This window comes from Rhizobium sp. USDA 4016 (assembly GCF_056279705.1).
In genome coordinates, this window is the sequence record NZ_JBWCCY010000004.1 from 828,303 (window position 1) to 884,544 (window position 56,242).

Genomic DNA, 56,242 nt, shown 5'->3' on the forward strand with positions numbered 1-56,242 from the left:
CCGGCGTCTTACCGTCCTCTTCCGCTTGCCTCGCGAATTCAACGATCAGGATCGCGTTCTTTGCCGCAAGGCCGATCAGCACGATGAGGCCGATCTGCGTCAGGATGTTGTTGTCCATGCCGCGAAGATGGACGCCAAGCAGGGCCGCAAGGATGGCCAACGGCACGATCAGGATGATCGCGAGCGGCAGCACCCAGCTTTCATATTGCGCCGAGAGGGCCAGAAAGACGAAAATCACCGAAAGTGCGAAGATAAAGATCGCTGTGTTGCCGGTGCCGCGCTCCTGAAAGGCGAGTTCGGTCCAGTTGAAGGTCGTTCCCGAGGGCAGTAGCGAACCCGCGATCTTCTCCATGCTGTCGAGGGCGGTGCCGGTCGACACACCAGGCGCTGGATTGCCCTGCAGCGGTACCGAGACATACATATTGTAATGCTGGACGAGCGCCGGACCGCTCCGGTCCTGGACTTCCATGAGGGTTCCCAACGGCACGAGCGCGCCCGTCGCCGACCGGACCTTCAGGGCAAGGATGTCGTCCCGCTCGAGGCGGAATTCCTGGTCGGCCTGCGCCCGCACCTGATAGACCCTGCCGAAAGCATTGAAGTCGTTGACATAGGATGTGCCCAGATTGATCGAGAGCGTATCGAATACGTTCGAGATCGGGACGTTCAGCATGCGTGCCTTGTCGCGATCGATATTGAGGAAGAATTGCGGGCTCGATACGGAGAAGGTCGTGAAGACGCCGGTCAGCCCGGGCGTCTGATTGGCGGTACCCATCATCTGGTTGGCAAGGGCCAGAACCCGCCGCATGTCGCCGCTTTCGAGGTCCATCAGCTGCATCTTGAAGCCGCCGGAATTGCCGATACCCCTGACCGACGGCGGCGGGATGGCAATGATGAAGGCTTCCTGGATGCTCTGCAGGTTTTGGTAGAGCTGACCGATGATCCGGCCGGCGCTCAGACCCTGCTCAAGCCTGTGTTCGAAGGTGTCGAAGGGTGCGAAGACAACGCCTTGATTGGACGCGTTGGTGAAGGTGGCGCCGCTGAAGCCCGCAAAGGCCACCGCGTGAGAGACGCCAGGCGTGTTGCGGATGACTTCCGCCGCCTGCTGCACGACGGCATCGGTTCGGTTGAGCGAGGCGCCCTCGGGCAATTGGAGGACGACGATTGCATAGCCCTGGTCCATATTGGGGATGAAGCCACTCGGGACGATTCGGCCCATGTAGTAGGTCGATGCCAGCAGTCCCGCAAATACCAGCAGCGCACAGAACAGGGCGGTCTTTGTCGCAACGGTGCGGCGAACAATCCATGAGTAGCCGTGGCTCATTCGGTCGAAGCCGCGATTGAAGCCGTTGGCGAGGCCGCGGCCCAGTCGCGTGAACGGATTTCGCGTCTCCTTCGCATGTTCTTCGTGCGGCCGCAGAACGAGCGCAGCGATGGCTGGCGACAATGTCAGCGAATTGACCGCCGAGATTGCCGTTGCGACCGAGATCGTCACCGCAAACTGCCGGTAGAACTGGCCGGTAATGCCTGGGATGAAGGTTGTTGGGACGAACACGGCGATGAGTACCAGGGAGATCGCGATGACCGCCGTTCCGACCTCGTCCATGGTCACATGCGCCGCTTCCCTCGGCGTCATGCCCTTGGCCAGATTTCGCTCGACGTTCTCGACGACGACGATCGCATCGTCTACCACGATGCCGATAGCGAGCACGAGCCCGAAGAGCGTCAGCATGTTGAGCGAGAAGCCGAAGGCGAGCAGGAAAGCGAAAGTGCCGATCAGCGACACCGGGATCGCGACGATGGGGATGATGGCCGTGCGCCACGATTGCAGAAAGACCAGCACCACAATTGCGACCAGCACGGCCGCTTCGAAAATGGTCTTGTAGACCTCTGTTATCGACTCGGAAATGAACTCGGTCGGATTGTAGACGATGTCGTAAGCCAGCCCTGGGGGAAAGTCCTTGGCGAGCTGTTCCATGTTCGCCTTGATTTCGTCGGCGGTCGCGAGCGCGTTTGTGCCCGGACGCGAGAAGATGCCGAGCGCCACCGCCGGCTTGCCGTCGAGGTAGCTGTTGGTGACGTATTGCTTGGCGCCGAGCTCGATGCGGGCAATGTCCTGCAGCTGTACGAGGCGGCCGTCCTCTGTCGCTTTCACAATGACGTAGCGGAACTGCCGCGCATCGGAGAACCTGCCCTGCGTCGTCACGGTGTATTGGAATGCGTTTATGCCTGCCGCCGGCGGCCCACCGATCGAGCCACCCGAAACCTGCACGTTCTGTTCGCGCAAGGCATCCACCACATCGTTCGGGGTCATGCTATAAGAGGCCAGCCTTTGCGGATCGAGCCAGATGCGAAGGGCATATTCGCGCTCGCCGAAGATGGTGAGGTCTCCGACGCCGTCGAGACGCACCAGCACATCGCGGATGCGGCTGCGGGCGTAGTTTGAAACGTAAAGCTGATCGTAGCGGCTGTTCGGAGACAGGATATGCACGACCATCATCAGGTCGGGTGAACTCTTCGCGGTGGTGACCCCGTTGCGGCGAACCTCATCGGGCAGGCGCGGTTCGGCGATCGCTACCCGGTTTTGGACGAGAACCTGCGCCGTATCCAGATCGGTACCGAGCTTGAAGGTGATTGTCAGCGACATCGACCCGTCGTCAGTCGAATAGGAGGACATGTAGAGCATGTTCTCGACGCCGTTGATTTCCTGTTCGAGCGGCGTTGCGACCGTGTCGGCGATGGTCTGGGCGTCGGCGCCGGGATAGTTGGTGCGCACGACGATGGTGGGCGGTGCTATTTCGGGAAACTGCGCCACCGGCAACTGGAAATAGGCGAGGCCGCCGAGAATGAGCAGAACTATGGAGAGGACGGACGCGAATATCGGTCGGTCCACGAAGAAGTGCGCAAACCTCATTGGGCAAGCTCCATGCTTGCAGCTTCCGGCGGGATATCCTCGCGGCTCTGCGGCAGTTCAGTCGTCTGCGGCGTGACCTTGGCTCCCGGGCGAGCGCGCATCAGGCCGTTGACGACGATCGTCTCATTGCCTTCCATGCCTTCGCGGATGACGCGGTAGCCGTAAAGCCGCGGGCCGGGCCGCACGGGCTTGGTCGAAACCGTGCCATCGTTGCCGACGACATAGACGACCCGCTGGTTCTGGTCGGAGCCGATTGCCTCGTCCGGCACGAGAATGGCCCTATAAACGTTGGAGGCCTCCACCTGCACGCGGCCGAAAAGACCAGGCTGAAGCACGAAGTTCGGATTGTCGAAGCGAGCGCGGACCCGCATCGTGCCGGTCTGGCTGTCGACCCGGTTCTCGGCGAAATCGAGCTTGCCTGTGAACGGCTTCTCGTTGGCATCCGTGATGCGGACCTGCACCTCAAGACCGCCGCCGCCCTGCTGAAGGTCGCTGCCGCGCGCACGCGCCGTCTGCGCGAAGTTCAGCAGCCGGCGCTCGTCGACGTCGAAATACAAGTCGATCGGATCGAGCGAAACGATCGTCGTCAGCACCGACTGGTCGGCCTGGACGAGGTTGCCGGCGGAGATCAGCCGCCGGTCGATGCGGCCGCTGATCGGGGCGGTAATCTTCGTATATTCGAGATCGAGCGTGGCCCGATCTGCCGTGGCCTGGGCGCCGCGGACATTGGCCTGAGCGGAAACCCATTCGCGGCGCCGGTCATCGAGCGTCGAAACCGACTGGCTGCCGCTGGTGGCGAGTGATTCTGCGCGTTTGAACTGCGCGTCAGCGTAGATCAGTGTCGATTTCGCGACTTCAAGCGCAGCGGTTGCTTCATTGAACGCAGTGACAAAGGGGCGCTGATCGATGACGAAGAGCAAGTCACCTTTCTTGACCATCGCGCCATCGGTGAAATGTACTTCCTGCAGGTAGCCGCCGACGCGCGATCGCACGGAGACCTCGTCGACCGCCGCGAAGCGGCCGATGAACTCGTCGCTGTCCACGACATCGCGAACGACGGGTTTTGCAACCGTGACGGGCGGAGCAGGCGGAGCGTCCTGGGCAATGACGGTCGCGGGAAAAAGGATAAGGTAAGTGAGAGCAAGGGCTTCACGAAGAGAGTAAGGCATAGCGATCCCCCATTCTGGGCGGCCGGCATGCCGCCAAACTTATGCGGTAACGATGCGATTCATTTCTGCTGTGTCGAACCCGGCTTTCCGGCCTTCGTCTTGTTGCTCTTGTCACGCACCGGCCGATCGGCAGGGGTGCCAGCTTGCAAAAAAAGGCCGAAGGTCTGCTCCGGTAACTCTATGAAATCGGACTATAAACGTCAGTAGGCAGAAATTGCAAACGCCAATCGCCGGTAGTTTGAGAATCTGACCGGGATAAGGGGGTCGACGATCAGCTCTTGCCACACGTGCCCTGCGGCATTTTGGCCGCAACGGCGGAATCTGCGGCCGTTGATCTTGTGCGTTGCACATGCTCACTATATCTACCAACATTATAAGCACACTTATAAATAGCTAGCATAGCTTTCATGAGCGCCCATCCGACCCTCGGTTTTGTCCTACACGACGTCGCCCGTCTGCTTCGCAAGCGGTTCGAGCAGCGCGCTAAATGCCTCGGGCTGACCCGCTCGCAATGGCAAACGCTTGCCTATCTCGCGAACAACGAGGGTATTCACCAGGGTGGGCTCGCCGAGATCCTCGAAGTCGAGCCGATCACGCTGGTGCGAATTCTCGACAAGCTTGCCGAACGCGGACTTGTCGAACGGCGGCAGCATCCGGCGGACCGGCGCGTCTGGCTTCTTTACATGCGTGACGAGGCCTTGCCGCTGCTTGCGCAAATGCGGGTGATCGGAGAAGCCACGCGCGGCGAAGCCCTCGACGGCGTCCGCGCCGAGCAGCGCGAACAGCTCTTTCAAATCCTATCGCTGATGAAAACAAATCTAGTGCAGGCGTGCCGCACACCGGCCGCCGCCGGGAATGAGCAGAACCATGGTTGAAAAATCCTCCCTCCGCGTCGTTGACGACGCCAACGCCAAGAATCCGACCGAAGACAAGATCCCGATCGAAGACAAGGAAGTCTCCGAAACCCAGGAAACGGTAGCCGAAGCGCCTTCATCCAATTCAGCGCCGGCCGCCGCAGTGGCTGCGTCCGACGGCATCAGCGTCCGCCGTCGGCGCAGCCTCACCCGCCCCGTGCTGTTTGCGCTGCTGCCTATTGCCCTTGTTGCCGGCGGCTATTTCTACGTGAATGGCGGGCAGGTCATGTCGACCGACAATGCCTATATCCAGGCGGATATGGTCGGCCTGACGACGGATGTTTCCGGCATCGTCGACCAGATCAACGTTCACGAGAACGAAACGGTCAAGGCCGGGCAGGTGCTCTTTAGCCTGAAATCCGACAGCTTCAGGATCGCGCTCGACGGCGCCAAGGCCCAGCTTGGCGTCCAGCGCAACCAGATCGAAAACCTGAAGGCGAGCTACCGGCAGTCGCTTGCGGAAATCACGCAGGCGCAGGCCGATATCCCGTATTTCCAGGCGCAGTTCGATCGTCAGCAGAGCCTCGTCAACAGTTCGGCCGTAACACGTGCCGCCTATGATGAAGCCAAGCACGATCTCGATGCTGCGCTTCAGAAGGTTGCCGTCGCCAGGGCGCAGGCTGCGACCACGCTTGCAGAGCTCGGCGACGATGCCAGCCAGCCGGTCGAGCAGAACCCGCTCTACCTGCAGGCAAAATCAAATGTCGACAATGCCCAGCGCGAGCTCGACCATAGCGTCGTCAAGGCGCCGTTCGACGGCGTCGTAACCAATGTCAACGCGCTGCAGGTCGGCTCCTACCTGCAGGCCTCGCAACAGGCCTTCTCGCTTGTTGCGACCAATCGGCTTTGGATCGCTGCAAGCCCGAAGGAAACCGAGCTTACCTACGTAAAGCCGGGCCAAGAGGCGAGCATCTTTGTCGACACCTATCCGGGCGTCGAATGGAAGGGCAAGGTCGAAAGCATCAGTCCGGCATCCGGCTCGAGCTTCTCGCTGCTTCCGGCGCAAAACACCACCGGCAACTGGGTGAAGGTCGTGCAGCGTATTCCGATCCATGTCAGCATCGACGATGCCGACGGCAAGCCGCCGCTTCGCGTCGGCATGAGCACGATCGTCGATGTCGATACCGGCCATGCCCGCGGCCTGCCGGATTTCGTCAACAGGCTGTTGGGCCGCGAAGCCGGCAAGGGCCATGAGTAACGCTGCAGCATCTCCCCCCGGCCCGGTTGCCAATCGCGGTGCGATCACGGCCTGCGTCATTCTCGCCGTCATCATGCAGGCGCTCGACACCACCATCGCCAACGTCGCGCTGCCCTATATCCAGGGGAGCGTTTCGGCCTCCGCCGACCAGATCAACTGGGTCCTGACGTCCTATATCGTCGCGGCCGCCATCATGACGCCGCCGTCGGGCTTCCTTGCCGCCAAGTTCGGCCGCAAGAACGTGCTCCTGACGGCAATTGCCGGCTTCGTCGTGGCATCGGTGCTTTGCGGCGTAGCGCAATCATTGCCGCAGATCGTCGCCTTCCGCCTTCTCCAGGGCCTCTTCGGGGCTGCTCTCGTACCGCTCTCCCAGGGCATCCTCCTCGACATCTATACGGTCGAGGAGCGCGGCTCGGCCATGGCCTTATTCGGCGTCTCGGTCATGGTCGGGCCGGTCCTGGGGCCGGTCATCGGCGGCTGGCTGACCGACAACATCAGCTGGCGCTGGGTGTTCTATATCAACGTGCCGATCGGTGCGCTCGCCTTTGCGGGCATCGTCATCTTCGTCAGCGAAACGAAGCGCGATGCGCTCGCAAAGCTCGACTGGTTCGGGTTCGGCATGATGAGCCTCTTCATCGCCGCGCTGCAGCTGTTTTTAGACCGCGGTGAGCAGCTCGACTGGTTCTCGTCCGGCGAGATCATGGTCGAAGCGATCGTCTGCGCGGCAGCCTTCTATCTGCTGCTGGTTCATACGCTGACAGCCGAAAAGTCCTTCGTTAATCCACGATTGTTTCTCGACCAGAATTTCGCGATCAGCATGGTGTTCATCTTCGTGGTCGGCGTCACCTATCTCGCCTCGCTGGCGCTGATGACGCCTTATCTGCAGACGCTGATGGGCTATCCGGTCATTACGGCCGGCATCGTCATGGGGCCACGTGGCATCGGCACCATGCTTTGCATGTTCATCGTCGGGCGATTGATCGGCAAGGTCGATACCCGCTGGCTCCTCGTGTTCGGCCTCGGCCTTACGGCCTGGGCAATGTACGACATGACGGGTTGGACGCCGGACGTCTCGCAGTGGACGATCGTCTCGGTCGGTTTCATCCAGGGTGCCGGTCTCGGCTTCCTGTTCGTGCCGCTGACGACGATCGCCTTCTCGACGCTGCCGGCGCATATGCGCGCCGACGGCACGGGCCTCTACAATCTCTCCCGCAACATCGGCTCGAGCGTCGGCATTTCGATCGTCTCGGCACTGATCGTCGAGAATACGCAGAGCAATCACGCTTCGATCGCGGCCTATGTCACGCCGTTCAACCGGGCCTTTGATGCCGCCGCCGCGCAGTCGCTCAGCCCGCTCACCGCGGCAGGCCGGGCTTCGCTCAACGAGCTCATCACGCTGCAATCGACGATCATCGCTTACATGGACGACTTCAAGCTCCTGATGCTGATGTCGCTTGCGGTGATGCCGCTGGCGCTCATCTTGCGCAAACCCAAGGCGGCGCCGGCATCAACGGATCACAGCGCCGTCATGGATTGATCAGCGGAACGGCTTGCTCAGATATCGCGAGCCCTGAATGCCGAAGCGCCATGGAACTTCGGCATTCTTCGTTATGCCGATCCGCGTGCCCGAGGCGATCGGAACCGGCGCCGAGGGAAAGATCGCAAATGGCGGGCGCTCGAGCAGGCGGTCGTTGATCGCGATATCGATATCGAGCGCCTGGCAGAGCTTGCCGGGACCGCTGCAGAGCCGAGTGACCACATCGGTGCCGCGGCGCTCGATCATTCCAGCGATACCGCTTTGCGGCTCCAGCGCGCGGATGAGGACGGCCGAGCCCGGCGTGCAGACGAAGTTCAGGCACCAGTACATGCCGTAGATGCGGTAGATATAGACGTTGCCCGGCGGGCCGAACATCGCGCCGTTGCGCCTGGTCGGTCCGCGGAAACTGTGCGAGGCCTCGTCGTGCGGGAAATAGGCCTCCGTCTCGGTGATGCGCCCGCCCGCACCATTGACGAGCAGGTGGCAGCCGATGAGATCGCGCGCGACGGCGATCGCATCGCGCTCGAAGAAGCCTCGAAGCTCACTACCGGTCAACGGAGCGTTTCCAATGGCACTTGTGTCCGTCATTCAAGTTCCTGTCGTTTGATTCCGGCCGATATCATCGCGCATCAAATGCGACTACCCGAAACTTGCCCGCTGCTGCCCAAAGAGCTTCACCAGCCAGTCTATGAAGACGCGGACGCGCGGCGAAAGCTGACGATTGCGCGGATAAAGGAGCGAGACCGGCGTCTCGGTCGGCGGGAAGCCTCTCAGGATCTGAACCAGCTCACCGGAGGCGATGTAGCTTTCGGCATGGTAGCGCGGCACTTGGATGATGCCCAGTCCGCAGCGTGCTGCCGCATGGAGGCTTTCGGCTGCATTGACCGAGACGATGGCTGGGATCGACATGTTGCAGACCTGCCCGTCGATGATGAATTCGAGCGGCAGCAGCCCGCCCGTCGCGCTGGACCGGAACCCGACCATGCGGTGGCCGTCGAGCTTGTCCGGATGTTCCGGTATGCCATGGAGTTCGAGATAGGCGGGTGAGGCGAGGGTGATCTCTTCCAGCGAGGCCACGCGGCGGGCGATCATGTCGCTATCCTGCGGCACGCCGACGCGCAACACGCAATCGATGCCTTCACGGACGAGATCGACCAGACGATCGCCTTCACTCATGTAAAATTCGATATCCGGATACGTCTCCAGGAAGGATGGCAGGCTCGGCAGCACGAAATGCCTGGCAAGCGTACCGTGCACATCGACCCGCAACATGCCCTTCGGTTTGGCGCCGACAAAGGCGCCTTCGGCCTCCTCGATGTCGGCGAGGATCGAAAGGCAGCGCTGGTAATAGGCCTCGCCGTCGAGCGTCGGGCTGACATGGCGGGTTGTGCGCTGGAGCAGTTGCACGCCGAGGCGCGCTTCCAACTGCTTGACGGCATCGGTCACTGTCGAGCGGGGCAGGCCCGTATCCTCGGCTGCGAGCGTGAAGCTGCGGCGTTCCACGACGCGGCAAAAGACCCGCATGGCATCAAATCGGTCCATGGTATTTGTTCGCATTTGTCGGATAGTGATGCCGAAGAATGCATGATTATCCGCACTATGGAAAGTATCATCTTCTCGTCATCGAAACGCGCTGCGGCGCAAGGAACTGAAGGAGAAGGAAATGGCTAGCAATGACAACAAGGTCGCGCTTGTCACGGGTGCATCCCGCAGCATTGGTGCCGCCATTGCCGAACGTCTTGCCAAGGATGGCTTTACCGTCGTTATCAACTATTCCGGCAATGCCGCTCTCGCCGAAGAACTGGCCCAGAAAATCGAGCAGGCCGGCGGCAGGGCGCTGACGGCGAAGGCCGATGTCAGCGATCCCGAAGCGGTGCGCCGGATGTTCGATGCTGCGCAAGCAGCCTTCGGCGGTATCGACGTTCTCGTCAACAATGCCGGCATCATGATGCTGTCTGCGATCGCCGATGCCGACGATGCCAACTTCGACCGCCAGGTCAGCGTCAACCTGAAGGGCACGTTCAACACACTTCGGGAAGCCGGTAAGCGGCTGCGCAACGGCGGCCGGATCATCAACCTCTCGACCAGTGTCGTCGGCGTGAAGCTCGAAACCTACGGCGTCTATGCCGCCACCAAGGCGGCGGTGGAAATGTTGACAACGATCATGTCGAAGGAAATGCGCGGCCGGAACATCACGGTCAACGCGGTCGCTCCCGGCCCGACCGCTACCGATCTCTTCCTCAATGGCAAATCAGACGAACTCGTCGCCCGCATGGCGAAGATGAACCCGCTCGAACGCCTCGGTAGGCCGGAAGACATCGCCGCTGCCGTTTCCTTCCTCGCTGGTCCGGACGGCTCCTGGATAAACGGACAGGTCCTGCGCGCCAATGGCGGCATGGTCTAATTCGATGACATTGTTCGCGGCTCGGTGGCGGCATTATTCCGTTTTTCTGAACGGTGATGCGCGAAGTTGCGCCTTACATTCGGTCCGGATGCAGTTATATTCCATGGCAAGGAGCGAACGGAAATCCCCATTCCGGCGCCAAGCCTCCAAAAGTCCGCCGCATCATTTTCCCTGGTGATGCGGCGGGCTCTATATTCGAAGTTGATCCGATCGCGGCCCGTCGAAGGTTTTTCTGCCTTCCGGGCCGCTTCCGTTTTCAAGCGTCGTTGAGCTTGGCGTCGGCAAGCAGCTTTACCATCCAGTCCACAAAAACCCGTACCTTGTTGCTTAGGTGCCGGTTCGGCGGGTAGACGACGTAGAGCGGCAGCGGATCGCGCTTCCATTCCGGCAGAACCTGGACGAGTTCGCCTCTTGCGAGGGCGCTGCGCGCCATGAAACGGAGCGTCTGGCCGACGCCGAGGCCGGTGGTGAGGGCGCTCATGAAGGTTCTGCCGTCATTCACCGAGACGATATATCTCGGGTTTATCTCGATCGCTTCGTTGCCATTCTTGAATTCGAACGGGATCGTGCGGCCGGTCTGTGCGCGGAAATAGCTGATGCCGTAATGGCTGCTTTCGAGCTCTTGCGGGTGCGCGGGCATGCCGAATTTCTCGATGTAGCGGGGCGATGCGCAGGTGACCATTTCGATTTCGGATACACGTCTTGCGATCAACGATTGATCGGCGAGGGTGCCGGCGCGAAGGGCGCAGTCGACGTTTTCTGCAAGGTAGTCCACGGTGCGGTCGCTGACACCGAGATCAATGCGGATGTCGGGATATTTCAGGTAGAAATCGCAGAGTGCGGGCACGACGATGGTGTCGGCAAAAGCGCCTGCCATTTCAACGCGTAAGCGGCCGCTTGGAAGGCTTTGGGAGTTGGAAAGACTGCCGTCGAGCTCTTCCAGTTCGGAAACGATCTGCGAGGCGCGTTCGTAATATAGTGCGCCGTCCGTCGTCACCATGACGCGCCGCGTCGTACGATTGAGCAGCTTGGTGCGCAGATGCGCTTCCAAGCCCTGGATGAGATTGGTGATTGTCGCTTTGGGCATTGCGAGCGTGTCGGCCGCCCGTGTAAAGTTGCCCGTCTCAACGACGCGTATGAAGGCGCGCATTGCCGAGAGCTGGTCCATCGGAGATCTCCACAGTTTGCACTGCGATATTATTCGAAAATCGGAACAGTGTAATCATAATACAGCTTCTTATTCCGCGATGTGAATAACAATATCTTTTTTATCAGAATGGCAAGCTGTGGGTGCTTACCATGCGTTATCTTTGATTGAGCGAAAGCCGGACCGATGACGGTGCAGGTGAAAGACATGGTGCTGGAGAAGGTGGGCATCGGCCCCGTTTCCGCGCGCGTCTATCAAGGCGCCGAGTTCGGTAAGGGGGCGCCGATCGTTCTGTTCTTTCACGGCGGCGCCTTCCTGGAATCGGGCGTTCAGGCCGGGATCAAGGAAAGTGCGGTTGCTGAGAGCATGGCGAAAGCCGGTGCGATTGTTGCGATCCCTGACTACAACGCGCCGCTCGGCAACGTCTTTCCGAAGCCGCTGGAAGTCGGCTATTCCCTTTTTTCCTATCTTGCCAACAAGCGCGCCTCCGGCATTGGCGATCGCAACTCGCTGCTTCTGATCGCTGGCGAAGAGGCTGGCGGCAATATTGCGGCGGGTGTAGCGCTGAAGGCACGCGATCACTATGCCGACGCGCTCGACGGCCAGATCCTGATTTCGCCGCTCCTCGATCCGTTCATGGGCACCTCCTCTATCCGCAAGGCTGACGGCATCGGCATGCGCCAGCGCTGGACGGAAGGATGGAGCCATTATCTCAGCGGCGGCGGCTGTCACCCCTATGCGGCGCCCTGTCTCTGTTCGCGCATTGCCGGCGTTGCGCCGGCGCTGATTTTCACGGCGGAGGACGACCCTCTGCGCGACGAGACCGTCGGGTATGCCGCCCGCCTCAAAGCGGCAGGCGTCGAGGTCCGCCAGCATATCCTCCCCGCCGGGGCAGGCTGGCCATCTATTTACGGCGGGAAAACGGACGGCACGTCGAACTGGCAGGAGAACGTCAGCCGCGAGTTCAGAAGTTTCGTTCAGGAGTTAAGCGTCCAACACCAATTGCATTGAAAACGAACTGATTATCGTCGGCCGTATAGGGCCGTAAGGAGAGTACCAATGACGTCCAGAAAGAAGCGCTGGGCCCTGGTGGGCGCTGGCATCGGGCTTGTTGCGTCTGTTTCAGCAGCCGCCATCTTTTTTGAATTGCCGATGGGCACGGCTGCTACGGCCGCTTCCGCCCCTGCACAAGCTCCCGCTGTGCCGGTGACGGTTTCCGTCGTCGCAAGCCGTGATGTGACCACCTGGGAAGAGTTCTCGGGCCGTCTCGAAGCGGTCGACCGAGTTCAGCTACGCTCCCGCGTTGCGGGCGCCATCCAGTCGGTCCACTTCCGCGAAGGTGCACTGGTGAAGGCCGGCGACCTGCTCTTCACAATCGATCCGGCCCCTTACCAAGCGGCGGTTTCTCAAGCCGAAGGGCAGGTTGCCTCCGCCGAGGCCAAGGTCAGCTTGGCGCAGATCGAGCTTGAGCGTGGCCGCCGGCTTTCGGATAGCCGCACGATCTCGCAGAGCGATATGGACCAGCGCCAGAGCGCCTTTACTGAGGCGCAGGCAGGGCTCCGTACCGCGCAGGCGGCGCTGCAGTCGGCTCAGCTCGATCTCGGTTACACCGAGGTCCGGGCTCCGGTTTCTGGCCGAGTGGGCAAGCTGGAGATCACCGCCGGCAACCTTGTTGCTGCGGGTTCGGCTTCCCCAGCGCTCACGACGCTCGTCTCGATCGATCCGATCTATGCGAGCTTCAACGCCAGCGAAGAGATGGTGACGAAGGCGCTGTCGCAGCTTCCGGCCAATGACAGTGCAGTCCGCGCCCTCGAACAGATCCCGGTCGAGGTCGGCACGCTTGCTGATGAAGGCACGCCGATCAAAGGCAAGCTCCAGCTCGTCGACAACCAGGTCGATGCTGCAAGCGGCACGATCGGAGTCCGCGCCGTGTTCGACAATCCGGGCGGCAAGCTGATCCCAGGCCAGTTCGTTCGCGTCCGAATGGGCCAGCCGAAAGCCGAGAATAAGATTCTCGTCAGCGAGCGTGCGATTGGCACCGACCAGGACAAGAAGTTCGTCTTCGTCGTCGACGGCGAGAACAAGGTCAGCTATCGGCCGGTCGAGCTCGGTAGGGTAAGTGAAGGCCTCCGCGTCGTCGAAAGCGGTCTGAACCCGGGCGAGAAGATCGTCGTCAATGGCTTGCAGCGCATCCGTCCGGGTGCGGTGGTCGAGCCGCAGATGGAAGAGAAAGTGGCGGCCAAGTAGGGCCGCCAGAGCAATTCCCCTTCTCCCCGGCGGGGAGAAGACGTCCGCAGGACGGATGAGGGGGTGAGCGACGAACGGGCGAACGTCTGAGCCAAAAGCGAAGACGACACCTGCCGAGCCTCCCCGTCGCCCGGCCCTTCGGGCCAACCAACGAAATGATTTGACCCGCCGGCGGCACCCCAACCGCCCGACAGGGGTTTGCATCCAAGTTCATCCCGGAGAGGGCTTTGAAATGAACATCTCCAGATTCTTTGTGGACCGCCCGGTATTTGCCGGCGTGCTTTCGGTCCTCATCCTCGTAGCCGGTCTGATCGGCCTCAGGGCACTGCCGATTTCCGAATATCCGGAGGTCGTGCCGCCGTCGATCGTCGTGCGTGCCACTTATCCGGGCGCCAATCCGGACGTCATCGCGCAGACGGTTGCGACACCGCTCGAAGAGCAGATCAACGGCGTTGAGGACATGCTCTACATGTCCAGCCAGGCGACTTCCGATGGCGTCATGACGCTGACGGTAACCTTCAAGCTTGGCACCGACCCCGATAAGGCGCAGCAGCTGGTTCAGAACCGTGTTTCGCAGGCCGAACCTCGCCTGCCGGATGAGGTGAAGAGCATCGGCATCACCACCGTCAAGAGCTCTCCCGACCTGATGATGGTCGTCAACCTGATCTCTCCGGACAACCGCTACGACATCACCTATCTGCGCAATTACGGCGTCCTGAACATCAAGGATCGCCTGGCGCGCATCGATGGCGTGGGCCAGGTGCAGGTCTTCGGTTCGGGCGACTATTCGATGCGCGTCTGGATCGATCCGCAAAAGGCCGCCGAGCATAATCTCGCTGCCAGCGATATCACCAATGCGATCCGCGAGCAGAACGTTCAGGCCGCTGCCGGCACGATCGGCGCTTCGCCGAGCCTGCCAGGCACTGAGCTGCAGCTGAACGTCAACGCTCAAGGGCGCTTGCAGACGCCGGAGCAGTTCGGCAACATCATCGTCAAGTCGGGGGCCAACGGTGAAATCACCCGCCTTCGCGACGTTGCACGCATCGAACTCGGCGCTGCCGACTATTCGCTGCGCTCGATCCTCGACGGCAAGCCGGCGGTCGCCATCCCGGTCTTCCAGTCTCCGGGCTCCAACGCCATCACCATCTCGGACGAAGTCCAGAAGACGATGGAGGAGCTGAAGATCGCAATGCCGGACGGGGTCAGCTACGAGATCGTCTATGACACGACGAAATTCGTCCGTTCGTCGATCGAGAAGGTCGTCGATACGCTGCTCGAAGCCATCGCTCTTGTCGTTCTCGTCGTGATCCTGTTCCTGCAGACGTGGCGTGCCTCGATCATCCCGCTAATCGCCGTTCCGGTATCGATCATAGGTACTTTCGCGGTGATGTACGTCTTCGGCTTTTCGATCAACGCACTCAGCCTCTTCGGCCTGGTGCTGGCGATCGGTATCGTGGTGGATGATGCGATCGTCGTCGTCGAAAACGTCGAGCGCAACATCGAGAATGGGCTCAGCCCGCGCGATGCGACCTACAAGGCCATGAAGGAAGTTTCCGGCCCGATCATCGCGATCGCACTGGTGCTCGTCGCCGTCTTCGTGCCGCTCGCCTTCATCAGCGGCCTGTCAGGGCAGTTCTATCGCCAGTTCGCGCTGACGATCGCGATCTCGACGGTTATCTCGGCCTTCAACTCGCTGACCCTGTCTCCGGCGCTGGCAGCCCTCCTGCTGCAGGGCCACCACGCCAAGCGTGACTGGCTGACGCGCGGCATGGACTTCATCTTCGGCTGGTTCTTCCGCGGCTTCAACCGCGTTTTTGGTGCAGGTTCGAAAGCCTACGGCAAGGGCGTTGGCGGCCTGCTGTCGCGCAAGAGCATCGTCATGGTCATCTACCTGGCGCTGGCTGGTGCGACCTATGGCCTCTTCAATGCCGTTCCGGGCGGTTTCGTGCCGGCACAGGACAAGCAGTATCTGATCGGTTTTGCCCAGCTGCCGGATGCCGCAAGCCTTGACCGGACCGAAGACGTCATCAAGCGGATGAGCGATATCGCCATGGCCGAGCCCGGCGTTGCCCACGCAATCGCCTTTCCCGGCCTGTCGATCAACGGCTTCACCAACTCTTCAAATGCCGGCATCGTCTTTGTGACGCTGAAGGATTTTGAGGAGCGCAAGTCGCCGGCGCTTTCCGGCGGTGCGATTGCCATGTCCTTGAACCAGAAGTTCGGGGCGATCCAGGATGCCTTCATCGCCATGTTCCCGCCGCCGCCGGTCAATGGCCTCGGCACGACGGGCGGCTTCAAGATGCAGCTCGAAGACCGCGCCGGTCTCGGCTACCAGGCGCTCGACGAGGCCAACAAGGCAATGATCGCCAAGGCCTACCAGGCGCCTGAGCTGACCGGCATCTTCTCTGCTTACCAGATCAACGTTCCGCAGCTCTTTGCTGACCTCGATCGCGCGAAGGCCGAACAGCTCGGTGTCTCGGTGACCGATGTCTTCGAAACGCTGCAGATCTATCTGGGTTCGCTCTATGTCAACGACTTCAATGCTTTCGGCCGCACCTACAGCGTCCGGGTGCAGGCCGATGCGAAGTTCCGCGCCCAGGCGGACGACATCGGCCAGTTGAAGGTTCGTTCGGCATCGGGCCAGATGATCCCGCTGTCGGCGTTGCTGAAGGTCAGCGCGACGACCGGGCCGGAGCGGACCAACCGTTATAACGGTTTCCTCTCCGCCGATATCAACGGCGGTCCTGCTCCGGGCTTCTCCTCCGGCCAAGCGCAGGCCGCGATCGAAAAAATCGCCAACGAGACGCTGCCGAAGGGCATCAGCTTCGAGTGGACGGATCTGACCTATCAGCAGATCCTGGCAGGCAATTCCGGCGTGATCATCTTCCCGCTGGCGCTGCTGCTCGTCTTCCTCGTGCTAGCTGCCCAGTATGAAAGCCTGACCCTGCCGCTTGCGATCATCATGATCGTGCCAATGGGCGTGCTGGCCGCCTTGACGGGCGTCTGGCTGACGGGCGGAGATAACAACATCTTCACGCAGATTGGCCTCGTGGTCCTTGTCGGTCTCTCGGCGAAGAACGCGATCCTGATCGTTGAATTCGCCCGTGAACTGGAGTTCGAAGGCCGTACGCCGGTCCAGGCGGCGATCGAGGCAAGCCGTCTGCGTCTTCGCCCGATCCTGATGACCTCCTTGGCCTTCATCATGGGTGTCGTGCCGCTGGTCGTCTCCACCGGTGCCGGTGCGGAAATGCGCGCCGCCATGGGTGTCGCGGTCTTTGCCGGCATGATCGGCGTGACTTTCTTCGGCATCTTCATGACGCCGGTCTTCTATGTGCTGCTCCGCAAGCTGACGGGCAACCGTCCGCTGGTGCAGCACAACGACAATCGTCCGCCGTCGGAAGAGGCCGCCATTCGGGTCGCGGCGGAGTAAGCGAAAACATTATCAAATCAAAAGGCGGGACATCCGGTCCCGCCTTTTTTATTTGCATGGAGGCGTCGCAGGTTTATGTCTTGATGAACGTACATCGGATGGACGGAGCCATTCGGGAAGATATGCCTGCTGCCCGTTCTGGAGGAAAGAATGAACGACTACAAGCCGCCGACGCGCCGCCTGCGTTCGCAGGACTGGTTCGATAATCCTGACCATATCGACATGACGGCGCTCTATCTGGAGCGCTTCATGAACTACGGCATCACACCGGAAGAGTTGCGCTGTGGCAAACCAATCATCGGGATTGCCCAGAGCGGCAGCGATCTCACGCCCTGCAACAGGGTGCATGTCGAACTTGCCAAGCGGGTGCGCGACGGTATCCGCGATGCCGGCGGCATCCCGATCGAATTCCCGACGCATCCGATCTTCGAAAACTGCAAGCGTCCGACGGCCGCACTCGACCGCAATCTCGCCTATCTCGGGCTCGTCGAAATTCTCTACGGCTATCCGCTCGATGGCGTCGTGCTGACCACCGGCTGCGACAAAACCACGCCTTCGGCGATCATGGCGGCCTCCACCGTCGATATTCCCGCCATTGTACTTTCAGGCGGGCCGATGCTTGATGGGTGGCACGAGGGCGAACTGGCGGGATCGGGAACGGTGATCTGGCGCATGCGGCGCAAATACGGTGCCGGCGAAATCGACCGCGAAGAGTTCCTTCAGGCCGCGCTTGATTCCGCACCATCCGTCGGCCACTGCAATACGATGGGCACCGCTTCGACGATGAACGCGCTTGCCGAAGCACTCGGCCTGTCGCTGACGGGTTGTGGCGCCATTCCGGCGGCTTACCGCGAGCGCGGCCAGATGGCCTATCGCACCGGGCGCCGTGCCGTCGAGATCGTGTTCGAAGACCTGAAGCCGTCGGATATCCTGACGCGAGAGGCTTTCCTCAACGCCATCCGCACCAATTCGGCGATCGGCGGTTCGACCAATGCGCAGCCACATCTGGCGGCCATGGCGAAACATGCCGGCGTCGAGCTTCATCCCGACGACTGGCAGGTCCATGGCTTCGATATCCCGCTGCTTGCCAACGTCCAGCCGGCAGGCGCCTATCTCGGCGAGCGCTATCACCGGGCAGGCGGCACGCCTGCGGTCATGTGGGAACTGCTGCAGGCCGGTAAGCTCGACGGCAACTGTCGGACAGTCACCGGCAAGACCTTGGCCGAAAACCTGGAAGGCCGGCAGGCAAGCGACCGTGAGGTCATCCGGCCGTTTGCGGAACCTCTCAAGGAGCGGGCTGGCTTCCTCGTACTCAAGGGCAATCTCTTCGATTTCGCGATCATGAAGATGAGCGTGGTCTCCGACGATTTCCGCAAACGCTACCTGCAGGAGCCTGGTCGTGAAGGCATATTCGAGGGCAAGGCGGCCGTCTTCGACGGTTCCGAGGACTATCACAAGCGTATCAATGATCCGTCGCTGGATATCGACGAGAATACCATCCTCGTCATCCGCGGGGCAGGGCCGATCGGTTGGCCGGGTTCAGCCGAAGTCGTCAATATGCAGCCGCCGGACCACCTCTTGAAACGCGGCATCAGCAGCCTGCCGACGATCGGCGATGGCCGCCAATCCGGTACGGCGGACAGTCCTTCGATCCTCAATGCCTCGCCGGAAAGTGCCGCCGGCGGCGGTCTCGCCTGGCTTCGCACCGGTGACATCATCCGCATCGATTTCAATCTGGGCCGCTGCGACATGCTAGTCGACGGCGCAGAGATCGAACGGCGCAAGGGCGAGGGTATTCCGCCGGTGCCGGCGGATGCGACGCCGTGGCAGCAGATCTACCGTCGGTCGGTCAGTCAGCTTTCGGAAGGGGCTGTGCTTGAAGGGGCGGCAGACTTCCGGCAGATTGCAAGGGTTCCGCCGCGCCACAATCATTAGACGATTATTTCCTACGGGAGTAAGGAAAGTTACTCCCAATAGCCAGCTCGGCAATCCATAAAAGGCTTCGTTAATGTGGGCTTGAGACAGTATTATGATTTCTCGCATCTGCTTAAGTCTGAGACACCGAATTGCCGAAAAGGACACCGACCCGGTCGGAAAAGGAATTCCAGGATCTGTTAAGGCGCCTCGAGCTTGCGCTCGATGCGTCGCAGATCGGCGTTTGGGAGCACGATGTGCGCACCAACCAGATCCTCTGGGATGCGCAAATGCACCGGCTCTATCAAACGGGCGAGACCATGCGCGTCCTTCCCACATCGTTCTGGTTTGACGCGGTTCATCAGGAAGACCGGCAACGCGCAGTGCAGGAATTCGACGAGGCGATCGCCCGGCGTGGCGCTTATAATTCCGAATTCCGTATCATCCTGCCGAACGGCGAAATCCGGCATTTGCGCTCGCGGGCGCATTTCTACGTCAGCGAGGAGGGTGCTCCCTCATTCATCGGCGCCGAGTGGGACGTCACGGCCGATGTCATGCTGAACGCGGAGCTGAAGCGTCAGCGGCAGGTCGCCGAAGCGCGGGCACGGGCGCTCGAGGAAAGCAACGCACGGATCGAGTATGCTGCCGAACATGACTATCTGACCGGGCTGCCCAACCGCCGCCTGTTCGACAGGCGGTTTGTCGAACTGCATGCCGACAAGTCGATCTCGACGCTTGCGATCCTTCACCTTGGTCTCGACCAGTTCAAGCAGATCAACGATAGCTATGGCCACGCCGCAGGCGACGCCGTTCTGCGTGCGGCCGCGCTGCGGATGACGGCCGCCGTTCCGGGAAACAGCCTCGTCGCGCGCGTTGGCGGCGATGAATTCGTCATTCTGCTGTGGGATTTCGCAGGTGTCGAAGAGCTCACGCGCATTGCCGCGGATGTCCAGCAGCGGCTGCGAAAGAAGATCCGGTTCGGCCAGGAATTGCTGCAGTCCGGTACCTCGATCGGGATATCATGGAGTGCCGGCCGGCGGACGCGCAATCTGTTCACCGAGTCCGATCTTGCGCTCTATCAGGCGAAGAAACTTGGGGTAAACCGCATCGAATTCTTTACCCGGCAATTGCGGGAGGACCTGCTCAGCAAACGGCGTCTCGCCGAAGAGCTGAAGCGCGGGCTGGAGCGCGGAGAGATTGTTCCTTATTACCAAGTTCAGTTCGACGCCAAGACGCGGTCGATTTCCGGCCTCGAAGCGCTTGCCCGCTGGATTCATCCAGAAAGGGGTGTGCTGTCGCCGGCCGTCTTCTTGAAGGCCGCGGATGAGAATGGGCTGTCGGCGGATATCGACGCGGCAATTCTGAAAATGGCGCTGGAGGATCGCCGGCATTGGCAGGATCGGGGTACCGCCGTTCCGCGCATAGCGGTCAATATTTCGAGCGCGCGGCTGTTCGATCCGGCGCTGCTCGACAGCCTTCAGGCGCTGGAGGTTCCTCCGGGCGTATTCTCTTTCGAACTGGTGGAGACGATCTTTCTCGACGATCCCGATGACAAGCTGCTGAGCAACATCGATCAGATCAAACAGATGGGCATCGATATCGAGATCGATGATTTTGGTTCGGGGCACGCCTCGTTGATCGGGTTGGCAAGGCTGCGCCCAAAATGCCTGAAACTCGACCGGCAACTGGTGACTGACATAGTCGAATCCGAGGAGCAGCGCTGTGTCGTCAGCTCGATCATCGACATCGCCAAGGCGCTCAATGTGGGCGTGATTGCTGAAGGCGTTGAAACGGAGGGCCATGCCGAAGCGTTGACGCAGCTCGGCTGCGACATGCTGCAGGGGTACGCGCTCGGCTATCCGATGCCGGCTGCGGAGATCGGCAAGCTCATTTCGCCGGCCGGCCGGACCCCGGCCAAATCGGGCGCGGGCAGCCGGATGCTGGCGGTTACGGCTCGAGCTCCCGGCGGGCTTCCAGATACCATTCGACAAAGGCCCTGACGCCGGTTTCAAGCTTCGTATCGGGCTTGTAACCCGTCAGGGCGACAAGCAGGTCCGGGCTGGCGAAGGTGCGCGGCACGTCGCCCTTCTGCATCGGCAGCATTTTGCGCTGCGCCGGCTGGCCGAGCGCCTTTTCCACGGTCTCCACGAAGTCCATCAGGCTGACCGGCTGACCGCCGCCGATATTGACGACACGAAACGGCGCTTGGCGGGACAGCGTCTCGACCTTGTCGTCGGCGATGCGGTTTTCTTCCGAAGGCATAATCGCGGAAAGCCGCACGATCGACTCGACGAGATCGTCGATATAGGTGAAATCGCGGCTCATCTTGCCTTCGCCGTAGATTTCGATCGGCTGGGTTTTCCAGCATGCTCTTTACGAACTTGAAGAGCGCCATGTCCGGGCGGCCCCAGGGACCATAGACGGTGAAGAAGCGGAAGGCGGTGGTTGGCAGCTTGTAGAGATGCGCATGGCTGTGCGCCATCAGCTCCATCGACTTCTTGGTCGCGGCATAGACCGTCAGGGGCTCGTCGGCCCTGTCGGTCTCATGGAAGGGAACGCGGGGGTTCGCGCCATAGATCGAAGAGGTCGAGGCCAGCATCAGATGCTGCACATTGTGGCGCTCGGCAGTTTCCAGAATGTTCCAGGAGCCTTCGACGTTCGAGCTCAGATAGGCGCGCGGGTTTTCAAGACTGTAGCGGACGCCGGCCTGGGCCGCGAGGTGGATCAGGATGTCCGGCTTTGCCTGGCCGACCGCATCTTCGAGCGCCTTTTGATCCTCAAGCATGGCGACCACCGGCTTGAAGGCCGGGAACTGCGCCAGAGCCGCATGCCGCATATGCTTGAGCTTGACGCTGTAATAGGGCGTCAGGCCGTCGAAACCGGTAACCCGATGCCCATCCTGCAACAAGCGCCGCGCGAGATGAAAGCCGATGAAGCCTGCGGTGCCTGTTATGAAGTAATGCATTTTCTAACTCTACTCGGTCTTCTTGCCGACGGCAAAGTGGCTGAAGCCGTGGCGCGTGATTTCGGCGACGGGATAGATATTGCGCAGGTCCACGACGACAGGTTTCTTCATCGTGGTCTTCAGGCGCTTGAAGTCGAGCGCGCGGAATTCATCCCATTCGGTAACGAGCACGATGGCATCGGCGCTCTCGGCAATCTCGTAAGGGTCATTGCCATAGGTCACCGGCCCGAGCATTTCCTTGGCCGCTTGCATGCCTTCCGGGTCATAGACGTGAACCGTGGCGCCGCCGTCGAGCAAGGCCTGGATGATGGTGATCGACGGCGCATCGCGCATGTCGTCGGTGTTCGGCTTGAAGGTCAGGCCGAGGACGGCGATCTTCTTGCCGCGCACGCTGCCGTCGCAGGCGGCGATCACCTTACGACCCATGGCGCGCTTGCGGTTGTCGTTGATTGCAACCGTCGTTTCGATGAGGCGCATCGGGCTGTCATAGTCCTGCGCGGTCTTGACGAGCGCCAGCGTGTCCTTCGGAAAGCACGAGCCGCCATAGCCGGGGCCGGCATGCAGGAACTTGTCGCCGATGCGCTTGTCCATGCCGATGCCCTTGGCAACCTTTTGCACATCCGCACCGATCTGTTCGCAAAGGTCGGCGATCTCGTTGATGAAGGTAATCTTCATGGCGAGGAAGGCGTTTGCGGCGTACTTGATCAGCTCCGACGTGCGGCGCTCGCAGAAATAAAGCGGTGCCTCGTTGAGGTAGAGCGGCCGGTAGACTTCGCGCATGACTTCCGTGGCGCGCGCGTCTTCGGTGCCGATGACGATGCGGTCGGGGCGCTTGAAGTCGGTGATGGCAGCACCTTCGCGCAGGAATTCCGGGTTCGAGACGACGGCGATGTCCTTGCCAGGGAACTCTTCGCGGAAGATGCGCTCGATCTCGTCGCCGGTGCCGACGGGAACGGTGGACTTCGTGACGACGACGGTGAAGCCGCTGACGGCTGCGGCAATCTCGCGGGCGGCGGCATAGACGTAACTCAGGTCGGCATGGCCGTCGCCGCGGCGCGACGGCGTGCCGACCGCGATGAAGACGACATCGGCGTCGGCAACCGGTGCAGCCAGATCCTTGGAGAAATCCAGGCGGCCGGCGCTGCGGTTGTGCTCGATGATGGCATCGAGGCCCGGCTCGAAGATCGGCACTTCGCCGCGTTCAAGGGCGTCGATCTTCGCTTCGGATTTATCGACGCAGGTGATGTGGTGGCCGAAATCTGCAAGGCAGGCGCCGGAGACGAGACCGACATAGCCCGAACCAATCATAACAATGCGCATGGAATAACCTTCATCAAAAACGATCGCGGCCTGCCGGCGGCAAAACGCGATCGTGTTACAGGCGCACCGTTATAAATTCAAGACAGCCCCACTTCTCAGCTGCGCCCAAACTCGTCGACGATGCGGATGATATCGTCCTCGCCGAGGTAGGAGCCGGTCTGCACTTCGATCAGTTCGAGCAAGATCTTGCCCGGGTTTGCGAGGCGGTGCACCTCGCCGAGCGGGATATAGACAGACTCGTTTTCCCGCAGCATCTGCACATTCTCGCCGATCGTCACCTCGGCCGTGCCCTTGACGACGATCCAATGTTCCGAGCGGTGGTGATGCTTCTGCAGCGAGAGCTTCTTGCCGGGTGTGACGAAGATGCGCTTCACCTGGAAACGGTCGCCGTTGAAGATCGAGGTATAGCCGCCCCACGGCCGGTACGAGGTCGGATGGGTCTGCGTCAGTTTCGACGTTGCGGGCAGGGCGGCGAGCGTCTTGACGAGATCGCCGACGCTCTGGCTGTCCTGCAGCTTGCCGACATAGACGGCATCCTCACTGGCGATCACCGCGACATCTTCCATCCCCTGGACGGCAAGATGCACGCCGTGGCTCATCACCAGCGAGTTGCGGCTGTTGACAAGCGTCGTATTGGCGGTCGCGACATTGCCGTTCGGGTCGCGCGTCCCGGTTTTCCAGACGGAATCCCAGCTGCCGAGATCCGACCATTTGAAGGGCGAGGGCACGACAGCGGCATTGGCCGTCTTTTCCATGATCGCATAGTCGATCGAGATGCTGGGGGCCTTCGCAAAGGATTGGGCGTCGAGACGGGTGAAGTCGAGATCGCGCGTCGCCTTCGCAACAGCCTCACCGGCAGCGGCGACGACATCCGGCGCATAGTTGCGCATTTCCGCCAGCAGCGCGCCCACCTGGAACATGAACATGCCGGAATTCCAGTAGAAGCCGCCGGCAGCCACCATCTCCTTTGCCTTGTCCAGGGGCGGCTTTTCGATGAAGCGCTTGACGGTCTGTGCGCCTGCCGAAAGGTTCTCGCCGCCTTCGATATAGCCGTAGCCGGTTGCCGGCTCGGTCGGCTTGATGCCGAAGGTCACGAGCTTGCCGCTGGCGGCCGTTTCGCGCGCGGCGCGGACGCTGTCGAAATAGCTTTGATCGGCGACGATCTCATAGTCCGAGCCGAGGACGTGCATGATCACGTCCTTGCCGAAAAGGTCGGCGACGAGGGTGGCAGCGGCGGCAACGGCGGGTGCGGTGTTGCGGGCAACCGGCTCCAGCAGGATCGCCTTCAGCGGGTGATCGAGTTCGCGGGCCTGTTCGGCCACGAGGAAGCGGAATTCCTCATTGGTCAGCACGACCGGTGCTTCGTAAAGCGCCGGATCGGAGACGCGGGCGAGCGTTTCCTGAAACAGCGTCTTGTCGCCGATGAACTGAATGAACTGCTTGGGGGCTGCAGCGCGCGACAGCGGCCACAGGCGTGTGCCCTTGCCTCCTGCCATGATCACGGGAACGATCTTTTGCGTCATCGGGTGCGTTTCCTCAAAATCTTCTGTCTTCAATCAGTTCTGTGCGGCCCACTGCCTGATCCGGCTCAGTCCGGCTTCAAGCAACTGGCTTGCGGCATGTTCGGTTTGCGCTTCGACGTAGCAGCGCATCTCCGGTGCGTTGCCCGAGGGGCGAAAGTGGATGATGCGCCTGTCGGCCAGCGTGACGCGCAAGCCGTCGATGTCGCTCGCCGTGGACGGGCTTCCAAGGGGCTTCAGGAAATCCGCCAGGTTTTCCGGTAAGGCGCGCAGGTAAGCCATCAATTTTGCGCTGGTCTCGACGGGGAAGTTCTCCAGCCGATCGGCCGCCGCGATCGGGAGATTGTAGGAAGCGGCAATGGCCGACAGCGGCTTCTTTTGCGCCGCTGCCAGCGCAAGGACTGCCAGGATCGGCAGGAAGCAGTCGCGTGTCGGCAGTGCCTCCAGCGTCCTGCCATTGACGCTGAAATCCGAACCGGTCAGCAGGCCGCCATTGGCCTCGAAGCCCATCACGCGGTCCTTGCCTGCGAAGATCGCCTCCTGCATGCCGGCGATGACGAAGGGTGAGCCGACGCGCGTGCGGGCGACGGCAAAGGCGCCGGCGGCTTCGATGCCGGAGTTGGAGGTGACAGGCGTGACCACGGTCCCGGCATCAAGAAAATTCGCAGTGATCAGCCCCAGCAAGTCGCCGCGCAGGGGCGTGCCGTTCTCATCCGTCACCAGTGGCCGGTCGCCGTCGCCATCGGCCGAAACGAGCGCATCAAGGGTCAGCGACTGCGCCCAATCCTTGAGGAGCGCAACGGTCTGCGCCGAAACGGCTTCGGTATCGACCGGGATGAAGGTCTCCGATCGTCCAAGCGCGATGGCTTCGGCGCCGTAGTGCGACAACAGCTGCACCATCATGTCGCGGGCAACGGTGCTATGCTGATAGACGCCGATCCTTTGGCCGGAAAGGGCATTTTTGGCGAGAATGCCGGCATTGCGGGCCATGAAGGCTCTAGCGCAGTCGCCGGACCGGTCCTCGACCTTCGCTTTTTCCGCCATTGCCGCTTCAGGCAGGGAGCGGTCGAGCTTGACTGCAAGATCGGAAATCGCGGCTTCGTCCGCCTTGTCGATCTCGCCATCGGGTCGGTAGAATTTGATGCCGTTGCGGTCCGCCGGGATGTGCGAGCCGGTGATCATCAGGCTCGCGGCCTTGTTTCGGGATCCATGAAATGCCAGCGCTGGTGTCGGGACGGTGCCGCAATCGGCGACCCTGAAGCCAAGCGCGGTCAGCGCGAAAGCGCATGTCGCAGCGATTGCAGGGCTGGAATCGCGAAAATCGCGGCCGAGCATGACGAGGTCGCCTTTTTGCGCGCGCCCGCTCTCGAGAAGATATTGCCCGAACGCTGTCGCGTAGACCATCGACGCCCTGCCTTCCAGATCGGCGGAAAGGCCGCGCAGGCCGCTTGTTCCAAATTTCATGCGTGTTAAGCCTTTGCTGACGCTTGCTTTCCTGCGCGATTATCACCAGTCTAACGATACTTCGTAAATTTTGGCCGCGATAGGTGACTAAAATATTGCGCGCCTCCCTTTTCAGGGCAAATCTATCCCCCCTTCGGTGGAACGAGGACTATCGATGAGCGAACAGACCATCGCGCTCGAAGAGAGCTGGAAGGCGGCACTCGCGCCCGAATTTTCCAGTCCCTACATGCAGCAGCTCAAGGATTTCCTGCTGGTGCAGAAGCAAAGCGGCAAGCGTATCTTCCCTAAAGGGTCGGAATATTTTCGCGCGCTTGATCTCACTCCGCTTGCAAAGGTGAAGGTCATCATTCTGGGGCAGGATCCCTATCACGGCCTCGGACAGGCGCATGGGCTCTGCTTCAGCGTTCGACCAGGCGTGCGCATTCCGCCGTCGCTGGTCAATATCTACAAGGAGATGGAAACCGATCTCGGCATCAAGCCGCCGCGGCATGGCTTTCTGGAGCATTGGGCCCGCCAGGGCGTGCTGTTGCTGAACAGCGTTCTGACCGTCGAGGAGGCGCAGGCCGCGTCACATCAGGGCAAGGGCTGGGAGCGTTTCACCGATGCGGTGATCCGCAAGGTCAACGAGGAATGCGAGTCCGTCGTCTTCATGCTCTGGGGTTCCTACGCGCAGCGGAAGGCGGCCTTTGTCGATACCGACCGTCATCTCGTCCTCAAGGCGCCGCATCCGTCGCCGCTTTCGGCGCATAACGGCTTTTTCGGATGCAGGCATTTTTCGAAGGCAAACGCTTTCCTGCAGGCTCACGGCCGCGCGCCCGTCGACTGGGAGTTGCCCGCCAATCCGCAGGATGCCTAGAGTTTTCTGAACATCTCCGGACCGGTGTTCAATAAAAGGAGACAATGCGTTTTGGTCTCCGGGACTATTCCAAATCGCTCCAAGCAATCATCTATGACCCATGAAGGCTCGCCGCTGCGGGCAAGAAAGGGGTCTCGACATGCTCAACCAGATCAAGGGTCTGCACCACGTCACATCGATGGCGGAGGACGCCCGTACAAATAACCAGTTCTTCACAAACGCGCTCGGCCTGCGCCGCGTCAAGAAGACCGTGAACTTCGATGCGCCCGACGTCTATCATCTCTATTATGGCGACGAGACCGGTTCGCCGGGTTCGATCATGACCTATTTCCCGTTTCCCAAGATGGCGCAGGGCCGTCCGGGCACCGGCGAAGTCGGTACGACCGTTTTCTCCGTTCCCGAGGGCTCGCTCGGCTTTTGGAGCGACCGTCTCACCAAGCTCGGCGTCAGTGGTCTCAAGGCGGACGAGAGCTTCGGCCAAAAGCGACTGCACTTTGCGGGTCCTGATGGCGACGGTTTCGCGCTTGTTGAAGTCAGGGACGACGACCGCCAGCCCTGGACGCATGGCGGCATCGGCGAGGATCACGCCATCCGTGGCTTCCACTCCGTCGCCATGCGCCTTCGCGATGAAGGCGCGACGTCCGAACTCTTGAGATTCATGGGCTATGAGGTTCAAGACGAGAAAGACGGCGTGAAGCGGCTGGTGATGCCAGGCGGCAACGGTGCGCATCTGGTCGATCTCGAAACGATGCCGAATATCTCCCGTGCTCTGCCGGGCGCCGGTTCCGTGCACCATGTCGCCTTTGCTGTCGACAACCGCGAAAAGCAGCTCGAGGTGCGCAAGGCACTGATGGATACAGGCTACCAGGTGACGCCGGTCATCGACCGCGATTATTTCTGGGCGATCTATTTCCGCACGCCTGGCGGCATTCTCTTCGAGGTCGCCACCAACGAACCCGGCTTCGACCGGGACGAAGACACGGCTCATCTCGGCGAAGCGCTGAAGCTGCCGCAGCAGCACGCGCATCTGCGGCAACTGATCGAGCAGCACCTGCAACCGCTCGAAGCTTAAGGGGCAGATCGATGAACGACCACAGCTATGTGCACCGGCTCCATGCCGGTGCACCGGGAAAACCCATCCTCTTTGTGCTGCACGGCACCGGAGGGGATGAAAACCAGTTCTTCGACTTCGGACGGCGGCTTCTGCCCGATGCGACGATCGTCTCTCCCCGCGGGGATGTTTCGGAGCACGGCGCGGCACGCTTTTTCAAGCGCACCGGCGAGGGCGTCTACGACATGGACGATCTTGCCAGGGCCACGCAGAAGTTGGCGTCTTTCGTGAAAGACATGACGGTCGATCACGGCGCGTCGCACATCCTTGGCCTCGGCTTTTCAAACGGTGCGAACATCCTGGCGAATGTCTTGATCGAAAACGGGCTGTTCGATGCGTCGGCGCTCATGCATCCTCTCATTCCGTTTCGGCCGAAGGCGAATCGGGAACTCCAGGGCCGCAAGGTGCTGATTACGGCGGGCGAACGTGATCCGATCTCTCCGGTCGGTCTGACCCAAGCGCTCGCCGGCTATTTCACCGGGCAGGGGGCTGCGACCGAGACCGAGTGGCACCCGGGCGGACATGACATCCGTCCGAACGAGATCGACGCCGTGCGGCGCTTCTTCGAGCCTTATTTCTAACTACCGGAAGATTGGCGGCAGCGCTTCCGAGACCTCATTGTCCGGCGCGGGCATCCAGCGTCCGGTAGAAAAAAAGGCCCTGGTCCGCATCTGCGGACCGGGTGCCGCCTTGATCGTCATGATAAAATTGAAACTGTTCTCGCTGCTGAATTCGCGGGAGAAGACGACACTCGCGCCAAAACCTTCCTTTCTGACATCCTTCAGTTCTCGGATCGCGCTCAAGGCATCGTGAAAATCCAGCCAGTGCGATTGTGCGAGCACCGTTTCGAAAACGCGCATGAAAGACGGATCGAGCCGGCCCGCGCTATCCGTCGCCGGCCCGACGATCTTGGCGCGTATGTTGGAAATCGCGCCTTTGCGATCTCCGCGAATGATCAGAAACACAGAACTCAGCGGGCGCTCCCCATCTTCCTTGTAGACCTCTTGAAAAGAGCATTCATAGGCGCTGCTGCCCATGGCGGAGGCACGCCATTGGGTCATCTCAATGCCGGCCTTGCGCAACGTTTCGCACATGTCCGGTCCGGACTTCCGCCACGTCCGCAGGAAATTTCCGGCGAGCTCGGGCTGCGGAACCTCGATCAGCCTCGGCGGGATCTTGACCGGCAGCTGCGGAGCAGGCTTTGCAACCTCTACCAGCTGAAGCGGCGGTGGTTCTGGTTGCTGGACCTGCAGGTTGAGATCGTAGCCCGACAAAGCTGCCAGGGTGCGCAGATGGCGCATGTCGTTGGATAGCAGGACCGTGCCGGCAACGAGCGAGATCGAAAGCGTGAGCATCAGCCACAATGCTGCGCGGCGCTTGCGGCGCGGCGGCGGCGTTTTCATATGCAGGCCGGACGGTTGCGTGGCCAAGGCTTTCACTCGTTACAGATGCGCCGCGGGCATGTCTGCCCAATGATTGTAGACAGCATGCTTCAGGTTTGACTTGCAACCAAATTGAGCGCCGGACGGGCTATATTAGCAAAGAATTCACCTGGTTTGCGCTAGGACGGCCGGAAGCGGCCACGCGAACCAATCTGCAGTACCAGCAAAGCGGTGCTGTCATTTACGCTTTGCTGCTTCTGCGAAGTAATTCTCTTGAGATTTCAACGGCGTTGCTTCATGATAATTGTGATGCGAAGATTTTCGTGTCGTGCCTTATGACGATCGATGCAGGTCGTTTCAGCAATGAGCATGTTTCTTCGCGCCCGGTAGCGATGCCGCGGTTCAGACTTTAACGCTTTATTCTGCCCTGCAAACTTAAGGCAGGGTTTGCTTGGGAAGGTTGCATGAGTTCGGAATTTGCGGTTCGCGCGATGCGGCCGGGTGAGTTGGAGCTTGTGCTCGAATGGGCAAGGCAGGAGGGGTGGAATCCAGGACTCGACGATTCGCTCGCTTTCCAGGAAGCCGACCCGTCCGGTTTTTTCATCGGTGCGGTTGGTGAAGTTCCGGTCGGTTCCATTTCGGTGGTGAAATACGGCGAACACTTGGCGTTTCTTGGCCTCTACATCGTCCATCCGGATTTCCGTGGCAAAGGCTACGGCAAGGCGCTCTGGAATGCCGGCATGGCGTCTGCGGCCGACCGCACGATCGGTCTCGACGGCGTCGTCGCTCAGCAGGAGAATTACCGCAAGGCAGGCTTCGTACCTGCCTATACTACGATCCGGTATGGCGGCATTCCGGCGGTGTTTCCGCAATCCTCGCTCTTAGCGCATCCGGTGTCGGACAAGCTGGACGGGCTGTTCCGTTACGATGCCGCGATTTTCACCGAGCCACGCAATGCATTCGTTGCCGCATGGTGCAAGCGGCGGCGCGGGCGCAAGACGGCGATCGCGCGCAAGAGCGGCAAGATCCGCGGCTACGCCACGATCCGCCGCTGTTACGAAGGGTACAAGATCGGGCCGCTTTTTGCCGCCGATACCGATACCGCAGCCGCGCTGCTTGCCGAATTGCTGCCGGAGGCTGGCGGCGAGCCGGTGTTCATCGATGTCCCCGCCGAAAACAGGGAAGCGATCGCGCTTACCGAAAGCATGGGGCTCGAACCGGTATTCGAGACGGCGCGCATGTATCGCGGCACGGCGCCTGCCACTCCGCTGAGGAACGTCTACGGCGTCACGACGCTGGAACTCGGCTGATCTTAGTCCATAGGCGAGGCGGGGGCGGTCGAAGCCGAAAGCTTTGGACGTCCCTTCTCAGCGATCGCAATGCCGCCCAGCGTCAGCACCAGCGAGACGATATGGAAGAGCTGCAATGCTTCGCCAAGCAGCAGCACGGATAAAAGCGTGCCGAAAACCGGAACGAGATTGATGAAGAGGCCGGCCCGGTTGGCGCCGATCCACTCCACGCCTTTGATATAGAGGACCTGCGCAACCAGCGAGGCGAAGATCGCCGTGTAAAACGTGATGATCCAGCCCTTGCCGTCCGGCATCTGGACATTGCCGGCCGCATTTTCCCAAAGCAGCAGTGGCAGTGACGTCAGCGCCGCCGCAAGGGCGGGAAAGGCCATGAGCGTGCGCCAGTCGACCGGCGGCTTCCAGCGCAGAAAGATCGTGTAGATCGAATAGGCGGCGACCGCCACCAGCATCAAGGCGTCGCCGCGGTTGAGACCGAGCCTGAGCAGCGCCGCGATATCGCCATGGGAGGCGGTCAAGGCCACGCCGACGAGCGTCATGCCGAAGCCGGCGACCTGCGCGGCCGAAACGCCGGTGCGGAAGAAAATCAGATTGAGCAGGAAGATCAGCATCGGGATGCCTGCCTGCTCGATCGCAACATTGATGGCGGTGGTGTATTTCACGGCCGAGTAAAGCATGGCGTTGAAGAGCGTATAGCCGACCATGCCATAGAAAAGCAGCAGTGGCAGCTTCTTGCGGACGACAGGCCAGTCCTTCTTGATCTGCGGAAGCGACACCGCGGCGATGAGCGCGGTCGCAATTGTCCAGCGCAGGAAGGTCAGCGTCATGGGGCTCACATGGCCGAGCGCCAGCTTTCCGGCGACAGTGTTTCCACCCCAGCACAACGTCGCAATGGCGAGACAAATATAGGCCGTGATATGCAAGGTTGATTCTTTCCGTCTTCCGAAAAGTAGTTCGAATGGCTGCCGACGGACCGGCAATAGCCCGGGACTGGCTGATTTGTCACGTAAAAAGCCCATTTCGCCCTGATAACAGGGTCGCTTTCCAAAAAACAAAGCTTTATAGATGCGCGGGTTTGAGCAGAGCGCGGATAATCCGCCGGTAACAGGAAGAGTTGGATGACGAACGTAGTCGTGGTCGGTTCGCAATGGGGTGACGAAGGCAAGGGCAAGATTGTCGATTGGCTTTCGGAACGTGCGGATATCGTTGTGCGCTATCAGGGCGGACACAATGCCGGCCATACGCTCGTCATCGACGGCACGAGCTACAAGCTGTCGCTGTTGCCTTCCGGCGTCGTGCGCCCAGGCAAGATGGCGGTGATCGGAAACGGCGTCGTCGTCGATCCGCACGCGCTGATTGCCGAGATCGAGAAGCTCGAAAAACAGGGAGTCAAGATTTCTCCCGACAACCTGCGCATCGCCGACAACGCTACGCTGATCCTCTCGCTGCACCGCGAGCTCGATGCCTATCGCGAAGATGCCGCCTCCAACAGCGGCACGAAGATCGGCACGACGCGCCGCGGCATCGGCCCGGCCTATGAGGACAAGGTCGGCCGTCGCGCGATCCGCGTCATGGATCTCGCCGATCTGGAGGCGCTCCCGGGCAAGGTCGACCGTATCCTCACGCACCACAACGCGCTTCGCCGCGGCCTGGGCGTTGCCGAGGTGAGCCACGAGGCGATCATGACGGAGCTGACGTCGATCGCCGATCGCGTGCTTCCCTTCCGCGAAACGGTCTGGCTGCTCCTCGACAAGGAGCGCCGCAAGGGCGCGCGCATTCTTTTCGAAGGCGCGCAGGGCAGCTTGCTCGATATCGACCACGGCACCTATCCCTTCGTGACCTCGTCGAATACGGTCGCCGGCCAGGCTGCTGCCGGCTCCGGCATGGGACCTGGCTCGCTCGGCTATATCCTCGGCATCACCAAGGCCTACACGACGCGCGTCGGCGAAGGTCCGTTCCCGACGGAACTCAACGATTCGGTCGGCCAGTTCCTTGGTGAGAAGGGCCATGAATTCGGAACAGTGACGGGACGCAAGCGCCGTTGCGGCTGGTTCGATGCGGCGCTTGTACGCCAGTCGGTCGCGACCAACGGCATCACCGGCATTGCGCTGACGAAGCTCGATGTGCTTGACGGTCTCGACGAGCTGAAAATCTGTGTCGGCTACATGCTCGACGGCGAGCAGATCGACCATCTGCCGGCAAGCCAGGCGGCGCAGGCTCGCGTGGAGCCGGTCTACATCACGCTGGAAGGCTGGAAGGAGTCGACCGTCGGCGCCCGCAGCTGGGCCGATCTGCCTGCGCAGGCGATCAAATATGTCCGGCAGGTCGAGGAGCTAATCGGTGCGCCTGTCGCGCTTTTGTCCACAAGCCCTGAGCGCGATGACACCATACTTGTGACTGATCCGTTTGAGGATTAATGTCGCGGGTCATTATGGCATCTGGCCCGGCCGCGAATCGGGCCTCTCGAGAAAAGTAACTAATGGCTGATTTTATTGCAGTTATCCGGCGGGCGGTTGACGGCCTGGCTGAAAACACCCCCGAGATGCGGGCGAAGGTTTACGAGCGTGCCCGCGGCGCGGTGCAGCGGCAGCTCGAAAACATGAAGCCGCGCCCGCCGGAAGCGATGCTGCAGCGCCAGCTCGATAAGCTCGATACTGCTATCCGCGAGGTGGAGGCCGAGCACTCCGAGGCATTGCCGGACGATGAGGCAGCCATTGCTGCAGCAGAAGCGCCTGTCCATGAAGAGCCTATTTCCGAGCCGCCAGCACAGTATGCTGCCGCGCCGGAGCCGGCTGAAGAACCGGTTGCTGAAGAACCGGTCGCTGACGAACCGGTTGCCACAGAATCGGTTGCTGACGAACCGGTTGCCGCAGAACCGGTCGCAGAAGAGCATCTCGCCGATGCGGATGAACCAGCGCAATACCGTCACGAAGAGCCGCAGCCTGAACCGCAGGAAGAGGCGGCGCCCTACGAGGAGCCCGCGCCGGTAGCGGCGGTGCCGGAAGAACAAGAAGAAGAACGATGGGACCGCCCGGTCGAGGAAGTTACTGCTGCGGCTGAGGCGGAAGCAGCACCTCCCGAGGAATGGGCTGCGTCGCATCGCGATGAAGTGCCGGTCGAGGAATACGCACTCCCGCCGGAGGAGTATCTCGAGGAGGCGCCTGCCGTCGAGGCCGAACCGGCTGTCGAACCGGAATCCCTTCGTCCTGCCGGCGAATACAATCCGTCGAACCGGCTCGTTGAGCCGTTCGTCTCTTTCGAGAAGCCGGAGGAGTTCGTCGAGCACAGCCGCGAGGAGCCGCTGCAGGCCGAAACGGTTGCGCATTTCGATCCCGTCTGGGCCGAGCCGGCTGCCGAAACCCCGGCCGAGCCACCGAAGGACGCAGAGGTTGAATGGGCCACGGAGGAGGTCAGGAACTTCTCAGAAAGCGTTCCTCCAGCGGAGTCGGCCAACGACCACGCGCGCGCCTTCGAGGAAGCCATTGCTGGTCTTCAAAACCCGCCGCCGCCCGCGAAGATGCCGGCCGCGAACGAGGGCTTTTCGTGGGAAGCCGCCGCCTTTGACGATCTGCCGCCGATCGAGGCAGGCACCAACAAGAAGGCCCCTGTCGCAGCGCACTTCGACGATTCGGACCTGTTCGCCGAGATCCACGGCAAGCCTGCGGCGCCTGCTGCCGACGTACCGGGCGAAGAGTGGCAGGAAGCCAAGGCCCTTCGGGGCTACAGTCGCCGCGGCGTCGTTGCGGAAGACGACGATTCGGCGCCAGCTGCCGATATCGACCAGATCGTTGCCGCCAAACTGCAGAGCAAGAATTTCCGCATGGAACCGAAGCGCCGCCGCTTCGGTATCGGCACGATCATTGCCGTTATCGGCGTGCTGGCAGTGCTGGGCGGCGGTGCCTATGCCGCGTGGATGAACCGTGCCGAGCTGATCGCGATGGTTGACAATCTGGTGAGCGCCGCTCCGTCCAAAACGGCCGAGAGCGAGCCCGCTGCTATGCAGAACCAGACGCCGGCAAACCCTTCGACAAACAACACCGAAGCGGCCAAGCCTGCCGAACCTGGCCGGCAGGTTGCCGCGCTCGATGACGGTTCTTCGGTCAACAACAAGTTCAACCAGCGCCTCATGGCAGACGGTACGGAAGTCGACAGCGGCCCGGCTGCCATGCCCGGTACGCCCACCGCCGAAGGCAAGTCGGTCGCCGAGCAGAATGTCGCATCCACCGCGCCGGCTCCGCCCGTACAGGCAGGTGGGGCGGCGGCCGAGACGCCGCCGCCGAACGGCCCGACCGCTGCCCCGCAGCAGGTGCCGGCCGGTGCGAGCGAGAAGATGTTCCTCTATGAGGAGCGGATCGGCCAGAGCTCGCCAACGGCGATCCAGGGGGGCGTCGCCTGGAGCGTCCAGCATGAAGCCGGCCAGGGCGGCAAGCAAGAATCGACGGTGCAGGCCAATGTGACGGTGCCGGAGCGCAATCTTTCGGCTCTCGTGACCTTCAAGCGCAACTCCGATCCGTCGCTCCCGGCGAGCCACCTTGTCGAGATCGTCTTCTCGCTTCCGCCGAATTTCGAAGGCGGCAGCATCGATAGCGTCCAACGCATTTCGATGAAGCGCACGGAACAAGATCGCGGCGACCCGCTGATCGCGGTTCCTGCCAAAATCACAGATGACTTCCACATGATCGCGCTGAACGATTATCCGGATGCCCGCAAGGCGAACCTCGATCTGCTTTCGACGCGTGACTGGATCGATATTCCGATCACCTATCGCAACGGCCGCCGCGCGCTGATCACGATGCAGAAGGGTCCGACCGGCATAGCAGCCTTCAATACCGCAGTCAAAGAATGGACGGCGCTCGGCGACGTGAGCACGAGCCAGTAACGCGCTGGTCGCCTGGAAAAGTGGCAGCGGGACAACCCGCTGCCGGCTCATGTTGTTGGCTGTGTGTATTGCATGCTTGGACGCTCGGCGATGCGTTGCCACCAGGCGGCGAGACCGTGTGCTGCTCAAGCAGCTTCCGCCCTTCAGGAACCGTCAGGAAATAATCCATCATTGGTGCGACGTGCAGATCCGCCAATGTCAACGTCTCTCCTGCGAGCCAAGGCTCGCCATCCATCAAATCCGCAAGAGCCTGCAGGCAAACAGGCGCTTTGGATCGAGCGATGGCCACGCGCGCCTCATCGCTTGGCTCTCCGCGCAGCGGCTTCGACACCAGTTCCACATGAATTCCCCAGACGAGGTTGGAGTAGATGTATCCATCCGCGATGCTGATGATCTGGTTCATCCGGGCGCACTTCCTTGGAGTTGCCGGTTGCAGGCTTGGACCGTTGAATGCCGCATCAATGTAGCGGGTTATCGCTCCGGTCTCATAAAGATTGAAGCCGTCATGCTCCAAGGCTGGAATTCGGCCGAACGGCTGCCGGGCGAGATAGGATGACGGCGGTCCTGCCGCTGCAAAGACATCGACGGGCACCAGATCGTAGTCAACGCCCTTTTCATGCAAGGTGAGCCGCACGGCCCGCACATAAACGCTGTAATCCGCGCCGAACAGTTTCGGCTTTTGCCTCATCCCGGAAGGTGCCTCCTGCAAACTTAAAATGAAGAAAGCCGCCTGCCGCAATCTGCAGCAAGCGGCTTTCCGATCTCATATCGAGGCGCGAACCCGTTACGCCGTGGCTTCGACGACGCGGACGGCGTTTGCCCTTTCCAGCGCTTCCTTGCGCACCGCGTCCTGCACCTTTTCGAAGGCGCGCACTTCGATCTGGCGCACGCGTTCGCGGCTGATGTCGAACTCGGTCGACAGATCTTCCAGCGTGACTGGATCGTCGGCAAGGCGGCGTGCTTCGAAGATGCGGCGTTCGCGGTCGTTCAGCACGCCCATCGCCTTCGAGAGCATGCGGCGGCGCGTTTCGAGCTCGTCCTGCTCGATCAGCACGTCTTCCTGGCTGTCGTGGTCGTCCACGAGCCAATCCTGCCACTGGCCGCTGTCGCCTTCGGAGGCCTTGATCGGCGCGTTCAGCGAAGCGTCGCCGGAAAGGCGGCGGTTCATCGAAACGACCTCCTCCTCGGAGACGTTCAGCTTCGTGGCGATCTCCGCGACATGCTCCGGCTTCAGGTCGCCTTCGTCGATTGCCTGGATCCGGCCCTTGAGGCGGCGCAGGTTGAAGAACAGGCGCTTCTGGTTGGCGGTCGTGCCCATCTTCACCAGCGACCATGAGCGCAGGATGTATTCCTGGATCGAGGCCTTGATCCACCACATCGCGTAGGTGGCGAGACGGAAACCGCGTTCCGGATCAAATTTCTTGACGGCTTGCATGAGGCCGACATTGCCTTCGGACACGACTTCGCCGATCGGCAGGCCGTAGCCGCGGTAGCCCATCGCGATCTTGGCGACGAGACGCAGGTGGCTGGTGACGAGTTTATGCGCAGCTTCGCGGTCACCGTGCTCGGAATAACGCTTTGCCAGCATATATTCCTGCTGCGGCTCCAGCATCGGAAACTTGCGGATTTCGTCGAGATAACGATTGAGACCGGCTTCGCCGGCGGTAATGGACGGCAAGGTATTGCGGGCCATGATTGCACCCTCCTATATAGATTCCGGTTCCCGATGGAACGCGTCCCCGCGTCGGAACTGGCGAACCGGGACGTGCGGCTCAAATCCAAGCCCGCACTAAGTCAACATACAGATAAGTATGGCGGAACAGCGGTTCAAGCCCATCAAAAGCCTTCACGAAGACGTTATACTGCTAACGGCGGAGCGCTTCTGCGAGTTCCACCATATCTACGGGGAGGGGCACTTCGAAGTGCATGAGTTCACCCGTGCGGGGATGCTCGAACTGCAGCATATAGGCATGGAGCGCCTGACGGCCAAAGCTGTTGACGACTTTACGTGCTTCATCGGGCAGTAGATTGGCCTTGGTTCTGAAATGCGCGCCATAGACCGTATCGCCAAGCAGCGGATGGCCGATATGGGCCATATGGACGCGAATCTGATGGGTGCGGCCGGTCTCCAGATGGCATTCGACGAGGGCGGCAAGCGCTGTTGCATCCGGGCTCTCGTGGAAGCGTTCCAGCACTGCGTAATGCGTGATGGCCTCGTCGGCTTCCTGGCTGTCAGGACGCTTGACGGAGCGGCGCGTGCGGTCGCCGGTCGAGCGGCCGAGCGGCGCATCGATCGTGCCTGAGAGCGAGCGCGGCCGACCCCAGACGATCGCCTGGTAGGCGCGCTTGAGCGGCATGGTGCGGCCGTGATCGGCAAACTGAAGCGACAGGTGGCGATGTGCAATATCGTTCTTGGCGACGACCATGACGCCGGTCGTATCCTTGTCGAGCCGATGCACGATGCCTGGCCGCCGGACGCCGCCAATGCCCGAGAGGCTGTCGCCGCAGTGGTGGATCAGCGCATTGACGAGTGTTCCCGTCCAGTTTCCGGCAGCGGGATGGACGACCATGCCGGCCGGTTTCGAGATGACGATGAGGTCGTCGTCCTCGTAAAGGATGTCGAGCGGGATGTCTTCGCCCTTTGGCGTCGGGTCTTCCGGCTCGGGCAGCAGGAGTTCGCAATTGTCGCCGGAGCGCACCTTCTTTTGCGGATCGAGGACGACGGCGCCGTTCACCAGCAACTGGCCATCCTTGATCAGCACCTTGACGCGGCTGCGGGAAAATTCCTCGCCGAGCTGGGCCGTCAGCCAGGCGTCGAGGCGGCCTTCGGCATTCTCATCGGCAGTCAGGACTTTCCTAATGCCGGATGCTTGTTTAAAGGGGTCGCTCAAGACGCTTCTTCTCCGAAGTATTTCATAGGACACCACGATGACGAAAATCGAGCTGGACGATCAGGAAGAACAGCCCCTTGATCCGGCAATGGAAAATGTCCGGCGCAAGATGGTCCGCCTGCAGATCGTCTCCGGCGCCATCATGTTCGTGAGCCTTATGGCGGTCTTCGGCGCCGTTGTCTACAAGACGATGAAGGCCGAACCGGCAGAAACGGCAGCTGTCTCGGGCTCCGGCGTTCCTTCGGATTCGCCTGTCAGATCCACGGTTTCCCTGCCGCTCGGGTTCGCCGTGCAGTCCACGTCGCTCTCCGGCAGCCAGATCCTGTTCTTCGGCCAATCAATCGACGGCAAGCGCAAGGCGCTGGTCTTCGACATCGAGGCGGGTCGGCTCGTCGCCGACATCACCGTCGCCGGCAACTGAGGCCGATGGCTGCCGCGCCGATCACGATCGAAAGCGCCGACGATCCGCGCATTGCGGAATTCCGCGCGATCCGCGAACGCGACCTGACGGGCAGGCAGAACCGCTTCATTGCCGAAGGCACCGTCGTGCTGCGCATGCTGGCCGAAGCCCACGCTACGAGACGCGGCTTCGAGGCCGAGAAAATCCTGCTGCTGCGAAACCGCGCCGAAGGCGTCGCAGACATTCTTGCGCGCGTGCCGGACGATGTCCCAGTCTATGTCGCCGAGGCGGATGTTCTCGACGGCATCGTCGGCTTCCATCTGCATCGCGGCGTGCTGGCGCTCGGCCGACGCATCCCGGGCAGCGAGAACCTGCTCGACAACCTGCCGGAGCGCGCGCTGGTGCTCGTTGGCTGCGGCATTTCCAATCACGACAATGCCGGTTCGATGTTCCGCAATGCGGCCGCCTTCAACGCGGACGCCATCTTCCTCGACGAGACGTCCTGCGATCCGCTTTATCGGAAGGCGATGCGTGTCTCGGTAGGTTCCGTGCTGAGCGTTCCCTATCAGCGGAGCAGCAGTGCTCTCGATATCCTCGTTGCACTAGCAGAACGCGGTTTCGATATCTGGACGCTATCGCCGCGCGGCAAGACGGATATCCGTGCGATAGCACCTTCGGATCGCATGGCGCTGGTGGTCGGTACCGAGGGAGATGGGCTGCCGGAAGCTGTCCTGGCGCGTTTCAGGAGTGCGCGCATTCCGCAATCTGCCCGCCTCGACAGTCTCAATGTCGCGACGGCGACCGGCATCGCTTTGTTCGCGATGGCATCGGCGGCCGTTCGTCTCTGAATCAGCCCGGTTGCGACAGGATTGTTGCTGCGCGCTGGGCGAGGCTCACGCGTTCGCCCTCTTCGTTACCCGCATCCTCCGGCAGAAGGTCGCGGATCGGCGAGGAGGGGCCTTCGTTAAGCGCCGTCAGTGCCACCATGCCAGCCGCGATCGAGGCGATCTCTTCGCGCATGGCGCTGTCGTTGCCCGTCGTCGCCTTCGCCTTGGAAATGCGATCGGAAACGGCTGCACTGCGCGCGCGAACTTCTTCGGCAAGGCGGGCGGCAACCGCTGCTGAATCAAGTTCGGAAGCTGGAGATTCGTCCTGCATCAGTTCCTCCCCTTTGGTTTCGACCGTTGCCAGACCCGCATCGCGAAGCGCGCGGTTTGCCTTGCGCAGGCCGGCATTGAGCGACTTCAATTGCTCCTTGAGCTTGGCGATTTCCTGCTGGCGGCGGCCGAGCAGCGTTTCCTTGTCGGCAGCGGCAGCTGCCTCGCGCGCGGATTTGTCCTCCAGGCGGATCACCAAATGCTCCTGCTGCGTCAGCTTCTGCTCGGCATCCTTTGCCCGCTTCTGCAGAAGATTGACGTCCTGGCGCAAGGTGTCGCGTTCGTCGCGCAGCGCGTTGGCACGGACTTTTAGACTTTCCATCTCGGTTTCGCGCGCCGCCATGTCGATTTTGAGGTTGTCTGCCTGCTCGGCGAGCTTGTTGAGGCGCGTGCGCAGCGTCTCGATCTCGCTTTCCTTTGCAGAAGTCGCCTGTTCGGCAATGTGCAGGCTCGTCTTCAACTGGCTGATATAGATTTCGTCCATGCGCAGGTGGGAGCGCATTTCGGCAGCATCGACGTTCAAATCGCCGATCTGCGCCTGCAATGCGCCGAGTTCGGACGACAAGCGGCCGGCATCGAGCGCAAGGGAATCATGGCGAAGCTGCAGGGACAGGGATTTTTCGCGCTCGCGTATCAGGTCCTGTGCCGTTCTGGCATTCTCCGCAGCGTAGAGCGCCCGTACCATGTCCTTCTGCGCCCGTACTTCCTGCGGGGTGAGGGGCATTGTCGCCTTCATGCGGTTTTCCGTATACCAGACGATGCGGCGATGGATTGCAGGAGAGATCAGGAAGACGAGGAACGCCGCCGTCAGGAAACCCAGTCCGAACAGAAGAGCATATTCGATCACGGCGCGGCCATTGCTTTAAAGTTTGATTTGCGTCAGCGCCAATGATTAAAGCACGCGCTGCGCCTAGAGCAAGTGGCGGATAGGTGACGGCGGGCAAGAATCCCGCCGCCGATCGTGGGCTTAGAAGGGGTTCCAGGTCGGGCCGGGCGTGATTTTCAGATAGCCGACGTTGACGCCGAGGCGGGCGCCGACGCCGGTGCGGATCGGAACCACCAGAACATTATTGTTTTTGAGCAGCGTCATGCCAAAGCCGGCAATGACGAAGGCCTGGCCGCTGACACCGCCGAAGCGGGCATAAATGCTGTCGATCGAAGGCAGGTCGTAGACCAGCATCATGACGCGCGAGCCCTGGCCGCCGTAGTCGATGCCGAGGGACGGTCCCTGCCAGTAGAGCGAATGGGCGCCGGCGTTCTTGGTGTTGAGCTGGCCTTCTCCGTAGGTCAGGCCGGCGATGAAGGCGCCGGACCCTTCCTGTCCCAAAACGTAACCGTTTGGCAGACCATATTTTTGAAAGGCCGCTTCAACTACCTTTGCCAGACCGCCGCTGGTCGATCCGAAAAAGGAATGGCCAGCGTCGACGATCTCCTGCATGGTGTATTGATTGCTGTTGGCCTGCTGTGCCGCCGCCTGCTGCGGGGAGAGCACAAATGCTGCAATGGTCAGCGCGACGAAGAGTCGGCAAAAGCCCATAAATCTTCCGGGGGATTGAAGGCGCATGGTGTCATCCGTTCATCATGGTCGGTTCGATGAGCCGTTTCCGGCAGTGGATGCATTTTGCGCGGATCGTCTTAATAATCGGTTTACCAAATATGGTGTCATTATGGCGACGAGTACGGCGCAAACTTCGTGCAATTTTGATCAAGCATGATAGGCGGGATGAAATTTGCCGCCTTTAGGAGACGATGATGTCCAAGAACCCCAATCTCACATTGACCGGCCCGGATCTGGCCGCGCTACTTTGCAGCCGTGTTTGCCATGACGTCATCTCGCCCGTCGGCGCGATCAACAACGGTCTCGAGCTGCTGGACGAAGGCGGCGCCGATTCGGACGCCATGGACCTCATCCGCACGAGTGCGCTCAATGCCTCGGTTCGCCTGAAATTTGCACGCCTGGCATTTGGCGCCTCCGGTTCGGTCGGCGCTTCGATCGATACGGGTGAGGCAGAGCGCGCAGCCAAGGATTTCGCAGCTGCCGAAAAGAAGACCGAGGTGACCTGGAATGGGCCGCGCGCCATCGTCGCGAAAAACCGTGTCAAGCTGCTGCTCAATCTCTTCCTGGTTGCCTATTCCTCGATCCCGCGCGGCGGCTCGCTGGAAGTAACGCTTGAGAATCCGGAGTTCGACGCCAAGTTCAAGATCGTCGCCAAGGGCAAGCTGATGCGCCTGCCGGCGAAGTTCGTGGAAATCACATCGGGCCAAGTCGAGGAGGCGATCGATGCGCATTCGATCCAGCCTTACTACACGGTCCTGCTCGCCGAAGAGTGCGGCATGGAGCTCGGCCACAGCGCGACGGGCGAAGAAATTATCTTCACCGCGGAGTCGGTTTTTGTCTAGCGTCATGGTTGCATCGCTGCAGCCTGGCACGTCCCAGGTAACACTTCCTTAGCCTAATGGACCTATTCTCAGGGACTGAGGAAGCGCCACTGGGGTAAAAGTGGAGCGAAGGAGCAGGCATGCAGCGGTTCATGATCACTGATAGTTCGGATGTCGTCCGCAAAGTCGGAAAGCGTATCCTTTCCGAACTCGATTTCCTTGTCAGTGAGGCGTCCAATGCAAGCGAAGCGCTTTCGCGCTGCCAGGCCGAGCTTCCGGAATATATGATCGTCGATTCCGGCATGGACGGAGCGCTCGAACTGATCTCCGCCATCCGGGCGATGGAAGGCGGCAAGGACGTCAAGATCTACTACTGCGTAATCGAGGCCGATCTCAAGAAGCTGATGATGGGCAAGCGGGCAGGGGCCACCGACTTCCTGCTGAAACCCTTCGACCGCAAGATCCTGACGGCCGTCTTCGGCAACCGCGCCATCGCCGCCTGATTTCCTATATTCTTCAAGGTCTGAGCCGCCTCCGGGCGGCTTTGTTTTTTGCGAGGCCATGCATCGAAACGAAAAATCCCGCCGGAAAAGCGGGATCTCTCATGATCGAAAGGGGAAATTCGGTGTCTCAGGCGGTTTCGGCGTATTCGGCGCCATCCGGCTCGCGCAGAACGTAGCCGCGGCCCCAGACGGTTTCGATGTAGTTTGCGCCGCCGGCAGCATTTGCGAGCTTCTTGCGCAGCTTGCAGATGAAGACGTCGATGATCTTCAGTTCCGGCTCGTCCATACCGCCGTAAAGGTGGTTGAGGAACATTTCCTTGGTCAGGGTCGTGCCCTTGCGGAGCGAAAGCAGCTCCAGCATCTGGTATTCCTTGCCCGTCAGGTGAACACGCTGGCCGCCGACTTCAACGGTCTTGGCGTCGAGGTTCACGATCAACTCGCCGGTCATGATGACCGACTGGGCGTGGCCCTTGGAACGGCGGACGATCGCGTGGATGCGAGCGACCAATTCGTCCTTGTGGAACGGCTTGGTCATGTAGTCGTCGGCGCCGAAGCCAAGGCCGCGGACCTTGTCTTCAATCCCTGCCATACCGGAGAGGATCAGGATTGGTGTCTTGACCTTGGACAGGCGGAGAGTGCGCAGCACTTCATATCCGGACATGTCTGGAAGGTTCAGATCGAGAAGGATGATGTCGTAATCATACAGTTTGCCGAGATCGACGCCTTCTTCACCAAGATCGGTGGTGTAGACGTTGAAGCTTTCGGATTTCAGCATCAGTTCGATGCTCTGCGCTGTCGCGCTGTCGTCTTCGATAAGTAGTACCCGCATTATTATCCCCTTTACCGCCGCCGAAAGGTGGTCTGGCCCCCTACGCGATACCGAATACTTCACTGCGTGATTTGGAAGCTGCCACGAAATGGTTAACAAATTCTGATTCACTCTGGCAAGAGGTAACGAATTTATTAAGCAATTTGTCCATTTCGCTGTTTTCCAATGAGAATCCGCAACGCCATTTCCTTAACTTTTACATTAAGAATGGCCGGTAAGCGATTCATTCGACTCACCAATGAACAGGATCCGGAAATCGCGTAGTGATGTTTACCGACCCTTAAATCATCGGCACTATCATTAACGATGCCCGTAAACGAAAGGTTACCAGCGGTAGGTTTTTGTTAATACCGATGGAAATATTTTTGGCAGGCCGTTTCGAACCGGTGCGCAAGGGCAATTTTAGTAGAGCCGGGATCTCGCATCACTGGAGTAATGCGTATGAAGTCGCGTGAGAGCCTAGTTCGCCTGAAGGAGTTTCAGGTGAACGAAAAACGACGTCAGCTGCAGCAATTGCAGATGATGATGTCGGAATTCGAACGAATGACGAAGGATCTGGAAAGTCAGATCGTCATCGAAGAGAAGAAATCCGGCATTTCCGACCCGAATCACTTCGCCTACCCGACCTTCGCAAAGGCGGCACGACAGCGCGCCGACAATCTTCAGGTTTCCATCAAGGAATTGAAGATGCAGGAAGAGTCACTGGAGCAGGCGCTCGAGGAGATGCAGGCGGAATATGCCCGCGCTACCGCGCTCGAAGAGCGAGATAGCGCCATTCGGGCCCGCGCCTGATCGATTGGCAGATTGGCAGCGGACGCCGGCTGCGGCGTCCTGGGGATCGCCTGAAGAAGCCATGTATGACGGGCCGTGAGTCCGTCATACATGGCTTTTGGTGTTGTTAATTCACCACGTCGCGCCATTCCTCGTGGCGTTGTGATTGCGCCTTGAAGAACGGGCAGAGCGGAAAGATCTTCCAGCCGCCCTTTCTCGCCTCTTCGACGGCGTGAAGCGCAAGCGCCTGGCCGACGCCTTTGCCGCGCAGGGCATCCGGCACGCCGGTGTGATCGATGATGACGAGCTTCGGCGACGTGCGGGAATAGCTCATTTCGGCTTCGTGGCCGTCGACCTTGGCCACATACCGCCCGCCCGAGGCATTGTCTTCGTTCCGAATATCCATTGTATGTTCTCCGAAAACCGATGTTGTTCAGGCAGACCGTGACATGGCGGCCATGCCATGCCAAGCCGGTGCAGGTGACGACACAGTGTTCAACCAAGGGGTATTCGATGAGAAGACTGGTGGGAATCCGGCCGGTACTGCTTGCTGCGGCACCATTTTTCCTGGCGCTTGGGCTGGTACTGCCTCTGATCCGATTCGAGAAACTCTACTTCTTCGACGAAACGCCGTCGCTGGTGGAGATCGTTGCTGCGCTCTGGAGCGGAGGGGATATCCCGCTCGCGTTGATCGTCGCGATCGTGTCAATCGTATTGCCGATCCTGAAGATCATCGGCATTGCCGCCGAGGCGACGGCTGCCGGCGGCGGGACCGGCAGCTGGTTTTATCGTCACGCCGTGCCGTATCTGTCCAAGTGGTCGATGATGGACGTATTACTGGTGGCGATCGTGATTGCAGCGGCGAAGACCACGGGCCTGGCGGATGCTTTTACTCAACCGGGACTCTGGTGCTACGCAGCGTCAACAATAATTTCGGGCCTTCTTCACTCCCTTCAGGGAAATGCGTCCGGCCCGAAATAAATGTCTTTGCCTGAGGCAGTTGGTTCAGTGACGGTATTGCTGGATACGCGTCGTGCGCAGGCCGGCAAGGCCGTGACTGTTGATCGACGACTGCCAGGACAGGAATTCTTCGACGGTGAGCGTGTAACGCTCGCAGGCTTCTTCCAAGCTCAACAGGCCACCGCGCACCGCGGCGACAACCTCAGCCTTGCGACGGATAACCCAGCGCCGGGTATTCGGCGGCGGAAGATCCGCAATCGTCAGCGGGCTGCCATCGGGGCCGATGACATATTTTACTCGGGGACGTATCATTTCGGTCATTGGACTCTCTACACAACTCAAGACCACGCGGGCACTCTAGCTTGTCACATTTAAAAATTGCCTAAGCGCACAGTAAGACTTTGATAACAACTTTAGCTGCCTCACAGCCCGCCGGGGCGGGCTGCCTGCCGTCGCGTCCATTTGTACCGGATGCATGGCTCCCATGCCGAATAGATATTACAGATATTTCGGGGACGGCCTTATAAGCGCAGCAACATCGTGAATGAGCGCAAGACCTCGTCTCCGTTCTTCTCGCAGCATCAGTCAAAGATTGCCTCGGCATGCCTCACGTCCCTACGACGCGGGGCATCGTTGCAGTTGCTGTTGTCCGGCGCCGTAGCGCTTCCTCTGCGAGACCCGAACCGATGGCCGCGGCTGAGGACAAGTCGATGACAAGACGTGAGCGCGCAGCCCGAAACCGCGCAGAGGATAACGCTTTTCCGCTCTCCACCGCCGTTCCCACCGGCGAGCTGAAAGCCGAACTGAAGCGCCGGCTGGAGGACATGACGAAAGCTGCAGGCTTCGACTATTACCTCCTCGTAGCCTTTCCGCGCGCCGACAGCACGACATTTCTCGAAAATCGCATTATCAGCAACTGGCCGCAGAACCTTACCAATCTCTACGACGAGGTCGATCTGTTCTATTGCAGCCGGCTGGTAGGCGCACTGAAGCGAACGATCATGCCGGTTTTCTGCGATGCCAGCCCATTCGCCGGCGGTGCCGCCAATCAGGAGAATCGCCGGCTGAATGCGCTGTTCCAGATGCATGGGCTGCAGAAGACGTTCGGCTTTTCGCTGCACGACGCTGACCTGAAGCAATACATATTCGCCTTCTCAGGTCGCCGTTCTGCGCTTTCGCGCGAAGAGGAGATGGACCTTCTTTATGCCGCGATGGAAGCGCTCGACCGTTTCAGCAGCGAGAACCGCACAGACGAGGGGCCCTCGGAAAATCTCACCCGCCGCGAGATCGAATGCTTGCGCTGGTCGGCGGCGGGCAAGAGCAGCGACGAGATCGCAATCATTCTCGACCTCTCGCCGCATACGGTGGTCGGCTATCTCAAGGGCGCGATGCGCAAGCTCGATTCGGTAAACCGTATGCAAGCCGTCGCCCGCGCCTTCCGCTACAGGCTGCTGTAAGCCCTTCAGAGCAGAATGGCGCTGACCTCGGCCTTCCCGGCGCCGAACTCGTATTGCGCGGCGCCGGTACGAATGATCGAGAGCCAGTCGCCGCTCGCAAGCTGCGCGAGGCCGAATGCCGGTGTTCGCTGATAGAATCGGCAGACCGAGATCCTTTGCGGGAATGGCTGCCCGTTGTCCTGAACCTGACGGACCGCAGCGCCGAGCGTCGATCCCGTTGCTCCGCGTGCATGGTGTTGAAATCCGTCTTGCCGTTGTTTGCCGAGGTCGATGTGGAGGTTGAAAGCAAAACGCGGACGATGGGACGTGCCGGCGTTTTCACAATGCCGCGGCCGCAATGGCGAGCTCCGTCTGCCAGCTTGCGCCGTCGGCGCTCACTTTGACGGCAAATTCGTCGTTGCCGGCTCCTCGCTGGTCCAGAGATCGCCGGTTCCGGAGCCAATTACATACTTCGGACGGCGTTTCGGGCGGGAGGGCCGCCTTGCCGTCACGGCAAGCTGCACGCCATTCCTTTTTTGATTTTTAAGGGTTTTCGCCCGAAGCCATGCGCATCTGCACAGCCATTTCCTTGCCGCCCCAGGAGATGAAGTCGGGATTGGCGAAGTCGAAATCCGCCTTGCCGCCGGTTTTGCCGTAGGTCAGCGGCAATCCGTCCATGGTAACGGTCGTGCCGCCCGCAGCGCGCAGGATCGCGTCGCCCGCCGCCGTGTCCCATTCCATCGTCCGGCCGAAGCGCGGATAGACGTCTGCCTTTCCCTCGGCAAGCAGGCAGAATTTCAGCGAAGAGCCGATATTGGTGCATTCGGAGATCGCCTGCTCGATGAGAAAGCTGTCGGTCGCGGGACTTTTGTGGCTGCGGCTGGCAAGAGCGAGGCGCTTGGCAGGTGGTGCGCGGACCGTGATTGCAATGCGTTCCGTCACCGTAAAATCGGCGCCGATGAGGAGTTTTTCCGCGTGTCCTGCCTTGCCCGCAAAAGCAATACCGAGTGCCGGTGCATAGACGATGCCCGCAAGCGGCACGCCATGCTCCACATAGGCAATGTTGACCGTGAATTCGCGCCGCCTGTCGACGAATTCGCGCGTGCCGTCGAGCGGGTCGACAAGGAAGAAAGCCTTTCCCTCGATATCCGGCACGTGACCGGCCGCCACCGATTCTTCGGCAATCACCGGAATATCCGGATAGCTGCGTGCAAGATGGGCCAGGATGATCCGCTCCGCTTCTTCATCCGCGCGGGTCACGGGACTTGAATCTGCTTTCGTCGCGACAGCGCACCCTTCGTCGAAGATCGCGATGATCGTTCTACCCGCCTCAAGCGCCGCCTTTTCGAATATCGCTAACATGTTCCCCTCAACGGATGTCAGCATCCGGAAGCAGTATAAAGACATATATGGTGATCGAGTCACCTTTTTGCGCGGGGCATAGCCGTCATTCGAGAAGATAGATTGCTGGCGACCGCGATGGCAACAGGCCATACGAGGGGCAAATGGTTCCTCATCACAATCGGAAGTCTCCACAAGAAGGTTAGCGCAGGGTCCATTAGCACCGCATCATAATTGATTCGACTGCACGCCTCCGCTGTGATCCACTCGCTTGGGCATGTGCCGCCGCCCTGAAGGCTGCCAATCTAAGGAGCTCCACATGAGCAACAGCCAGGAGCACAGCAAAACTGTTGTCGAGACCCCGAGAACGCAGACGATCGACATGAAGCTGGAGATCGTCGTTATTCCTGTTTCGGACGTGGATCGCGCTAAGGGCTTTTACAGCGATCTGGGTTGGAGGCTCGACGCCGACTTCGCCGCCGATGAGGGCTTTCGCGTAATCCAGTTTACGCCGCCTGGCTCCGGGTGCTCGGTTATCTTCGGCCAGAACGTCACTGCAGCAGCACCCGGCTCCGCGCGGGGCTTGTACCTGATCGTCTCCGACATTAAGGCCGCCCGACGCGAGTTGCTCGGGCGTGGGGTCGAGGTCAGCGAGGTGTTCCACGACGCCAGCGGCGCGTACGCTGGCACCGACGAACCCTACCTGTTTGGGCAGCTCCGGATCCCTGGTCCGGATCCCGAGCATCGCAGCTACCGCTCGTTCGCCTCATTCAGCGATCCAGATGGTAACGGCTGGTTGCTCCAGGAGATTACCGCCCGATTGCCCGGACGCGTGGACGCCGACGACACGACATTCACCTCGTCCACAGAGCTTGCGGCCGCCCTCCGGCGTGCGGCTGCCGCGCATGGCGAGCACGAGAAGCTGACAGGCGAGTACGATGAGGGCTGGCCGGACTGGTACGCCGAGTACATCGTCAGCGAGCAGGCCGGCAAGCAGCTGCCATCGTAAGGGCGGTACCCGACGGCAGCCACGACGGTCGCTGCGAAGGCATATCTGTTTTGCGCCACCGAGACCGGATCTTGCCAATGATGCCGCGGATGTTGCGTCTCGACCCGTTCCGCAGTGGGTTCCAGCAGTTTGATCCCTCTTCGTCCCGCTACAGCCACCGCCGGACGCGGGCTTTGTAGGCGAGATAGACGTCGCCGAACTTCCGCTCGAGATAGGCCTCCTCGCGGGCGACCACGCCGTAGCGGATGACGAGATAGAACGGCACCAGCAGGACGATGAGCCACAGACTGTCGATGGCGATGGCCAAGCCGATGAGGCCGAGGAACATGCCGATATAGATCGGGTTGCGCGTGAAGCGGTAGGGTCCCTCGTCGACGATCGTCGCCGTTGGCTGGGTGGTCTGGATCTGCGTCCCCGCACGGCGGAAGGTCCCCGCCGCCCAGATCAGCAGCGCCAGGCCGGCGAGGAACACGATGACGCCGAGCGCGCCGGCCGGCATGGCCGCCGGCAGGAAGGGCAGCCGATAGAGCCAGTCGAGCGCGAGCCCGGCAATTACAGCGAGCGCCCAGGCGATCGGCGGCCGTACCGCCGCGCCCGAACTGTCACGCCAATTCCCGCTCACCTCGTTCATGCCGCCCGCCCGATCTGCTCCTCGCCTACCAAGGCCCTTCCACCGGTGGGAGTTTACGTTGCTTCGAAAGAGATTTGAAGTCAGAGGGGCGTGGACAGCCAAGGATCGACTTCGGCCGACGCTTCTCGCTATGCAAATGTCAGCTCCAGAGAAGCGACGGATTTTAACTTAAGGTGCACGTTTTCCGATGAAGCGGCCGACTTTTGTGATCGTGCAACATTCGCCCGCCTCGGCTCAAGGTGTGACTGCCCGGAACAAAGAGACGGGCGGGCGTGTTAACCGCCCAAACCCACCGCGTTGAAGCTCCGCCTCATTTCCGTGAGACCAAGATGGCCATCCACTTCAATCATACCATCCTGTCGGCTCGAGACAGTAAGGCCTCGGCAGATTTCCTGGCCGATATGCTGGGCCTGTCGCCGCCGCGGCGGTGGGGGCCGTTCCACATGGTCACGACCGACAACGATGCCAATCTCGACTATATGGATACGAAAGGTGAGATCATACGCCAACACTACGCCTTCCTGGTCGGCGACGCTGAATTCAACGCGATATTCAATCGAATTTGTGAGCGGAACCTGCGTTACTGGGCCGATCCCGGCCAGAGAAAGCCAGGCGAAACCAATGCCCACGACGGTGGACGCGGCCTCTATTTCGAAGATCCGAACGGTCACCTGCTCGAAATCATCACGCGTCCTTATGGCAGCGGCGGCTGGAATCCGTGAGAGTTGGGACTGGCGCATTTGCTAATTGCAACGCCCGGCACGCCGTTCGTTTGAAACGTTTTTCGCGTCCAGCCCTCGAATTTCGTAGGAATTTGCCAAAAGCTCCGGTTTTATGGAATAAGTGCCATGCTTAAAGCTGCCCGCCTTGCCCGCCTCGCAGCCGATTTGGTTAATCCACAGCGGGTTTCTGGCTAAAATTTCCTCAGGGAATGCCTCTTTAATGTGGATTTTGGGCCGAAACGCGCCATTTACGTCCGTTTCGCCAAGAATCTGACCCAGTAAAGCCTTTTTGTCTTCACATTTTCGCGGAAAACGGTATGGATGCCGCATATGAGGTTCCGATAAAAGGGAACTACAGACCAAAAAGAGATGCAGTCATGTTGGCTCGCATCCAGGGGAAATGACATATGGAGTATTTCGTCCAGCAGCTCTTCAATGGGCTGACGCTCGGATCCATCTATGGCCTTGTCGCTATTGGCTACACGATGGTTTATGGCATTATCGGCATGATCAATTTCGCCCATGGCGATATCTTCATGCTCGGTGGTTTCGCCGCTCTTATCGTCTTTCTCGTTCTCACATCCATCTTTGCAGGCGTTCCGGTCGCAGTTCTTCTGCTGCTGATGCTTGTCGTTGCGATGCTGATGACGAGTTTGTGGAATTGGACGATCGAGCGTGTTGCATACCGGCCGCTGCGCGGTTCCTTCCGTCTGGCGCCGCTGATCACCGCGATCGGCATGTCGATCACGCTGTCCAACTTCATCCAGGTGACGCAGGGCCCGCGCAACAAGCCGATTCCGCCGCTCGTCGGTTCGGTTTACAATATCGGCGGTATTTCGATCTCGCTGAAGCAGATCATCATCATCGTCATCACCGTGGTGCTGCTGGCCGCCTTCTGGTACATCGTCAACCGCACGGCGCTCGGACGCGCCCAGCGCGCGACCGAGCAGGACCGCAAGATGGCCGCTCTTCTCGGCGTCAACGTCGATCAGACGATCTCCATCACCTTCATCATGGGCGCGGCGCTCGCCGCAGTCGCCGGCACGATGTACCTGATGTATTATGGCGTCGCCTCGTTCAACGACGGCTTCACGCCGGGCGTCAAGGCGTTTACCGCAGCCGTTCTCGGCGGCATCGGCTCGTTGCCGGGTGCCGTTCTCGGCGGCCTGATGATCGGCCTCATCGAATCGCTCTGGTCCGCCTATTTCACGATCGCCTACAAGGATGTCGCGACTTTTGCGATCCTCGCTTTCGTCCTGATCTTCAAGCCGACCGGCATTCTCGGACGGCCGGAAGTCGAGAAGGTATAACATCATGGCAAACATCGAAAATCCTGCTGGCAAGCCCGCACCCGGGCTTGTCCAGAAAGGCCTTACGGAAGCCTTATTCGCGGCCCTCCTTTCTCTCGGTCTGTTCGTTCTCTATGTCGGCCTCAAGACCGACCAGAACATCAACAACGAGCTCATTATTGTTCAGCGCTGGGGCCTGCTCGCGATCTTCGTGGCGATCGCTGCGATCAGCCGCTTCGTCATCGTCGTTTTCGTCAAGCCGAACATCGACAAGCGCAAGCTTGCCAAGGCGAAGCACGGCGAGCTGGACATCTCGACCGAGAAGGGTTTTCTCCGCCAGCATTTCCTGAAAATCGCGCTGGTCGCGCTTCTGCTCTATCCGGTGGCCATCTACGCGGCTTTCGGCGCGCAGGGCTCGCTGAAATGGGTCGACAACTTCGGCATCCAGATTCTCATCTATGTGATGCTCGCATGGGGCCTTAACATCGTCGTCGGCCTTGCCGGTCTGCTCGACCTCGGTTACGTCGCCTTCTACGCGGTCGGTGCCTATACCTATGCGCTGCTCTCAAGCTATTTCGGCCTGTCCTTCTGGCTTCTGCTGCCGATGTCGGGCATCCTGGCGGCGCTTTGGGGTGTTATCCTCGGCTTCCCCGTCCTGCGTTTGCGCGGCGACTATCTCGCCATCGTGACGCTCGCCTTCGGTGAAATCATCCGTCTCGTGCTCATCAACTGGACGGCTGTGACCAAGGGCACCTTCGGCATCTCGGGCATCCCGAAGGCGACGCTGTTCGGCATTCCCTTCGATGCGACGTCGGGCGGCTTTGCCAAGCTCATGGGCCTTCCGATGTCGTCGGCCTATTACAAGATCTTCCTCTTCTATCTGATCCTGGGCCTTTGCATGCTGACGGCCTACGTCACGATCCGGCTTCGCCGCATGCCGATCGGCCGCGCCTGGGAAGCGCTGCGCGAAGACGAGATCGCCTGCCGTTCGCTCGGCATCAATACGGTCACGACCAAGCTCACAGCCTTTGCGACGGGTGCGATGTTCGGCGGCATTGCCGGCTCGTTCTTCGCAGTGCGCCAGGGCTTCGTCTCTCCGGAATCCTTCGTGTTCCTGGAATCGGCCGTCATCCTGGCCATCGTCGTCCTCGGCGGCATGGGCTCGCTGACCGGTATTGCGATTGCTGCGCTCGTCATGGTCGGCGGGACGGAATTGCTGCGCGAGATGGACTTCCTGAAAGCCGTCTTCGGTCCGGATTTCACGCCGGAACTCTACCGCATGCTTCTCTTCGGCCTCGCCATGGTCGTCGTCATGCTGTTCAAGCCGCGCGGCTTCGTCGGCTCGCGTGAACCGACCGCCTTCCTCAAGGAGCGCAGGGCAGTTTCCGGAAGCTTTATCAAGGAGGGGCACGGCTGATGAGCCCCGCAGAAATGACGACAATGTCCAGCGATACCCTGCTCAAGGTCGAGCATCTGTCGATGAAGTTCGGTGGCCTCATGGCCATCAACGACCTGTCCTTCGAAGCCAAGCGCGGTGACATTACCGCGCTGATCGGCCCGAACGGCGCCGGCAAGACGACCGTCTTCAACTGCATCACCGGCTTCTACAAGCCGACGATGGGAATGATCACACTGAACCAGCAGAGCGGAAAGCAGTACCTGCTCGAGCGCCTGCCGGATTTCCGCATCACCAAGGAAGCCCGTGTCGCGCGTACCTTCCAGAACATCCGCCTGTTCTCGGGCCTCACCGTTCTGGAGAACCTGCTCGTTGCCCAACACAACAAGCTGATGAAGGCATCGGGCTATACGATCCTCGGCCTTCTCAACATCGGTCCCTACAGGAAAGAGGCTGCAGCATCCATCGAGCTCGCACGCTTCTGGCTGGAAAAGGCCGATCTGATCAGCCGCGCCGACGATCCTGCAGGCGATCTGCCCTATGGCGCGCAGCGGCGTCTCGAAATCGCCCGGGCCATGTGCACCGAGCCGGAATTGCTCTGCCTGGACGAGCCCGCCGCCGGCCTCAATCCGCGTGAATCGGCGGCTCTCAACGCATTGCTGCAGGGAATTCGCGCCGATACCGGTACGTCGATCCTGCTCATCGAACACGATATGTCGGTGGTCATGGAAATCTCCGACCATGTCGTGGTGCTGGAATACGGGCAGAAGATTTCCGACGGCACGCCGGAGCATGTGAAGAACGACCCGAAGGTCATCGCGGCCTATCTCGGTGTCGAGGACAAGGAAGTGGAAGAGGTCATCGCAACCGTCGAGAGCCTCGAAGGGGGCGCAAACTGATGGCCGGCGAACAGCTTCTCAAGGTTCAGGGCGTCGAAACCTATTACGGCAATATCCGTGCGCTCGCGGGCATCGATGTCGACGTCAACAAGGGTGAGATCGTCAGCCTCATCGGCGCCAACGGCGCCGGCAAGTCGACGCTGATGATGACGATCTGCGGCAGCCCGCAGGCGCGCACCGGCGCGGTGATCTTCGAAGGGCGCGACATCACCCGCATGCCGACGCACGACATCGCGCGGCTTCGCATTGCGCAGTCGCCGGAAGGCCGCCGCATCTTCCCGCGGATGACCGTCACGGAAAACCTGCAGATGGGTGCGGGCCTCGACAACCTCAAACATTTCAACGAGGACGTCGAGAAGATCTTCACGCTGTTCCCGCGCCTCAAGGAACGCCACGCGCAGCGCGGCGGCACGCTTTCCGGCGGCGAGCAGCAGATGCTGTCGATCGGCCGTGCGCTGATGGCGCGACCGAAGCTCCTGCTTCTCGACGAGCCGTCGCTCGGTCTCGCGCCGCTGATCGTCAAGGGTATTTTCGAGGCGATCAAGAAGCTCAACGAGCAGGAAGGCCTCACCGTTTTCCTCGTCGAGCAGAATGCATTTGCTGCCCTGAAGCTCTCGCACCGTGGCTACGTGATGGTGAACGGCAAGGTAACGATGAGCGGGTCCGGCAAGGAACTGCTCGCCAATCCGGAAGTCCGTGCCGCCTATCTCGAAGGCGGAAGACATTGAGCCGGGCAGAAGGGAGAGTTTGACATGCAGGGACTTTTCTTCGAACCGGATACGGGCGTGCGGATGGTCATCCGCGGGCTGGTCGTGCTGATCGGGTTCTGGACGGCATGGCGCGCCGGCAGGGCTGCAGCTGAAAGCTGGAGCAACTATCCGCTGGTCGTCGTCTACACCTTCCTGCTCGCCTGGGTGATGCAGTTCCTGCATCATGCGCTCTTCAACGGGCCGATGCTCAGCGCCTTCTTTTACGTCATCGATTTCGTGCTGCTGCTCGTCTTCTCGACGGCGGGTTTCCGTTATCGCCGCACCAATCAGATGGTCAACAACTATTACTGGCTGTACGAAAAAACTTCCGCGTTCTCGTGGAAGGACAAACATTGACAGTCCGTTGAAACTAGGCATGAATTGCCTTCAGAGTGGAACAGCTTTCCTGGCGCAGTCAATGGTGGGTAATGCGCCGGGTCTTGGACCGGAACCCGCCCAAAAATTGGGAGTAAAAATATGAAGAAATCTCTTCTGTCGGCAGTGGCACTGACGGCGATGGTCGCCTTCAGCGGCAACGCCTGGGCCGACATTCTCATTGGCGTCGGCGGTCCTCTGACTGGCCCGAACGCTGCGTTCGGCGCTCAGCTTCAGAAGGGTGCCGAGCAGGCAGCCGCTGATATCAACGCCGCAGGCGGCATCAACGGCGAGCAGATCAAGCTCGAACTCGGTGACGACGTCTCCGACCCGAAGCAGGGCATCTCGGTCGCCAACAAGTTCGTCGCTGACGGCGTGAAGTTCGTGATCGGCCACTTCAACTCGGGCGTTTCGATCCCGGCGTCTGAAGTCTATGCTGAAAACGGCATCCTCGAAATCACCCCGGCTGCAACGAACCCGGTGTTCACCGAGCGCGGCCTGTGGAACACATTCCGTACCTGCGGCCGTGACGACCAGCAGGGCGCGATTGCCGGTAAATACCTTGCCGATCATTTCAAGGACGCCAAGATCGCTGTCGTTCACGACAAGACGCCTTACGGTCAGGGTCTTGCCGACGAGACCAAGAAGTCTCTGAACGCTGCTGGCGTCACCGAAGCCATGTATGAAGGCATCAATGTCGGCGACAAGGACTTCTCCGCCCTCATCGCAAAGATGAAGGAAGCCGGCGTCTCGATCATCTATTGGGGTGGTCTGCACACCGAAGCCGGTCTCATCATCCGTCAGGCTGCCGACCAGGGCCTGAAGGCAAC

The 56,242-nt window shown here is 60.6% G+C and carries 51 protein-coding genes and 2 pseudogenes (2 of these 53 only partly in view); 30 read left to right on the forward strand and 23 right to left on the reverse strand.

What is annotated here, in order from left to right:
* Together ACZ9DP_RS19285 and ACZ9DP_RS19290 are read right to left on the reverse strand one after the other, a co-directional pair.
* A protein-coding gene (locus ACZ9DP_RS19285) for an efflux RND transporter permease subunit (protein ID WP_476203298.1) crosses the window boundary here: on the reverse strand, positions 1-2,911 show its 5' portion. Its footprint begins 263 nt before the window's first position; the window shows 2,911 of its 3,174 coding nt (coding positions 1-2,911); its start codon is at positions 2,909-2,911; the stop codon falls past the left edge of the window.
* On the reverse strand, positions 2,908-4,080 hold the full coding sequence (locus ACZ9DP_RS19290) for an efflux RND transporter periplasmic adaptor subunit (RefSeq protein WP_476203299.1): 1,173 nt from the start codon (positions 4,078-4,080) through the stop codon (positions 2,908-2,910). Before ACZ9DP_RS19290 ends, ACZ9DP_RS19285 begins: the two co-directional genes overlap by 4 nt.
* A gap of 407 nt (positions 4,081-4,487) precedes the next feature.
* On the opposite strand from ACZ9DP_RS19290, the gene ACZ9DP_RS19295 reads away from it, so the two are divergent.
* The 3 genes from ACZ9DP_RS19295 to ACZ9DP_RS19305 are packed head-to-tail and all read left to right on the forward strand — an operon-like array spanning position 4,488 to position 7,729.
* A complete protein-coding gene (locus tag ACZ9DP_RS19295; RefSeq protein WP_476203300.1) occupies positions 4,488-4,955 on the forward strand; it encodes a MarR family winged helix-turn-helix transcriptional regulator in 468 nt (155 codons plus the stop codon).
* The gene (locus ACZ9DP_RS19300) at positions 4,948-6,192 is read left to right on the forward strand and encodes an HlyD family secretion protein (RefSeq protein WP_476203301.1); all 1,245 of its coding nucleotides are present in this window, start codon (positions 4,948-4,950) and stop codon (positions 6,190-6,192) included. Before ACZ9DP_RS19295 ends, ACZ9DP_RS19300 begins: the two co-directional genes overlap by 8 nt.
* The gene (locus ACZ9DP_RS19305; RefSeq protein ID WP_476203302.1) at positions 6,185-7,729 is read left to right on the forward strand and encodes a DHA2 family efflux MFS transporter permease subunit; all 1,545 of its coding nucleotides are present in this window, start codon (positions 6,185-6,187) and stop codon (positions 7,727-7,729) included. The genes ACZ9DP_RS19300 and ACZ9DP_RS19305 overlap by 8 nt, the downstream gene beginning before the upstream one ends.
* On the opposite strand, the gene ACZ9DP_RS19310 is transcribed toward ACZ9DP_RS19305, so the two are convergent.
* Positions 7,730-8,317 (reverse strand): DNA-3-methyladenine glycosylase, encoded by a 588-nt coding sequence (locus ACZ9DP_RS19310; RefSeq protein ID WP_476203303.1) that lies wholly within the window; start codon positions 8,315-8,317, stop codon positions 7,730-7,732. It abuts the gene before it with no gap.
* 51 nt (positions 8,318-8,368) lie between these two features.
* Positions 8,369-9,271 (reverse strand): LysR family transcriptional regulator, encoded by a 903-nt coding sequence (locus tag ACZ9DP_RS19315; protein ID WP_476203304.1) that lies wholly within the window; start codon positions 9,269-9,271, stop codon positions 8,369-8,371.
* Between the two features lie 121 nt (positions 9,272-9,392).
* Between ACZ9DP_RS19315 and ACZ9DP_RS19320 the strand changes: the two genes are divergently transcribed.
* Positions 9,393-10,133, forward strand: a complete 741-nt coding sequence (locus ACZ9DP_RS19320) for an SDR family oxidoreductase (RefSeq protein ID WP_476203305.1) — start codon at positions 9,393-9,395, stop codon at positions 10,131-10,133.
* 256 nt (positions 10,134-10,389) lie between these two features.
* Here the strand turns inward: ACZ9DP_RS19320 and ACZ9DP_RS19325 are convergent, their stop codons facing one another.
* Positions 10,390-11,301 (reverse strand): LysR family transcriptional regulator, encoded by a 912-nt coding sequence (locus ACZ9DP_RS19325; protein WP_194727827.1) that lies wholly within the window; start codon positions 11,299-11,301, stop codon positions 10,390-10,392.
* A 165-nt stretch (positions 11,302-11,466) separates the two neighbouring features.
* Here ACZ9DP_RS19325 and ACZ9DP_RS19330 point away from each other — a divergent pair, with 165 nt between their 5' ends.
* The 5 genes from ACZ9DP_RS19330 (at position 11,467) to ACZ9DP_RS19350 (ending at position 20,871) form a co-directional block, all read left to right on the forward strand.
* A complete protein-coding gene (locus ACZ9DP_RS19330; RefSeq protein WP_074069330.1) occupies positions 11,467-12,291 on the forward strand; it encodes an alpha/beta hydrolase fold domain-containing protein in 825 nt (274 codons plus the stop codon).
* A 48-nt stretch (positions 12,292-12,339) separates the two neighbouring features.
* Positions 12,340-13,527 carry an efflux RND transporter periplasmic adaptor subunit gene (locus ACZ9DP_RS19335; RefSeq protein ID WP_194727826.1) on the forward strand — a complete coding sequence of 396 codons (1,188 nt, stop codon included), beginning with the start codon at positions 12,340-12,342 and terminating at the stop codon, positions 13,525-13,527.
* 232 nt (positions 13,528-13,759) lie between these two features.
* Complete coding sequence (locus ACZ9DP_RS19340; protein WP_194727825.1) at positions 13,760-16,957, forward strand: efflux RND transporter permease subunit; 3,198 nt, start codon at positions 13,760-13,762, stop codon at positions 16,955-16,957.
* A 150-nt stretch (positions 16,958-17,107) separates the two neighbouring features.
* Positions 17,108-18,892 carry an IlvD/Edd family dehydratase gene (locus ACZ9DP_RS19345; protein WP_476203306.1) on the forward strand — a complete coding sequence of 595 codons (1,785 nt, stop codon included), beginning with the start codon at positions 17,108-17,110 and terminating at the stop codon, positions 18,890-18,892.
* A gap of 131 nt (positions 18,893-19,023) precedes the next feature.
* The gene (locus tag ACZ9DP_RS19350; protein WP_476203307.1) at positions 19,024-20,871 is read left to right on the forward strand and encodes a putative bifunctional diguanylate cyclase/phosphodiesterase; all 1,848 of its coding nucleotides are present in this window, start codon (positions 19,024-19,026) and stop codon (positions 20,869-20,871) included.
* Here the strand turns inward: ACZ9DP_RS19350 and ACZ9DP_RS19355 are convergent.
* From ACZ9DP_RS19355 to ACZ9DP_RS19370, 4 genes and pseudogenes are all read right to left on the reverse strand, one after another.
* Positions 20,819-21,836: pseudogene (locus ACZ9DP_RS19355) on the reverse strand (NAD-dependent epimerase/dehydratase family protein). The gene ACZ9DP_RS19350 and the pseudogene ACZ9DP_RS19355 sit on opposite strands and share 53 nt — an antisense overlap.
* Before the next feature lie 9 nt (positions 21,837-21,845).
* Complete coding sequence (locus ACZ9DP_RS19360; RefSeq protein ID WP_476203308.1) at positions 21,846-23,156, reverse strand: UDP-glucose dehydrogenase family protein; 1,311 nt, start codon at positions 23,154-23,156, stop codon at positions 21,846-21,848.
* Positions 23,157-23,251: 95 nt separating this feature from the next.
* Positions 23,252-24,679 (reverse strand): mannose-1-phosphate guanylyltransferase/mannose-6-phosphate isomerase, encoded by a 1,428-nt coding sequence (locus tag ACZ9DP_RS19365; protein ID WP_476203309.1) that lies wholly within the window; start codon positions 24,677-24,679, stop codon positions 23,252-23,254.
* A gap of 33 nt (positions 24,680-24,712) precedes the next feature.
* Positions 24,713-26,140: a phosphomannomutase gene (locus ACZ9DP_RS19370; protein ID WP_476203310.1), complete on the reverse strand. Its 1,428-nt coding sequence runs from the start codon at positions 26,138-26,140 to the stop codon at positions 24,713-24,715.
* Positions 26,141-26,294: 154 nt separating this feature from the next.
* On the opposite strand from ACZ9DP_RS19370, the gene ung reads away from it, so the two are divergent.
* From ung to ACZ9DP_RS19385, 3 genes are all read left to right on the forward strand, one after another.
* On the forward strand, positions 26,295-26,996 hold the full coding sequence (gene ung / locus ACZ9DP_RS19375) for a uracil-DNA glycosylase (protein WP_476203311.1): 702 nt from the start codon (positions 26,295-26,297) through the stop codon (positions 26,994-26,996).
* A 139-nt stretch (positions 26,997-27,135) separates the two neighbouring features.
* Entirely contained in the window at positions 27,136-28,068 is a 933-nt protein-coding gene (locus ACZ9DP_RS19380) for a VOC family protein (RefSeq protein WP_476203312.1), read from the forward strand.
* An 11-nt stretch (positions 28,069-28,079) separates the two neighbouring features.
* Positions 28,080-28,688 carry an alpha/beta hydrolase gene (locus ACZ9DP_RS19385; protein WP_476203313.1) on the forward strand — a complete coding sequence of 203 codons (609 nt, stop codon included), beginning with the start codon at positions 28,080-28,082 and terminating at the stop codon, positions 28,686-28,688.
* On the opposite strand, the gene ACZ9DP_RS19390 is transcribed toward ACZ9DP_RS19385, so the two are convergent.
* The gene (locus ACZ9DP_RS19390; protein WP_476203314.1) at positions 28,689-29,537 is read right to left on the reverse strand and encodes a DUF6030 family protein; all 849 of its coding nucleotides are present in this window, start codon (positions 29,535-29,537) and stop codon (positions 28,689-28,691) included. It lies immediately after the preceding gene.
* 416 nt (positions 29,538-29,953) lie between these two features.
* Here ACZ9DP_RS19390 and ACZ9DP_RS19395 point away from each other — a divergent pair, with 416 nt between their 5' ends.
* Positions 29,954-30,799 carry a GNAT family N-acetyltransferase gene (locus ACZ9DP_RS19395; protein ID WP_476203315.1) on the forward strand — a complete coding sequence of 282 codons (846 nt, stop codon included), beginning with the start codon at positions 29,954-29,956 and terminating at the stop codon, positions 30,797-30,799.
* A gap of 2 nt (positions 30,800-30,801) precedes the next feature.
* Here ACZ9DP_RS19395 and ACZ9DP_RS19400 read toward each other — a convergent pair whose 3' ends face one another.
* Positions 30,802-31,719, reverse strand: a complete 918-nt coding sequence (locus tag ACZ9DP_RS19400; protein ID WP_074069317.1) for a DMT family transporter — start codon at positions 31,717-31,719, stop codon at positions 30,802-30,804.
* A gap of 195 nt (positions 31,720-31,914) precedes the next feature.
* Here ACZ9DP_RS19400 and ACZ9DP_RS19405 point away from each other — a divergent pair, with 195 nt between their 5' ends.
* A complete protein-coding gene (locus ACZ9DP_RS19405; protein ID WP_194727814.1) occupies positions 31,915-33,213 on the forward strand; it encodes an adenylosuccinate synthase in 1,299 nt (432 codons plus the stop codon).
* 62 nt (positions 33,214-33,275) lie between these two features.
* Positions 33,276-35,675 carry a hypothetical protein gene (locus ACZ9DP_RS19410; protein ID WP_476203316.1) on the forward strand — a complete coding sequence of 800 codons (2,400 nt, stop codon included), beginning with the start codon at positions 33,276-33,278 and terminating at the stop codon, positions 35,673-35,675.
* A 47-nt stretch (positions 35,676-35,722) separates the two neighbouring features.
* Here the strand turns inward: ACZ9DP_RS19410 and ACZ9DP_RS19415 are convergent.
* The 3 genes and pseudogenes from ACZ9DP_RS19415 to ACZ9DP_RS19425 form a co-directional block, all read right to left on the reverse strand.
* Positions 35,723-36,363: pseudogene (locus ACZ9DP_RS19415) on the reverse strand (glutathione S-transferase family protein).
* 96 nt (positions 36,364-36,459) lie between these two features.
* Positions 36,460-37,368, reverse strand: coding sequence for an RNA polymerase sigma factor RpoH (gene rpoH / locus ACZ9DP_RS19420; protein WP_039845711.1), 909 nt, complete (start codon positions 37,366-37,368; stop codon positions 36,460-36,462).
* Positions 37,369-37,540: 172 nt separating this feature from the next.
* A complete protein-coding gene (locus ACZ9DP_RS19425; RefSeq protein ID WP_476203317.1) occupies positions 37,541-38,566 on the reverse strand; it encodes an RluA family pseudouridine synthase in 1,026 nt (341 codons plus the stop codon).
* Positions 38,567-38,603: 37 nt separating this feature from the next.
* On the opposite strand from ACZ9DP_RS19425, the gene ACZ9DP_RS19430 reads away from it, so the two are divergent.
* Positions 38,604-38,987: a hypothetical protein gene (locus ACZ9DP_RS19430; protein WP_194727811.1), complete on the forward strand. Its 384-nt coding sequence runs from the start codon at positions 38,604-38,606 to the stop codon at positions 38,985-38,987.
* 5 nt (positions 38,988-38,992) lie between these two features.
* Positions 38,993-39,814, forward strand: a complete 822-nt coding sequence (locus tag ACZ9DP_RS19435) for a TrmH family RNA methyltransferase (RefSeq protein WP_194727810.1) — start codon at positions 38,993-38,995, stop codon at positions 39,812-39,814.
* Between the two features lies 1 nt (position 39,815).
* Here the strand turns inward: ACZ9DP_RS19435 and ACZ9DP_RS19440 are convergent, their stop codons facing one another.
* On the reverse strand, positions 39,816-40,970 hold the full coding sequence (locus tag ACZ9DP_RS19440; protein ID WP_476203318.1) for a hypothetical protein: 1,155 nt from the start codon (positions 40,968-40,970) through the stop codon (positions 39,816-39,818).
* A 120-nt stretch (positions 40,971-41,090) separates the two neighbouring features.
* Positions 41,091-41,687: a DUF1134 domain-containing protein gene (locus tag ACZ9DP_RS19445; protein ID WP_074069309.1), complete on the reverse strand. Its 597-nt coding sequence runs from the start codon at positions 41,685-41,687 to the stop codon at positions 41,091-41,093.
* Between the two features lie 185 nt (positions 41,688-41,872).
* Here ACZ9DP_RS19445 and chpT point away from each other — a divergent pair, with 185 nt between their 5' ends.
* Together chpT and ACZ9DP_RS19455 are read left to right on the forward strand one after the other, a co-directional pair.
* Positions 41,873-42,523, forward strand: a complete 651-nt coding sequence (gene chpT / locus ACZ9DP_RS19450; protein WP_420882119.1) for a histidine phosphotransferase ChpT — start codon at positions 41,873-41,875, stop codon at positions 42,521-42,523.
* A gap of 119 nt (positions 42,524-42,642) precedes the next feature.
* Positions 42,643-43,005 carry a response regulator gene (locus tag ACZ9DP_RS19455; RefSeq protein WP_022716949.1) on the forward strand — a complete coding sequence of 121 codons (363 nt, stop codon included), beginning with the start codon at positions 42,643-42,645 and terminating at the stop codon, positions 43,003-43,005.
* A gap of 127 nt (positions 43,006-43,132) precedes the next feature.
* Here ACZ9DP_RS19455 and ctrA read toward each other — a convergent pair whose 3' ends face one another.
* Entirely contained in the window at positions 43,133-43,834 is a 702-nt protein-coding gene (gene ctrA / locus ACZ9DP_RS19460; protein ID WP_003542362.1) for a response regulator transcription factor CtrA, read from the reverse strand.
* 441 nt (positions 43,835-44,275) lie between these two features.
* Here ctrA and ACZ9DP_RS19465 point away from each other — a divergent pair, with 441 nt between their 5' ends.
* On the forward strand, positions 44,276-44,626 hold the full coding sequence (locus ACZ9DP_RS19465; protein WP_074062076.1) for a flagellar export protein FliJ: 351 nt from the start codon (positions 44,276-44,278) through the stop codon (positions 44,624-44,626).
* A gap of 106 nt (positions 44,627-44,732) precedes the next feature.
* Here the strand turns inward: ACZ9DP_RS19465 and ACZ9DP_RS19470 are convergent, their stop codons facing one another.
* Positions 44,733-45,011 (reverse strand): GNAT family N-acetyltransferase, encoded by a 279-nt coding sequence (locus ACZ9DP_RS19470; protein WP_194727806.1) that lies wholly within the window; start codon positions 45,009-45,011, stop codon positions 44,733-44,735.
* Positions 45,012-45,118: 107 nt separating this feature from the next.
* On the opposite strand from ACZ9DP_RS19470, the gene ACZ9DP_RS19475 reads away from it, so the two are divergent.
* Positions 45,119-45,586: a paraquat-inducible protein A gene (locus ACZ9DP_RS19475; RefSeq protein ID WP_074070367.1), complete on the forward strand. Its 468-nt coding sequence runs from the start codon at positions 45,119-45,121 to the stop codon at positions 45,584-45,586.
* A 24-nt stretch (positions 45,587-45,610) separates the two neighbouring features.
* On the opposite strand, the gene sciP is transcribed toward ACZ9DP_RS19475, so the two are convergent.
* Positions 45,611-45,886, reverse strand: a complete 276-nt coding sequence (gene sciP, locus ACZ9DP_RS19480) for a CtrA inhibitor SciP (protein WP_007533628.1) — start codon at positions 45,884-45,886, stop codon at positions 45,611-45,613.
* A 389-nt stretch (positions 45,887-46,275) separates the two neighbouring features.
* Between sciP and ACZ9DP_RS19485 the strand changes: the two genes are divergently transcribed.
* Positions 46,276-47,022 (forward strand): helix-turn-helix transcriptional regulator, encoded by a 747-nt coding sequence (locus ACZ9DP_RS19485; RefSeq protein WP_283068992.1) that lies wholly within the window; start codon positions 46,276-46,278, stop codon positions 47,020-47,022.
* 5 nt (positions 47,023-47,027) lie between these two features.
* On the opposite strand, the gene ACZ9DP_RS19490 is transcribed toward ACZ9DP_RS19485, so the two are convergent.
* Positions 47,028-47,360 (reverse strand): hypothetical protein, encoded by a 333-nt coding sequence (locus ACZ9DP_RS19490; protein ID WP_476203319.1) that lies wholly within the window; start codon positions 47,358-47,360, stop codon positions 47,028-47,030.
* A 184-nt stretch (positions 47,361-47,544) separates the two neighbouring features.
* Positions 47,545-48,363, reverse strand: a complete 819-nt coding sequence (gene cysQ / locus ACZ9DP_RS19495) for a 3'(2'),5'-bisphosphate nucleotidase CysQ (RefSeq protein ID WP_372414482.1) — start codon at positions 48,361-48,363, stop codon at positions 47,545-47,547.
* A gap of 298 nt (positions 48,364-48,661) precedes the next feature.
* On the opposite strand from cysQ, the gene ACZ9DP_RS19500 reads away from it, so the two are divergent.
* A complete protein-coding gene (locus ACZ9DP_RS19500; RefSeq protein ID WP_476203320.1) occupies positions 48,662-49,351 on the forward strand; it encodes a VOC family protein in 690 nt (229 codons plus the stop codon).
* A gap of 148 nt (positions 49,352-49,499) precedes the next feature.
* Here ACZ9DP_RS19500 and ACZ9DP_RS19505 read toward each other — a convergent pair whose 3' ends face one another.
* Complete coding sequence (locus ACZ9DP_RS19505) at positions 49,500-49,982, reverse strand: methyltransferase family protein (RefSeq protein WP_194727802.1); 483 nt, start codon at positions 49,980-49,982, stop codon at positions 49,500-49,502.
* Between the two features lie 329 nt (positions 49,983-50,311).
* Between ACZ9DP_RS19505 and ACZ9DP_RS19510 the strand changes: the two genes are divergently transcribed.
* Complete coding sequence (locus ACZ9DP_RS19510) at positions 50,312-50,704, forward strand: VOC family protein (protein WP_476203321.1); 393 nt, start codon at positions 50,312-50,314, stop codon at positions 50,702-50,704.
* A gap of 21 nt (positions 50,705-50,725) precedes the next feature.
* On the opposite strand, the gene ACZ9DP_RS19515 is transcribed toward ACZ9DP_RS19510, so the two are convergent.
* The gene (locus ACZ9DP_RS19515) at positions 50,726-51,034 is read right to left on the reverse strand and encodes a hypothetical protein (protein WP_476203322.1); all 309 of its coding nucleotides are present in this window, start codon (positions 51,032-51,034) and stop codon (positions 50,726-50,728) included.
* 77 nt (positions 51,035-51,111) lie between these two features.
* Here ACZ9DP_RS19515 and ACZ9DP_RS19520 point away from each other — a divergent pair, with 77 nt between their 5' ends.
* The 6 genes from ACZ9DP_RS19520 to ACZ9DP_RS19545 all read left to right on the forward strand — a co-directional run.
* Positions 51,112-52,014 carry a branched-chain amino acid ABC transporter permease gene (locus ACZ9DP_RS19520; protein ID WP_476203323.1) on the forward strand — a complete coding sequence of 301 codons (903 nt, stop codon included), beginning with the start codon at positions 51,112-51,114 and terminating at the stop codon, positions 52,012-52,014.
* 4 nt (positions 52,015-52,018) lie between these two features.
* Positions 52,019-53,410 carry a high-affinity branched-chain amino acid ABC transporter permease LivM gene (gene livM, locus ACZ9DP_RS19525; RefSeq protein WP_372414487.1) on the forward strand — a complete coding sequence of 464 codons (1,392 nt, stop codon included), beginning with the start codon at positions 52,019-52,021 and terminating at the stop codon, positions 53,408-53,410.
* Positions 53,410-54,288, forward strand: a complete 879-nt coding sequence (locus ACZ9DP_RS19530) for an ABC transporter ATP-binding protein (RefSeq protein WP_022716960.1) — start codon at positions 53,410-53,412, stop codon at positions 54,286-54,288. The genes livM and ACZ9DP_RS19530 overlap by 1 nt, the downstream gene beginning before the upstream one ends.
* Positions 54,288-55,016, forward strand: a complete 729-nt coding sequence (locus ACZ9DP_RS19535) for an ABC transporter ATP-binding protein (protein ID WP_074069286.1) — start codon at positions 54,288-54,290, stop codon at positions 55,014-55,016. Before ACZ9DP_RS19530 ends, ACZ9DP_RS19535 begins: the two co-directional genes overlap by 1 nt.
* Positions 55,017-55,040: 24 nt before the next feature.
* Positions 55,041-55,394 carry a DUF6867 family protein gene (locus ACZ9DP_RS19540; RefSeq protein WP_074069285.1) on the forward strand — a complete coding sequence of 118 codons (354 nt, stop codon included), beginning with the start codon at positions 55,041-55,043 and terminating at the stop codon, positions 55,392-55,394.
* A 120-nt stretch (positions 55,395-55,514) separates the two neighbouring features.
* Positions 55,515-56,242: the 5' portion of a branched-chain amino acid ABC transporter substrate-binding protein gene (locus tag ACZ9DP_RS19545; protein ID WP_074069284.1), read on the forward strand. 394 nt of this gene lie beyond the right edge of the window; the window shows 728 of its 1,122 coding nt (coding positions 1-728); the start codon lies at positions 55,515-55,517; the stop codon falls past the right edge of the window.

Coding starts and splice junctions, on each gene's coding strand:
- rpoH (WP_039845711.1), bottom strand. CDS start 37,368: ATGGCCCGCAATACCTTGCCGTCCATTACCGCCGGCGAAGCCGGTCTC.
- ACZ9DP_RS19295 (WP_476203300.1), top strand. CDS start 4,488: ATGAGCGCCCATCCGACCCTCGGTTTTGTCCTACACGACGTCGCCCGT.
- cysQ (WP_372414482.1), bottom strand. CDS start 48,363: ATGTTAGCGATATTCGAAAAGGCGGCGCTTGAGGCGGGTAGAACGATC.
- ACZ9DP_RS19530 (WP_022716960.1), top strand. CDS start 53,410: ATGAGCCCCGCAGAAATGACGACAATGTCCAGCGATACCCTGCTCAAG.
- ctrA (WP_003542362.1), bottom strand. CDS start 43,834: ATGCGGGTACTACTTATCGAAGACGACAGCGCGACAGCGCAGAGCATC.
- ACZ9DP_RS19410 (WP_476203316.1), top strand. CDS start 33,276: ATGGCTGATTTTATTGCAGTTATCCGGCGGGCGGTTGACGGCCTGGCT.
- ACZ9DP_RS19430 (WP_194727811.1), top strand. CDS start 38,604: ATGACGAAAATCGAGCTGGACGATCAGGAAGAACAGCCCCTTGATCCG.
- ACZ9DP_RS19470 (WP_194727806.1), bottom strand. CDS start 45,011: ATGGATATTCGGAACGAAGACAATGCCTCGGGCGGGCGGTATGTGGCC.
- ACZ9DP_RS19485 (WP_283068992.1), top strand. CDS start 46,276: ATGACAAGACGTGAGCGCGCAGCCCGAAACCGCGCAGAGGATAACGCT.
- chpT (WP_420882119.1), top strand. CDS start 41,873: ATGATGTCCAAGAACCCCAATCTCACATTGACCGGCCCGGATCTGGCC.
- ACZ9DP_RS19540 (WP_074069285.1), top strand. CDS start 55,041: ATGCAGGGACTTTTCTTCGAACCGGATACGGGCGTGCGGATGGTCATC.
- ACZ9DP_RS19535 (WP_074069286.1), top strand. CDS start 54,288: ATGGCCGGCGAACAGCTTCTCAAGGTTCAGGGCGTCGAAACCTATTAC.
- livM (WP_372414487.1), top strand. CDS start 52,019: ATGGCAAACATCGAAAATCCTGCTGGCAAGCCCGCACCCGGGCTTGTC.
- ung (WP_476203311.1), top strand. CDS start 26,295: ATGAGCGAACAGACCATCGCGCTCGAAGAGAGCTGGAAGGCGGCACTC.
- ACZ9DP_RS19385 (WP_476203313.1), top strand. CDS start 28,080: ATGAACGACCACAGCTATGTGCACCGGCTCCATGCCGGTGCACCGGGA.
- ACZ9DP_RS19405 (WP_194727814.1), top strand. CDS start 31,915: ATGACGAACGTAGTCGTGGTCGGTTCGCAATGGGGTGACGAAGGCAAG.
- ACZ9DP_RS19465 (WP_074062076.1), top strand. CDS start 44,276: ATGAAGTCGCGTGAGAGCCTAGTTCGCCTGAAGGAGTTTCAGGTGAAC.
- ACZ9DP_RS19435 (WP_194727810.1), top strand. CDS start 38,993: ATGGCTGCCGCGCCGATCACGATCGAAAGCGCCGACGATCCGCGCATT.
- ACZ9DP_RS19515 (WP_476203322.1), bottom strand. CDS start 51,034: ATGCGGCATCCATACCGTTTTCCGCGAAAATGTGAAGACAAAAAGGCT.
- ACZ9DP_RS19510 (WP_476203321.1), top strand. CDS start 50,312: ATGGCCATCCACTTCAATCATACCATCCTGTCGGCTCGAGACAGTAAG.
- ACZ9DP_RS19365 (WP_476203309.1), bottom strand. CDS start 24,679: ATGACGCAAAAGATCGTTCCCGTGATCATGGCAGGAGGCAAGGGCACA.
- ACZ9DP_RS19475 (WP_074070367.1), top strand. CDS start 45,119: ATGAGAAGACTGGTGGGAATCCGGCCGGTACTGCTTGCTGCGGCACCA.
- ACZ9DP_RS19300 (WP_476203301.1), top strand. CDS start 4,948: ATGGTTGAAAAATCCTCCCTCCGCGTCGTTGACGACGCCAACGCCAAG.
- sciP (WP_007533628.1), bottom strand. CDS start 45,886: ATGACCGAAATGATACGTCCCCGAGTAAAATATGTCATCGGCCCCGAT.
- ACZ9DP_RS19380 (WP_476203312.1), top strand. CDS start 27,136: ATGCTCAACCAGATCAAGGGTCTGCACCACGTCACATCGATGGCGGAG.
- ACZ9DP_RS19445 (WP_074069309.1), bottom strand. CDS start 41,687: ATGCGCCTTCAATCCCCCGGAAGATTTATGGGCTTTTGCCGACTCTTC.
- ACZ9DP_RS19330 (WP_074069330.1), top strand. CDS start 11,467: ATGACGGTGCAGGTGAAAGACATGGTGCTGGAGAAGGTGGGCATCGGC.
- ACZ9DP_RS19370 (WP_476203310.1), bottom strand. CDS start 26,140: ATGAAATTTGGAACAAGCGGCCTGCGCGGCCTTTCCGCCGATCTGGAA.
- ACZ9DP_RS19290 (WP_476203299.1), bottom strand. CDS start 4,080: ATGCCTTACTCTCTTCGTGAAGCCCTTGCTCTCACTTACCTTATCCTT.
- ACZ9DP_RS19315 (WP_476203304.1), bottom strand. CDS start 9,271: ATGGACCGATTTGATGCCATGCGGGTCTTTTGCCGCGTCGTGGAACGC.
- ACZ9DP_RS19305 (WP_476203302.1), top strand. CDS start 6,185: ATGAGTAACGCTGCAGCATCTCCCCCCGGCCCGGTTGCCAATCGCGGT.
- ACZ9DP_RS19505 (WP_194727802.1), bottom strand. CDS start 49,982: ATGAACGAGGTGAGCGGGAATTGGCGTGACAGTTCGGGCGCGGCGGTA.
- ACZ9DP_RS19360 (WP_476203308.1), bottom strand. CDS start 23,156: ATGCGCATTGTTATGATTGGTTCGGGCTATGTCGGTCTCGTCTCCGGC.
- ACZ9DP_RS19345 (WP_476203306.1), top strand. CDS start 17,108: ATGAACGACTACAAGCCGCCGACGCGCCGCCTGCGTTCGCAGGACTGG.
- ACZ9DP_RS19455 (WP_022716949.1), top strand. CDS start 42,643: ATGCAGCGGTTCATGATCACTGATAGTTCGGATGTCGTCCGCAAAGTC.
- ACZ9DP_RS19310 (WP_476203303.1), bottom strand. CDS start 8,317: ATGACGGACACAAGTGCCATTGGAAACGCTCCGTTGACCGGTAGTGAG.
- ACZ9DP_RS19335 (WP_194727826.1), top strand. CDS start 12,340: ATGACGTCCAGAAAGAAGCGCTGGGCCCTGGTGGGCGCTGGCATCGGG.
- ACZ9DP_RS19325 (WP_194727827.1), bottom strand. CDS start 11,301: ATGGACCAGCTCTCGGCAATGCGCGCCTTCATACGCGTCGTTGAGACG.
- ACZ9DP_RS19395 (WP_476203315.1), top strand. CDS start 29,954: ATGAGTTCGGAATTTGCGGTTCGCGCGATGCGGCCGGGTGAGTTGGAG.
- ACZ9DP_RS19340 (WP_194727825.1), top strand. CDS start 13,760: ATGAACATCTCCAGATTCTTTGTGGACCGCCCGGTATTTGCCGGCGTG.
- ACZ9DP_RS19520 (WP_476203323.1), top strand. CDS start 51,112: ATGGAGTATTTCGTCCAGCAGCTCTTCAATGGGCTGACGCTCGGATCC.
- ACZ9DP_RS19320 (WP_476203305.1), top strand. CDS start 9,393: ATGGCTAGCAATGACAACAAGGTCGCGCTTGTCACGGGTGCATCCCGC.
- ACZ9DP_RS19500 (WP_476203320.1), top strand. CDS start 48,662: ATGAGCAACAGCCAGGAGCACAGCAAAACTGTTGTCGAGACCCCGAGA.